The 55785-nt window shown below is 69.1% G+C and carries 53 protein-coding genes and 2 pseudogenes (1 of these 55 cut by a window edge); 35 read left to right on the forward strand and 20 right to left on the reverse strand.

The window, feature by feature from the left end; translation table 11 throughout:
* Positions 1-90: transposase (locus CAP38_RS15185; RefSeq protein ID WP_143435799.1), on the reverse strand; the 90-nt coding region annotated here is incomplete at its 3' end.
* 548 nt (positions 91-638) lie between these two features.
* On the opposite strand from CAP38_RS15185, the gene CAP38_RS07800 reads away from it, so the two are divergent.
* From CAP38_RS07800 to arsB, 5 genes and pseudogenes are all read left to right on the forward strand, one after another.
* Entirely contained in the window at positions 639-1685 is a 1047-nt protein-coding gene (locus CAP38_RS07800; RefSeq protein ID WP_086120635.1) for an ArsJ-associated glyceraldehyde-3-phosphate dehydrogenase, read from the forward strand.
* Positions 1686-1687: 2 nt separating this feature from the next.
* Positions 1688-2908, forward strand: a complete 1221-nt coding sequence (gene arsJ, locus CAP38_RS07805) for an organoarsenical effux MFS transporter ArsJ (RefSeq protein WP_143435779.1) — start codon at positions 1688-1690, stop codon at positions 2906-2908.
* Positions 2905-3132, forward strand: a pseudogene (locus CAP38_RS15485) (ArsR/SmtB family transcription factor); the annotation flags it as partial. The gene arsJ and the pseudogene CAP38_RS15485, both read left to right, overlap by 4 nt.
* A gap of 111 nt (positions 3133-3243) precedes the next feature.
* Positions 3244-3744, forward strand: coding sequence for an arsenate reductase ArsC (locus tag CAP38_RS15490; RefSeq protein ID WP_256924388.1), 501 nt, complete (start codon positions 3244-3246; stop codon positions 3742-3744).
* A gap of 4 nt (positions 3745-3748) precedes the next feature.
* Positions 3749-4783, forward strand: a complete 1035-nt coding sequence (gene arsB, locus CAP38_RS07815; RefSeq protein WP_086120640.1) for an ACR3 family arsenite efflux transporter — start codon at positions 3749-3751, stop codon at positions 4781-4783.
* Between the two features lie 15 nt (positions 4784-4798).
* Here the strand turns inward: arsB and CAP38_RS07820 are convergent, their stop codons facing one another.
* On the reverse strand, positions 4799-5398 hold the full coding sequence (locus tag CAP38_RS07820; protein ID WP_086120642.1) for a pyridoxamine 5'-phosphate oxidase family protein: 600 nt from the start codon (positions 5396-5398) through the stop codon (positions 4799-4801).
* Between the two features lie 96 nt (positions 5399-5494).
* Between CAP38_RS07820 and imuA the strand changes: the two genes are divergently transcribed.
* From imuA to CAP38_RS07835, 3 genes are read left to right on the forward strand one after another with little or no spacing between them, the layout of a single operon-like run.
* Entirely contained in the window at positions 5495-6265 is a 771-nt protein-coding gene (gene imuA / locus CAP38_RS07825; RefSeq protein WP_086120644.1) for a translesion DNA synthesis-associated protein ImuA, read from the forward strand.
* Positions 6234-7547 carry a hypothetical protein gene (locus tag CAP38_RS07830; RefSeq protein ID WP_086120646.1) on the forward strand — a complete coding sequence of 438 codons (1314 nt, stop codon included), beginning with the start codon at positions 6234-6236 and terminating at the stop codon, positions 7545-7547. Before imuA ends, CAP38_RS07830 begins: the two co-directional genes overlap by 32 nt.
* Before the next feature lie 9 nt (positions 7548-7556).
* Positions 7557-10688 carry an error-prone DNA polymerase gene (locus tag CAP38_RS07835; protein ID WP_086120648.1) on the forward strand — a complete coding sequence of 1044 codons (3132 nt, stop codon included), beginning with the start codon at positions 7557-7559 and terminating at the stop codon, positions 10686-10688.
* 21 nt (positions 10689-10709) lie between these two features.
* Here CAP38_RS07835 and CAP38_RS07840 read toward each other — a convergent pair whose 3' ends face one another.
* Positions 10710-10889: a hypothetical protein gene (locus CAP38_RS07840; RefSeq protein WP_086120650.1), complete on the reverse strand. Its 180-nt coding sequence runs from the start codon at positions 10887-10889 to the stop codon at positions 10710-10712.
* Positions 10890-10956: 67 nt separating this feature from the next.
* On the opposite strand from CAP38_RS07840, the gene CAP38_RS07845 reads away from it, so the two are divergent.
* Complete coding sequence (locus CAP38_RS07845) at positions 10957-11250, forward strand: ATPase with chaperone activity (protein ID WP_086121102.1); 294 nt, start codon at positions 10957-10959, stop codon at positions 11248-11250.
* On the opposite strand, the gene CAP38_RS07850 is transcribed toward CAP38_RS07845, so the two are convergent.
* The 5 genes from CAP38_RS07850 to CAP38_RS07870 are packed head-to-tail and all read right to left on the reverse strand — an operon-like array spanning position 11219 to position 15177.
* Positions 11219-12430, reverse strand: a complete 1212-nt coding sequence (locus CAP38_RS07850; RefSeq protein WP_256924357.1) for an MFS transporter — start codon at positions 12428-12430, stop codon at positions 11219-11221. The genes CAP38_RS07845 and CAP38_RS07850 overlap by 32 nt on opposite strands.
* Positions 12431-12434: 4 nt before the next feature.
* On the reverse strand, positions 12435-12989 hold the full coding sequence (locus tag CAP38_RS07855) for an NUDIX hydrolase (RefSeq protein ID WP_086120652.1): 555 nt from the start codon (positions 12987-12989) through the stop codon (positions 12435-12437).
* Between the two features lie 14 nt (positions 12990-13003).
* A complete protein-coding gene (locus tag CAP38_RS07860; RefSeq protein WP_086120654.1) occupies positions 13004-14050 on the reverse strand; it encodes a TRAP transporter substrate-binding protein in 1047 nt (348 codons plus the stop codon).
* Positions 14051-14102: 52 nt separating this feature from the next.
* Positions 14103-14804 carry a fumarylacetoacetate hydrolase family protein gene (locus CAP38_RS07865; RefSeq protein WP_086120656.1) on the reverse strand — a complete coding sequence of 234 codons (702 nt, stop codon included), beginning with the start codon at positions 14802-14804 and terminating at the stop codon, positions 14103-14105.
* A 49-nt stretch (positions 14805-14853) separates the two neighbouring features.
* Positions 14854-15177: a 2Fe-2S iron-sulfur cluster-binding protein gene (locus CAP38_RS07870; protein WP_086120658.1), complete on the reverse strand. Its 324-nt coding sequence runs from the start codon at positions 15175-15177 to the stop codon at positions 14854-14856.
* A gap of 185 nt (positions 15178-15362) precedes the next feature.
* Between CAP38_RS07870 and CAP38_RS07875 the strand changes: the two genes are divergently transcribed.
* From CAP38_RS07875 to pgeF, 3 genes are read left to right on the forward strand one after another with little or no spacing between them, the layout of a single operon-like run.
* Positions 15363-16463, forward strand: a complete 1101-nt coding sequence (locus CAP38_RS07875) for an alkene reductase (RefSeq protein WP_086120660.1) — start codon at positions 15363-15365, stop codon at positions 16461-16463.
* Between the two features lie 42 nt (positions 16464-16505).
* Positions 16506-17147 (forward strand): maleylacetoacetate isomerase, encoded by a 642-nt coding sequence (gene maiA / locus CAP38_RS07880; protein ID WP_086120661.1) that lies wholly within the window; start codon positions 16506-16508, stop codon positions 17145-17147.
* Entirely contained in the window at positions 17147-17932 is a 786-nt protein-coding gene (gene pgeF, locus CAP38_RS07885; RefSeq protein ID WP_086120663.1) for a peptidoglycan editing factor PgeF, read from the forward strand. Before maiA ends, pgeF begins: the two co-directional genes overlap by 1 nt.
* Here pgeF and CAP38_RS07890 read toward each other — a convergent pair.
* Positions 17852-18145 (reverse strand): hypothetical protein, encoded by a 294-nt coding sequence (locus CAP38_RS07890; protein ID WP_086120665.1) that lies wholly within the window; start codon positions 18143-18145, stop codon positions 17852-17854. The genes pgeF and CAP38_RS07890 overlap by 81 nt on opposite strands.
* Positions 18146-18285: 140 nt before the next feature.
* On the opposite strand from CAP38_RS07890, the gene phaC reads away from it, so the two are divergent.
* The 7 genes from phaC (at position 18286) to CAP38_RS07925 (ending at position 27181) form a co-directional block, all read left to right on the forward strand.
* Positions 18286-20073, forward strand: coding sequence for a class I poly(R)-hydroxyalkanoic acid synthase (phaC, locus tag CAP38_RS07895; protein ID WP_256924358.1), 1788 nt, complete (start codon positions 18286-18288; stop codon positions 20071-20073).
* Positions 20074-20115: 42 nt separating this feature from the next.
* A complete protein-coding gene (locus CAP38_RS07900; protein WP_086120667.1) occupies positions 20116-21294 on the forward strand; it encodes an acetyl-CoA C-acetyltransferase in 1179 nt (392 codons plus the stop codon).
* 66 nt (positions 21295-21360) lie between these two features.
* The gene (gene phbB / locus CAP38_RS07905) at positions 21361-22098 is read left to right on the forward strand and encodes an acetoacetyl-CoA reductase (protein WP_086120669.1); all 738 of its coding nucleotides are present in this window, start codon (positions 21361-21363) and stop codon (positions 22096-22098) included.
* Between the two features lie 2 nt (positions 22099-22100).
* Positions 22101-23912 (forward strand): DUF1800 family protein, encoded by a 1812-nt coding sequence (locus tag CAP38_RS07910; RefSeq protein ID WP_086120671.1) that lies wholly within the window; start codon positions 22101-22103, stop codon positions 23910-23912.
* Positions 23913-23921: 9 nt separating this feature from the next.
* Positions 23922-25175: a DUF1501 domain-containing protein gene (locus tag CAP38_RS07915; protein WP_218776567.1), complete on the forward strand. Its 1254-nt coding sequence runs from the start codon at positions 23922-23924 to the stop codon at positions 25173-25175.
* A gap of 66 nt (positions 25176-25241) precedes the next feature.
* Positions 25242-26291 (forward strand): tRNA dihydrouridine(20/20a) synthase DusA, encoded by a 1050-nt coding sequence (gene dusA, locus CAP38_RS07920; protein ID WP_086120675.1) that lies wholly within the window; start codon positions 25242-25244, stop codon positions 26289-26291.
* The gene (locus tag CAP38_RS07925) at positions 26288-27181 is read left to right on the forward strand and encodes an alpha/beta fold hydrolase (RefSeq protein WP_086120677.1); all 894 of its coding nucleotides are present in this window, start codon (positions 26288-26290) and stop codon (positions 27179-27181) included. Before dusA ends, CAP38_RS07925 begins: the two co-directional genes overlap by 4 nt.
* Here the strand turns inward: CAP38_RS07925 and CAP38_RS07930 are convergent, their stop codons facing one another.
* Complete coding sequence (locus CAP38_RS07930) at positions 27182-27817, reverse strand: GntR family transcriptional regulator (RefSeq protein WP_086120679.1); 636 nt, start codon at positions 27815-27817, stop codon at positions 27182-27184.
* A 143-nt stretch (positions 27818-27960) separates the two neighbouring features.
* On the opposite strand from CAP38_RS07930, the gene scpA reads away from it, so the two are divergent.
* Genes scpA through CAP38_RS07955 form a run of 5 tightly spaced genes read left to right on the forward strand, consistent with a single transcriptional unit; the run spans position 27961 to position 35227 of the window.
* Positions 27961-30117 carry a methylmalonyl-CoA mutase gene (gene scpA, locus CAP38_RS07935; RefSeq protein ID WP_086120681.1) on the forward strand — a complete coding sequence of 719 codons (2157 nt, stop codon included), beginning with the start codon at positions 27961-27963 and terminating at the stop codon, positions 30115-30117.
* 9 nt (positions 30118-30126) lie between these two features.
* Positions 30127-31131, forward strand: coding sequence for a methylmalonyl Co-A mutase-associated GTPase MeaB (gene meaB / locus CAP38_RS07940; RefSeq protein ID WP_086120683.1), 1005 nt, complete (start codon positions 30127-30129; stop codon positions 31129-31131).
* Positions 31132-31149: 18 nt separating this feature from the next.
* Positions 31150-32682 (forward strand): acyl-CoA carboxylase subunit beta, encoded by a 1533-nt coding sequence (locus tag CAP38_RS07945; protein ID WP_086120685.1) that lies wholly within the window; start codon positions 31150-31152, stop codon positions 32680-32682.
* Between the two features lie 20 nt (positions 32683-32702).
* Positions 32703-34757: an acetyl/propionyl/methylcrotonyl-CoA carboxylase subunit alpha gene (locus tag CAP38_RS07950; RefSeq protein ID WP_086120687.1), complete on the forward strand. Its 2055-nt coding sequence runs from the start codon at positions 32703-32705 to the stop codon at positions 34755-34757.
* Positions 34754-35227, forward strand: a complete 474-nt coding sequence (locus CAP38_RS07955) for a VOC family protein (protein WP_086120689.1) — start codon at positions 34754-34756, stop codon at positions 35225-35227. Before CAP38_RS07950 ends, CAP38_RS07955 begins: the two co-directional genes overlap by 4 nt.
* On the opposite strand, the gene CAP38_RS07960 is transcribed toward CAP38_RS07955, so the two are convergent.
* Positions 35209-35580 carry a cupin domain-containing protein gene (locus CAP38_RS07960; RefSeq protein ID WP_086120691.1) on the reverse strand — a complete coding sequence of 124 codons (372 nt, stop codon included), beginning with the start codon at positions 35578-35580 and terminating at the stop codon, positions 35209-35211. The two genes, CAP38_RS07955 and CAP38_RS07960, sit on opposite strands and share 19 nt — an antisense overlap.
* Before the next feature lie 196 nt (positions 35581-35776).
* Between CAP38_RS07960 and CAP38_RS07965 the strand changes: the two genes are divergently transcribed.
* Together CAP38_RS07965 and CAP38_RS07970 are read left to right on the forward strand one after the other, a co-directional pair.
* Positions 35777-36061 (forward strand): hypothetical protein, encoded by a 285-nt coding sequence (locus tag CAP38_RS07965; RefSeq protein ID WP_086120693.1) that lies wholly within the window; start codon positions 35777-35779, stop codon positions 36059-36061.
* A gap of 17 nt (positions 36062-36078) precedes the next feature.
* On the forward strand, positions 36079-37581 hold the full coding sequence (locus CAP38_RS07970; RefSeq protein ID WP_256924359.1) for a methyl-accepting chemotaxis protein: 1503 nt from the start codon (positions 36079-36081) through the stop codon (positions 37579-37581).
* 9 nt (positions 37582-37590) lie between these two features.
* On the opposite strand, the gene rsxB is transcribed toward CAP38_RS07970, so the two are convergent.
* From rsxB to CAP38_RS07985, 3 genes and pseudogenes are all read right to left on the reverse strand, one after another.
* Positions 37591-38247 (reverse strand): electron transport complex subunit RsxB, encoded by a 657-nt coding sequence (gene rsxB, locus CAP38_RS07975; protein ID WP_086120695.1) that lies wholly within the window; start codon positions 38245-38247, stop codon positions 37591-37593.
* Positions 38248-38250: 3 nt separating this feature from the next.
* Positions 38251-39606 (reverse strand): annotated as a pseudogene (locus CAP38_RS07980) (polyhydroxyalkanoate depolymerase).
* A 136-nt stretch (positions 39607-39742) separates the two neighbouring features.
* Entirely contained in the window at positions 39743-40939 is a 1197-nt protein-coding gene (locus CAP38_RS07985) for an amino acid aminotransferase (protein WP_086120697.1), read from the reverse strand.
* Positions 40940-41032: 93 nt separating this feature from the next.
* Here CAP38_RS07985 and CAP38_RS07990 point away from each other — a divergent pair, with 93 nt between their 5' ends.
* Entirely contained in the window at positions 41033-42166 is a 1134-nt protein-coding gene (locus CAP38_RS07990; protein WP_256924360.1) for an NAD(P)/FAD-dependent oxidoreductase, read from the forward strand.
* Positions 42167-42176: 10 nt separating this feature from the next.
* Here the strand turns inward: CAP38_RS07990 and CAP38_RS07995 are convergent, their stop codons facing one another.
* Entirely contained in the window at positions 42177-43265 is a 1089-nt protein-coding gene (locus tag CAP38_RS07995) for a quinone-dependent dihydroorotate dehydrogenase (protein ID WP_086120699.1), read from the reverse strand.
* 40 nt (positions 43266-43305) lie between these two features.
* Here CAP38_RS07995 and rpiA point away from each other — a divergent pair, with 40 nt between their 5' ends.
* Positions 43306-43977, forward strand: coding sequence for a ribose-5-phosphate isomerase RpiA (gene rpiA, locus CAP38_RS08000; RefSeq protein ID WP_086120701.1), 672 nt, complete (start codon positions 43306-43308; stop codon positions 43975-43977).
* Positions 43978-44002: 25 nt separating this feature from the next.
* On the opposite strand, the gene CAP38_RS08005 is transcribed toward rpiA, so the two are convergent.
* The 3 genes from CAP38_RS08005 to CAP38_RS08015 are packed head-to-tail and all read right to left on the reverse strand — an operon-like array spanning position 44003 to position 47324.
* Complete coding sequence (locus CAP38_RS08005; protein WP_086120703.1) at positions 44003-44674, reverse strand: glutaredoxin family protein; 672 nt, start codon at positions 44672-44674, stop codon at positions 44003-44005.
* Between the two features lie 36 nt (positions 44675-44710).
* Entirely contained in the window at positions 44711-46801 is a 2091-nt protein-coding gene (locus tag CAP38_RS08010) for a M3 family metallopeptidase (protein ID WP_086120705.1), read from the reverse strand.
* Positions 46802-46853: 52 nt separating this feature from the next.
* Positions 46854-47324 (reverse strand): YhbY family RNA-binding protein, encoded by a 471-nt coding sequence (locus CAP38_RS08015; RefSeq protein ID WP_086120707.1) that lies wholly within the window; start codon positions 47322-47324, stop codon positions 46854-46856.
* 44 nt (positions 47325-47368) lie between these two features.
* Here CAP38_RS08015 and CAP38_RS08020 point away from each other — a divergent pair, with 44 nt between their 5' ends.
* The 5 genes from CAP38_RS08020 (at position 47369) to CAP38_RS08040 (ending at position 52850) form a co-directional block, all read left to right on the forward strand.
* Positions 47369-48037, forward strand: coding sequence for an RlmE family RNA methyltransferase (locus CAP38_RS08020; protein ID WP_086121106.1), 669 nt, complete (start codon positions 47369-47371; stop codon positions 48035-48037).
* Positions 48038-48170: 133 nt separating this feature from the next.
* Positions 48171-50084, forward strand: a complete 1914-nt coding sequence (ftsH, locus tag CAP38_RS08025) for an ATP-dependent zinc metalloprotease FtsH (protein ID WP_086120710.1) — start codon at positions 48171-48173, stop codon at positions 50082-50084.
* 64 nt (positions 50085-50148) lie between these two features.
* Positions 50149-50985 (forward strand): dihydropteroate synthase, encoded by an 837-nt coding sequence (gene folP, locus CAP38_RS08030; RefSeq protein WP_086120712.1) that lies wholly within the window; start codon positions 50149-50151, stop codon positions 50983-50985.
* Between the two features lie 26 nt (positions 50986-51011).
* The gene (gene glmM / locus CAP38_RS08035) at positions 51012-52349 is read left to right on the forward strand and encodes a phosphoglucosamine mutase (protein WP_086120714.1); all 1338 of its coding nucleotides are present in this window, start codon (positions 51012-51014) and stop codon (positions 52347-52349) included.
* A gap of 3 nt (positions 52350-52352) precedes the next feature.
* Positions 52353-52850, forward strand: a complete 498-nt coding sequence (locus CAP38_RS08040; RefSeq protein WP_086120715.1) for a GNAT family N-acetyltransferase — start codon at positions 52353-52355, stop codon at positions 52848-52850.
* Here CAP38_RS08040 and CAP38_RS08045 read toward each other — a convergent pair.
* Together CAP38_RS08045 and CAP38_RS08050 are read right to left on the reverse strand one after the other, a co-directional pair.
* Positions 52844-54064 carry an exo-beta-N-acetylmuramidase NamZ domain-containing protein gene (locus tag CAP38_RS08045; RefSeq protein WP_086121107.1) on the reverse strand — a complete coding sequence of 407 codons (1221 nt, stop codon included), beginning with the start codon at positions 54062-54064 and terminating at the stop codon, positions 52844-52846. The genes CAP38_RS08040 and CAP38_RS08045 overlap by 7 nt on opposite strands.
* An 11-nt stretch (positions 54065-54075) precedes the next feature.
* A complete protein-coding gene (locus CAP38_RS08050) occupies positions 54076-54627 on the reverse strand; it encodes a DOMON-like domain-containing protein (protein WP_143435780.1) in 552 nt (183 codons plus the stop codon).
* A 151-nt stretch (positions 54628-54778) separates the two neighbouring features.
* Between CAP38_RS08050 and CAP38_RS08055 the strand changes: the two genes are divergently transcribed.
* Together CAP38_RS08055 and CAP38_RS08060 are read left to right on the forward strand one after the other, a co-directional pair.
* Positions 54779-55615, forward strand: coding sequence for a GNAT family N-acetyltransferase (locus CAP38_RS08055; protein WP_086120719.1), 837 nt, complete (start codon positions 54779-54781; stop codon positions 55613-55615).
* A gap of 4 nt (positions 55616-55619) precedes the next feature.
* Positions 55620-55785, forward strand: partial view of a glycosyltransferase gene (locus CAP38_RS08060; protein WP_086120721.1) — the 5' portion only. 896 nt of this gene lie beyond the right edge of the window; the window shows 166 of its 1062 coding nt (coding positions 1-166); the start codon lies at positions 55620-55622; the stop codon falls past the right edge of the window.

Consider the following 55785-nt stretch of genomic DNA (forward strand, 5'->3'; position numbering starts at 1 on the left):
CTTCCTGCACGTCTCGCCGACCTTCGCACCCAACTCGACCTCCTTGAGGATGCCGACTATCTGCGCTTCACTGAATCTGGACTTCTTCATGTAGAGACTCCGTCTGGGGGAATTCTCTACCTCCGAGTGGTTCAGGTTTTCGAGGGGGCTTCATCGACGGTATTTTTGACGGTACTTCCACAGCCACTCTCTACATAACCTGGTGCTGTCGGGGCCCAGTGGCCAAAGTTTGACACCTTCCGCGGCTGAGGAGCGCGCACCGGATTCCTCATACAGAGGAAAAGTCACTGCTCCAAAGAACTTCAAATCAGCAAACTATCGAGGGACTCTGTGAGCGTGTGGAGGTAATGCTGACGTTACTAGGATTTTTGCTTGGTGGTATCGGTCGCCAGGCAGGCATCTTGCAGGAGGTAGCGCAGCCAATACCGGGGAACAAATCGGGGAACAAAAACAACATTCAACGTGCAACGATGTTTTAAATCAATGTTTTAGAAGATTCCTTGGAATCCCGCCACGCCATTTATTCAAAAGCCCGCTGTTCGAAAGAGCAGCGGGCTTTTTCATGGTGTCTGCCGCCGTCATCCGGACGTCACACGGCTCTGGAATAATTCAGCATTCATTGAATTGTTGGAGCATTCATGACACGCATCGGCATCAACGGCATGGGGCGGATCGGGCGGCTGGCGCTGCGGGCGGCCATGGGGGCGGCGGAGCGGCCGCTGGACGATCCTCGGGCCGGCAACCGGCTGGACGTGGTGGCGGTCAACGAGATCAAGGGCGGCGCTGCCGCCACCGCGCACCTGCTGACCTTCGACACGGTGCAGGGCCGCTGGCGGGCCGACATCGCGGCCGAGGGCACGGACGCCATACGCATCGATGACCGGCGCATCGCCTTCAGCGAACACGCCCGCCCGGCCGACATCCCCTGGGGGGATCTGGGCGTGGACCTGGTGCTGGAGTGCACCGGCAAGTTCCTCACGCCCGAGACGATCCAGGGTCACCTGGACCGGGGTGCCAAGCGGGTCATCGTGGCGGCGCCGGTGAAGGTGGGGGGCGTGCTCAACATCGTCGTGGGCGTGAACCACACGCAGTACGACCCGGCGCAGCACCGCATCGTCACGGCCGCCAGCTGCACCACCAACTGCCTGGCCCCGGTGGTGAAGGTGGTGCACGAGCAGATCGGCATCCGGCACGGCCAGATCACCACCATCCACGACCCGACCAACACCAATGTGGTGGTGGATGCCCCGCACAAGGACCTGCGCCGCGCCCGCAGCGCCATGGCCAGCCTGGCGCCCACCACCACCGGCAGCGCCACCGCCATCGCACTCATCTACCCGGAGCTCAAGGGCAAGCTCAACGGCCATGCGGTGCGGGCACCGGTGCTCAACGCCTCGCTGACCGACTGCGTGTTCGAGCTGGAACGCCAGACCACCGCCGAGGAGGTGAACGCGCTGTTCAAGGCGGCGGCAGAGTCCGATCTCGCCGGCATCCTGGGTTTTGAGGAGCGCCCGCTGGTGAGCGCCGATTACGCCCGCGACACCCGCAGCTCCATCGTCGATGCGCTGTCCACCCTGGTCACCGACGGCACCATGCTCAAGGTCTATGCCTGGTACGACAACGAGATGGGCTACGCCTGCCGCATGGTTGACCTGGCCTGCCACATGGAACAGGCGGGCCTCTGATCATGCAGAACGCAGCGCGCAACTACGCCATCGTCACCGCCGCGTACTGGGGGTTCACCCTCACCGACGGCGCGCTGCGCATGCTGGTGCTGCTGCACTTCTACCAGCTGGGCTATTCGCCGTTCACGCTGGCCTTCCTGTTCCTGCTGTACGAGGCGGCCGGCGTGCTGGCCAACCTGATCGGGGGCTGGCTGGCCACGCGCTACGGCATCACCCGCATGCTGACGGTGGGCCTGAGCACGCAGATCCTGGGCTTCGGCTTACTGTCCATGCTGGACCCGGGCTGGACCGCCACGCTCTCGGTGGCCTGGGTGGTGTTGTCGCAGGGTGTCTGTGGTGTGGCCAAGGACCTGACCAAGACCGCCAGCAAGTCGGCCATCAAGGTGACGCAGGCGGCCGCGAAAGAGCAGGACAACGGTCAGCTGTTCAAGTGGGTGGCCTGGTTCACCGGCAGCAAGAACGCCATGAAGGGTGTGGGCTTCTTCCTGGGTGGCCTGCTGCTGCAGACGCTGGGGTTTCAGGGGTCCTTGTGGCTGATGGCCGGCCTGCTGGCGCTGGTGCTGCTGGGGGTGGTGACTTCGCTGCCCACGCTCATGGGCAAGAGCAAGGCCTCGAAGTCCGCCAGGGAACTGTTCGCCAAGAACGCGGGCATCAATGGCCTGGCCGCAGCGCGCGTGGTGCTGTTCGGTGCGCGCGACGTGTGGTTCGTGGTCGGGGTGCCGGTGTTCCTGTACTCGCAGGGCTGGACCTTCACCATGGTGGGCGGGTTCCTGGCGGCCTGGACCATCGGCTACGGCCTGGTACAGGCGCTGGCGCCGCAGATCGTGCGCCGCAGCGCCGACGGCCTGAGCGCCGAGGTGCCGGCCGCCCGCCTGTGGTCGGCCCTGCTGGCCCTGGTGCCGGTGGGCCTGGCCGTGGCGGTGCTGATGCAGGTGCCGCACCTGGAGTGGGTGGTGGTGGTCGGGCTCAGCCTGTTCGGCGTGGCCTTTGCGGTGAATTCCTCGGTGCACTCCTACCTGGTGCTGGCCTATGCCGGCAGCGAGAAGGCGGCGGAAGACGTGGGCTTCTACTACGCGGCCAACGCCCTGGGCCGCTTCTTCGGCACGCTGATGTCCGGCCTGCTCTACCAGTGGGGCGGCCTGCTGTACGCCCTGCTGGGGTCGGCCGCCATGCTGCTGGCCTGCTGGCTGATCACCCTGAAGCTGCCCGAGGAGGCCGCATGAACGAAGCCGATGCCGTCCGTGCACTGGGTGCGCTGGCCCAGGAAACGCGCCTGAAGCTGTTCCGGCTGCTGGTGGTGGCCGGGCAGGGCGGGCTCACCCCGGGTCACATGGCCGAGCGGCTGGCCGTCTCGCCCACCGCCTTGTCGTTCCATCTCAAGGAGCTCAGCCACGCCGGTCTGGTGAGCACCGAGCGGGACGGCCGCCACATCATCTACCGCGCCGAATTCGCCGCCATGGACGGCCTGCTGACCTTCCTCACGGCCGAATGTTGCCAGGGCCAGTCCTGCCTGCCCTCGTTTCCAGCTTCCCACCCATCTTGCACCCCAGGAGCCGACATGAACCCTCGCGTCTACAACGTCCTTTTCCTGTGCACCGGCAACTCTGCCCGCAGCATCATGGCCGAGGCCATCCTCAACCAGATCGGGGCCGGGCGTTTCCGGGGCTACAGCGCCGGCAGCCACCCGGCCGGCGCCGTCAACCCGCGCACCCTGGAACTGCTGGAGCGCAACCGCTTCCGGATCGAGGGCCTGCGCAGCAAGAACTGGGATGAATTCGCCGCACCGGACGCCCCCGTCATGGACTTCGTGCTCACGGTCTGCGACAAGGCCGCCGGCGAGGTGTGCCCGGTCTGGCCGGGGCAGCCGATGTCGGCGCACTGGGGTGTGGCCGATCCGGCCGAGGTTGGTGGTTCCGAGGTCCAGCAGCAGAAGGCCTTCACCGATGCCTTCATGACCCTGCGGACCCGGGTCGGCCTGCTGGTGAACCTGCCCATCGACAAGCTGGACCGTCTCTCGCTGCAGTCCGAGCTGAACAGCATCGCCCGGCAGACGGCCTGACCCGATGGGACTGTTCGAACGCTTTCTGACGGTCTGGGTGGCGCTGGGCATCGGCGCCGGTGTCGTGCTGGGCCTGTGGCTGCCGGGCGTGTTTCAGGCCGTGGCGGCCATGGAGTTCGCACAGGTGAACCTGGTGGTCGCGGTGTTCATCTGGGTGATGATCTACCCGATGATGATCCAGGTCGACTGGGGCGCCATCCGGCAGGTGGGCCGGCGGCCGCAGGGCCTGGCCCTGACCCTGGTGGTGAACTGGCTGATCAAGCCCTTCACCATGGCCGGTCTGGGCGTGCTCTTCTTCCAGTACCTGTTTGCGCCCTGGGTCGATCCGCAGTCGGCCAGCGAATACATCGCCGGCATGATCCTGCTGGGCGTGGCCCCCTGCACCGCGATGGTGTTCGTCTGGAGCCAGCTGGTCAGGGGCGATGCGAACTACACGCTGGTGCAGGTCTCGGTGAACGACCTGATCATGGTGGTGGCCTTTGCGCCCATCGCCGCCTTCCTGCTGGGCGTGACCGACGTCACCGTGCCCTGGGAAACCCTGCTGCTGGCCACGGTGCTCTATGTGGTGCTGCCGCTGCTGGCCGGCATGTTCACCCGGCATCTGCTGCTCAAACGTTCGGCCGCTGCACTGCCTGCCTTCGTGGCGGCGCTCAAGCCCTGGTCCGTGATCGGGCTGATCGCCACGGTGGTGCTGCTGTTCGGCTTTCAGGCGCAGACCATCGTGCGGCAGCCCGGCGTGATCGCCCTGATTGCCGTGCCGCTGATCCTGCAGTCCTACGGCATCTTCTTCATCGGCTGGTGGGGGGCCCGCTGGCTGAAGCTGCCGCACGAGGTGGCCGGACCGGCCTGCCTGATCGGCACCTCCAACTTCTTCGAACTCGCGGTGGCGGTGGCCATCTCGCTGTTCGGGCTGAATTCCGGTGCCGCGCTGGCCACGGTGGTCGGCGTGCTGGTCGAAGTGCCGGTGATGCTCTCGCTGGTGGCCTTGATCAATGCCCGGCGGCCGGGCTCAACCCCCGCCTTTCCGACGCCGCCCTGAGTCGGCCTTCCGCTCTCAGGGCGTCAGCCACACCCAGCCCGCCGGCTCCGGCCGCTCGGTGCTGCTGCCGTCCCACCGCCCGCGCCGGTGACCGTCGCGGTGCAGTTCCAGCCAGTCGATGCGGGTGACCTGCAGGTGCACGATGGCCAGGTGGTGCCGGTCGGACGTGCCGGTCGGGGCCGGGGAGCCGTCGGGGTCCAGCGGTGCGCCCGGTGCCCGGGGCATGAGGTAGTCGCTGGCAGCCGCCGACTGGCGCACGCGCTCCCAGGCTGCCTGCACGGCCGGGCCGGTGGTGTCGATGGTGGCCTGCGCCGTGACGCGCAGCTGCCAGCCCAGGCGCTGGCTCCAGAACACCAGGGCGGCCTGCGGACGGGCCTGCAGATCGCCGCATTTGGGGCTGCGCGCATCGGTGAAGCAGGTGAGGGTGCGGGTGTCGGCATCGGCCCGGCGCAGCACCACCGTGCGGGCCTGGGGCAGGCCGTCGTCGTCCACGCTGGCCAGCACCGGGGTGCGCCATTCATGGTGCCGGTCGACGGTGGCGCGCTGCAGTTCCTGCCAGACGCGGGCCGGCAGTTCGGCCGGGGTGATGCGGTCGGTGGGGTGGGGACGGGTCATGCCCGATGGTAGAGCGGGGGGTATGGAATCGTTTCTGGACAGGTCAATCACGTTTGTGTACTGTATATATAAACAGTATTTGGTGATGATTTGATCATGGAACTTGTGTCTCTGGAGAGCGGGGCCACGGTCTGGCGGGCCGACCGCCTGGAGCGTCCGGCCGCCCCGGTGTGGCCGACCGGCTGGCCGGCGCTGGACGCCGAACTGCCCGGCGGCGGCTGGCCCGCCGAAGGCCTGACCGAGCTGCTGTGCGAATGCCCCGGCACGCTCGAAGCCCGTCTGCTGATGCCGGCCCTGGTCCGTGCCGATGCGCCGGTGGCGCTGGTGGGGTCGCCCGAGCCCCCGCATCCGCCCGGCTGGTGGAGCAGCGGGCTGGTGCCGTCGCGCCTGGTCTGGGTGCAGGCCGATGCGGTGCGCGAACGGCTGTGGGCGGCCGAGCAGCTGGTGCGGGGCCGGGCCGCCGCCGTGCTGCTGTGGCTGGACCGCGTGCCCCCGGGGGCCTTGCGCCGCCTGCAGGTGCTCTCGGCCGGCGCTGGCCGGCCGGTGTTCGTCTGCCGGCCGTGGTCGGCGGCGGCGGTGTCGTCCCCGGCGCCGCTGCGCCTGCGGCTGGCTTCGGCCAGTGGCTGGAGCTTGCAGGTCGATCTGCTCAAGCGGCGCGGGCCGCCGCTGCTGCAGCCGCTCAACCTGCCCTCGGTGCCGGGCGGGTTGTCGGCCGTGCTGTCGCCACGCCAGCAGCGTCTGGGGCAGGCCTGGCCGGACGGGCTGTTGCATCCGGTCGAAGCACTGCCGCTGCCGGCCCTGGTGCCGGAGCAGCCGGCCGCCAACGAGGTGAACCATGCTCTGGGCCGCCTGGCTCCCGCCGCCTGATGCGCGGCCCCGGCCCTGGCCGCAGGCCCTCACCCACTGGGCGTTGAGCTTCACGCCCCGGGTGACCTGCCAGGGCGATGCCGTGCTCATGGAAGTGCACGGCAGCCTGCGCCTGTTCGGCGGCTGGCCGGCGCTGCGGGCGCGGGTGGCGGTGCAGGGCCGCGAACTGGGCCTGGCACCGCCGGCCTGGGCGCCGCAGGCCCTGGCGGCGCTGGCACTGGCGCGTGCCAGCCTGCCGGGCGGCCCGGATGTCGGCTGCGACGCGCTCGACCCGCTGCCGCTGACCGTGCTGGACGCCGCCGTGCCCCATGCCGCCGTGCTGGCCCAGACCGGCTGCCACACCCTGGGCGACCTGCGCCGGCGCCCGCGCGGCGCGGTGGCCCGCCGCTTCGGGGCTGCGCTGCTCGAAGGTCTGGACCAGGCCTATGGCCTGCGCCCCTCGGTGCATGCCTGGGTGACGGTGCCCGATCGTTTCGAGGCCCGGCTGGAGCTGCCCTGGCGCCTGGAGCAGGCCGAAGCCCTGGTGGACGGTGCCCGGCGCCTGCTGCTGCCGCTGCAGGGCTGGCTGACCGCGCGGCAGGCCGGCGTGCGGGCCTGCCGGTTGCGCTGGCTGCACGACGGCCTGCGCCCGCGCGATGCCGGCCCGGGCGGCGAGCTGGTGTGGCGCACCGCCACGCCCACGCGCGACATCGACCACCTGCAGCGCCTGCTGACCGAGCACCTGGCCCATGTGACCCTGCAGGCCCCGGTGGGCGAACTGGTGCTCGACGCCCTGGAAGTGCAAGCCTGGCTGCCGCAGGCCACCGACTGGTGGGCCGACCCCGCCGCCGCCCAGGCCGAAGGCCTGATGCCGGTGCTGGAGCGCCTGGCCGCCCGCCTGGGGCCGCAGCGCGTGCTGCGCCCGGTGCCGTGCGAAGACCACCGGCCCGAGGCCATGGTGCGCTGGCAGCCGGCCACCGAGACCATCGACCTGAACGCACGCCGCACGGCATGTGCCCGGGTGCCGGCTGTCGGCCCGCAACCCGGCTTCCTGCGCCCGCAGCCGCTGCGGCTGCCGGTGCGGGGCCACCGGCCGCACTACCACGGCGAGCTGCAGCTGCTGGTGGGGCCGCAGCGCCTGGAGGGCGGCTGGTGGGACGGGGCCGATCGCGACCCCATGCCCCTGGCCCGCGACTACTGGGTGGCCCATTCGCCGCGCGCCGGCCTGCTGTGGGTGTTCTGCACCCGGCCGGCGGCGCAGCAGCAGGAACCGGCCTGGTACCTGCACGGCCATTTCGCCTGAGGCCCCGGCATGAGTGCTCCGTTGCCGGCCTATGCCGAGCTCATGTGCCTGAGTGCCTTCAGCTTCCTGCGTGGTGCCAGCCCGCCGGACGCGCTGGTGCAGCGCGCCCATGCCCTGGGCTACAGCGCCCTGGCCCTGACCGACGAATGCTCGCTGGCCGGCATCGTGCGCGCCCATGTGGCCGCGCGCGAATGCGGCCTGAAACTGCTGGTGGGCAGCCAGTTCCGGGTGGACGGTGGCGCCGCCGCCTTCACCCTGGTGGTGCTGGCCTGTGATGCCGCCGGCTACAGCCACCTGTGCCGCTTCATCACCGGCTTGCGCCGCAGCGCGCCCAAGGGCAGCTACCGGCTGGACGCTGCCGGGCTGGATGCCGCCGTGCGCCAGGGCGCGCTCGATGGCTGCGTGGTGATCGCCGTGCCGGCGCGCGAGAGCACGCAGCCGCAGCTCGATGCGCTGGCCGGCTGGCTGCTGCAACGCTTGGTGGGGCGCTGCTGGCTGGGCGTGGAGCAGCGCCGTGCGCTGGACGACGAGCTCTGGCTGCACCGCCTGCGCCAGAGCAGCGCCCTCACGGCGGTGCCGCTGGTGGCGGTGGGCGACGTGCAGATGCACCTGCGCTCGCGCAAGCCGCTGCACGACGTCATGACCGCCACCCGGCTGGGCCGGCCGCTGCGCGACTGCGGCCTGGCCCTGCAGCCCAATGCCGAGCGGCACCTGCGCTCGCGCCTGGTGCTGGGCCGCTGTTTCCCGCCCGACCTGCTGGCCGCCACGCTGGACGTGGCGGCGCGCTGCAGCTTCTCGCTCGACGAGCTGCGCTACCAGTACCCCGACGAGGTGGTGCCCGCCGGCCACACCCCGGCGAGCTGGCTGCGGCAGCTGGTGGCGCAGGGCGCGCGCTGGCGCTGGCCGCAGGGCACGCCGCCGGCGGTGCAGCGGCAGATCGAACACGAGCTGGGCCTGATCGGCGAACTGCGCTACGAGCACTACTTCCTCACCGTCCACGACATCGTGGCCTTCGCGCGCAGCCAGGGCATCCTGTGCCAGGGGCGGGGCTCGGCGGCCAACAGCGTGGTCTGCTTCTGCCTGGGCATCACCGAGGTCGACCCGGCGCGGCTGTCGGTGCTGTTCGAGCGCTTCATCTCGAAAGAGCGCAACGAGCCGCCCGACATCGACGTGGATTTCGAGCACGAACGCCGCGAGGAGGTCATCCAGTACCTCTACCGCCGTTACGGCCGCGAGCGGGCTGCGCTCACGGCGGCCGTCATCTGCTACCGGCCGCGCAGCGCCCTGCGCGACGTGGGGCAGGCCCTGGGCATCGAGGCCGATGCGCTGGCCCGGCTCACCCGCAGCCTGGGCTGGTGGGACGGCGCCCAAGTGCCGCCCGAACGCCTGCAGGAGGCCGGACTCGACCCCGACGACCGCCAGGTGACCCTGCTGCTGGAGCTGGCCAGCCAGCTGGTGGGCCTGCCGCGCCACCTGTCGCAGCACACCGGCGGCTTCGTGCTCACGCGCGGGCCATTGACCGATCTGGTGCCGGTGCAGAACGCCCGCATGGCCGGACGCACCGTCATCGAATGGGACAAGGACGACCTGGACGCCATGGGCCTGCTCAAGGTGGACGTGCTGGCCCTGGGCATGCTGACCGCGCTGCGCAAGTCGCTCGACCTCATCGGCCAGCGGCGCGGTCGGCCGATGGCGCTGCAGGACATACCGGCCGAAGACCCGGCCACCTACGACATGGTGTGCGCCGCCGACACCGTGGGCGTGTTCCAGATCGAGAGCCGGGCCCAGATGGCCATGCTGCCGCGCCTGCGGCCGCGCTGCTTCTATGACCTGGTGATCGAGATCGCGCTGGTGCGCCCCGGCCCGATCCAGGGCGGTGCGGTGCACCCCTACCTCGACCGGCGCCAGGGCAAGGCCCCGGTGAGCTACCCCAGCCCGGCGCTGGAGCAGGCCCTGGGCCGCACCCTGGGTGTGCCGGTGTTCCAGGAGCAGTGCATGCAGATCGCCATCCTGGCTGCGGGCTTCACCCCCGGCGAGGCCGACGGCCTGCGCCGCGCCATGGGCGCCTGGAAGCGGCGTGGCGGCCTGGGCCACTATGGCCAGCGGCTGGTGGATGGCCTGCTGGCCCACGGCTACACCCCGGCCTTTGCCGATGCGGTGGTCGAGCAGGTCAAGGGTTTTTCCAGCTACGGCTTCCCGGAAAGCCATGCCGCCAGCTTTGCCCTGCTGGTGTATGCCAGCAGCTGGGTCAAGTGCCACCACCCGGCGGAGTTCCTGGCCGCCATGATCAACAGCCAGCCGCTGGGCTTCTACACCCCGCGCCAGCTGGTGGCCGACGCGCAGCGCCACGGCGTGGAGGTGCTGCCGGTGGATGTGAGCCACAGCGACTGGGACTGCACCCTGCACGACCGCCCGGGTGCCGCACCCGGTGCACCGCCGGCCGTGCGCCTGGGCCTGCGGCTGGTCGGTGGTCTGGGGCAGGCGGTGGCGCAGCGTCTGGTGCAGGCCCGGGCCCGCGCGCCCTGGCGGGATGTGGCCGACCTCGGCCAGCGCGCTGGCCTGGGCTCGCACGAGCTCACCCTGCTGGCCGCCGCCGACGCCCTGGCCAGCCTCAGCGGCCACCGCCGCCAGCAGATGTGGGACGCGGTGGCGCGCCATGCCCCGCCGGCCCTGCTGCAGGCCGCCCCCATTGCCGAGCCGGCGGTGGAACTGCCGGCCGCGCCCGAGGGCGAAGCCATCGTCTGGGACCACCGCGCCACCGGCCTGAGCCTGCGGCGTCACCCGCTGGCCCTGCTGCGGGACCCGCTGCGGGCGCGGCGCCTGTCCACCGCGGCCGAACTGGCCACAGCGCCGGACCGCCGCCTGGTGCGACACGCCGGTCTGGTCACGCTGCGCCAGCAGCCCGAGACCGCCGGCGGCGTGATGTTCGTGAGCCTGGAGGACGAGACCGGCGTGGTGCAGGCCATCGTCTGGCGCAGCCTGCGCGAGCGTTACCGGCGGGTGCTGATGCAGTCGCGCCTGCTGGCGGTGTACGGGGTGTGGCAGCGCGAGGGCGAGGTGTGCAGCCTGATCGCCGGCCACCTGGAAGACCTCACGCCGCTGCTGGGGTCGCTGACCGTGGGCAGCCGCGACTTCCGCTGAAGGCGTTCCGCAAGGACGTGGTCAGGCTGGCGGGATCGGGGGCGTGTCGTTCGATGCAGCCGCTTCGCGCTGGGCTGCCAGCCGGGCCTCGGCCTCGCGCCGGCTCTGCGTGGCCCGGCGCGCCTTCTTCACATCGTTGATCTGCCACAGGCCAAAGACCAGCACCACCACAAAAATGCCCAGCTCGAACCAGATCGCCATGTGCACCGCTCCTTCAGGAATGGCCCATGCTGCCGCAGCCCGCATGGGCCTGCAATACAGTCGGACGATGTCCGACGAATCCCAGATCGAGATCCCGCCGTCCTTCGTGGCCCTGTATGTGCCGCCCGGGCGCATCAAGCCCACCCTGCCGCGCACCGAGCTGACCCAGCGCTACGAGCTGTGCGAAGACATGGCCCAGATGCTGGTGGACACTGCCCGCACCCTCGAATTCAGCCTGGGCATCACCCAGGCCGACGTGCTGCAGCGCGTGGCCCAGGGCCTGCAAGGCGATGGCGCGGTGGTGAGCGAGGCCGAGGCCGGCTGGGTGATCACCCGCCTGGCCGAACTGCTGGGGCCCTGAGCCACAGCAGCGTGCCCAGGGCGGAAGCCGACAGCAGCGCCGAGAACACCAGCGCCCCGGTTCCGAAACCCTCGATCAGCGCGCCGAAGGCCAGCGGTGCAAACGCCTGCGCCACCCGCGACGGCGCCATGATCCAGCCCTGCCGCAGCCCGTAGCCCTGCGGGCCGAAGAACACCAGCGGCAGCGTGCCCTTGGCAATGGTCAGGATGCCGTTGCCCGCCCCATGCAGCACCGCAAAGGCCGGTGCCGCCACCGGCCCGGCCAGCAGCCAGGCCAGGGCGCCCAGCGGGTGGGCGGCGGCCGCGCAGCGCGCCGAGAGCAGCGGGTGCAGCCGGCGCAACCAGCCGAATTCGAGCAGCCGCCCGGCCACCTGGGCCGGCCCCACCAGCGCCCCGATGGCCACCGCCCCGGCCAGCCCCATGCCGCTGGCCACCAGCAGCTGCGGCAGGTGGGCCGCCATGGCGGTGCTGATGAACCAGGTGGCGGCGAACACATAGGACAGCGCCCAGGCCACATGGCGGGCTGGGGCGGGGGGCGGGGTGGCGTCGGCCGAGATGTCCGGGGTGGTCGCATCCGCCGCCTGCGCCTCCTGCCAGGTGACCGATGCCGGGCCGGCCCGGGGCAGCCACAGGTTCAGCGGCAGGCCCAGCAGCAGGTGCAGGCCGGCCCAGCCCAGGCAGGCGCCGCGCCAGCCCCATTCGGCCTCCATCCAGCCGGTCAGCGGCCAGCCCACGGTGCTGGCAAAGCCGCCGAGCAGCGTGATGCCGGTGATGGCGTTGCGCGCGCCCTGGCCCTGCAGCCGCACCAGGGTGGCAAAGGCGGCTTCGTACAGGCCGCAGCCCATGGCCACGCCGATCAGCAGCCAGGCCAGCAGCATCGACACCAGCCCCTGCGCCTGCGACAGCGCCGCCAGCCCGAGTGCGAAGACCAGGCTGGTGATGGCCAGCACCCCCCGGCCACCGTGCCGGTCGATCGCACGGCCCGCCGCCGGCCCCAGCAACGCCGACAGCAGCAGCGCCGCGCTGAAGGCCGCCCAGGCCTGGGTGACCGGCAGGCCCAGTTCGCGTGCCATGGGCTGGGCCAGCAGGGCCGGCAGGTAATAGGTCGAGCCCCAGGCCAGGGTCTGGGCCGTGCCCAGGCGCAGCACCAGCCCGGTGGATGAGGCGGGCCGGGCCGTCACGGTCTCAGGTGATGTCCATCGTGTGGATGCCGAAGCGGCCGGCCTTGCGGTCGGCAAAGTAGTGCTCCAGCGTTTCCTTCACCGTGCGGAAGGCGATCTCGTCCCAGGGGATCTCGGCCTCGGTGAACAGCCGGGCCTCCTGGGTTTCGTGACCGGGGTTGAAGCGGTCGCTCAGCAGCCGGGCGCGGTAGTACAGGTGCACCTGCCCCACGCGCGGCACGTTCATGAGGGTGAACAGCTCGCCCATCTCGATCTGGGCACCGGCCTCCTCGTCGGTCTCGCGCGCCGCACCCTCGGCCGTGGTCTCGCCCAGTTCCATGAAGCCGGCCGGCAGCGTCCACTTGCCGCGCCGGGGCTCGATGTTGCGCTTGCACAGCAGCACGAACTGCCCGCTGTCGCCCCACACCGGCACCGTGCCCACCACATTGAGCGGGTTGTCGTAGTGCACCAGCCCGCAGGCCGGGCAGACGGCCCGCTGGCGGGTGTCGCCGTCGTCGGGCAGTCGCAGCTGGACGGCGGTGCCGCAGTCGCGGCAGAAGCGGGCAGGGGTGCGCAGCATCGGTGGGGGCTTCCTCAGGCCTTGCGGCCGTGTTTGGCGATCAGGGCGCGGGCGGTGTCCAGCAGCTGGCGTCCGTTGTAGCCGCGCTTGTCCATGTCCTGCACCCACTCCACTTCCACCAGACGGGCCTTGCGCTTGAACTCCTGCGCCTCGGCCGCCGGGATGGTGTGGATGCTGTTGCCCTGGCGCACGGCGGCCTCGCGGCCCGGCACGTCGCCGGCCTGCTGCACCTTGCCCAGCCAGGCCGAGGTCTCCATGCCGGTGTTGCGGTCGATCACGGCCTTGAGGTCGGGCGGCAGACTGGCGTACTTCGCCTTGTTCATGGCCATGACGAAGGTGGTGGTGTAGAGCGCGCCGCCGGCCGGCTCGAACTCGCTGTGGAACTTGGCCAGTTCGTGCACCTTGACCGCGGGCACCACCTCCCAGGGGATGGCGCAGCCGTCGATCACGCCCTTGGACAGCGCGTCCGGAATCTGCGGCAGCGGCATGCCCACCGGCGTGGCGCCCAGGTAGCCCAGCATCTTGGTGATCTGGCGGGTCGGGCCGCGCACCTTGGAGCCGCGCAGGTCATCGACCCGGAAGATCTGCTTGCTGCGCATGTGGAACATGCCCGGGCCGTGCACCTGCAGGGCCAGCGGGTGCACGTCCTTGTACTCGTCCGGCGCCATCGTGGTGATGTATTCCCAGAAGGCCTTTGAGGTCGCTTCGGCGTTGTTCATCATGAACGGCAGCTCGAACACCTCGGTGCGCGGGAAGCGGCCCGGTGTGTTGCCCGGCAGCGTCCAGACGATGTCGACCACGCCGTCGCGCGCCTGATCGAACAGCTGGGCCGGCGAACCGCCGAGCTGCATGGCCGGATAGCCTTCGAAGCGGATGCGCCCGCCCGACTCCTTCTCCACCTTGTCCATCCAGGCCTTGTGCATGTTGAGCCAGACGTTGGACTGCGGCGCCATGAAGGTGTGGAACTTCAGGGTCACGCCGGACTGGGCCAGGGCGCCCAGGGCGGGGGCGCCCAGGGCCGCGGCGGCGGTCGACTTCAACAGGGTTCGGCGCTGGATCATGGTGTTGTCTCCGTGGGTGGTTGAAAGACGGGGGTCGGCGGGGCAGGGTGGTTCAGACCACCTGGAAGCGGATGTCGGTCAGGCCGTCCACATGGCCGTGCAGCACGTCGCCCCGCACCACCGCGTTCACGCCTTCGGGCGTGCCGGTGTAGATCAGGTCGCCGGGCTGCAGCTCCCAGCCTTTGCTGAGCTGCTCGATGGTCTCGGCGATGTTCCAGATCAGCTTGGCCACGTTGCTGCGTTGGCGGTCGCTGCCATTGACCTGCAGCCAGATGGCGGCCTGCGTGATGTCGCCGGCCTGTGCGGCCGGGGTGATGGGGCCGATGGGCGATGCATGGTCGAAGGCCTTGCCGATGCACCAGGGCTTGCCGGTCTTCTTCATGTCGGACTGCAGGTCGCGCCGGGTCATGTCCAGACCGGTGGCGTAGCCGAAGATGTGCTCAAAGGCGTCGGCGGCGGCGATGTTGCGACCGCCCTTGCCGATGGCCACCACCAGCTCGATCTCGTGGTGGAAGTTGCTGGTCAGGTCGGGGTAGGGGATGGTCGCGGTCTGGCCGGCCTCGGCCACCACCACGGTGTCGGCCGGCTTGAGGAAGAAGAACGGCGGCTCGCGGCCGCTGTGGCCCATCTCCTTGGCATGGTCCTCGTAGTTGCGACCCACGCAGTAGACGCGGTGGACCGGGAACCGGGCAGGGCTGCCCACGACGGGCACGCTGACGACGGCAGGTGGGGTGAAGGTGTATGTCTCGCTCATGGTGGGCAGGGGTGGGTTGAAGGCCGGGTCAGTGTGCCATGCGGGCACCTCAGTACTGGCTACGTGGAAGCCGCAGCGAGAGGCCGTCCAGCGCCATCGACAGCCGCAGCTGGCAGGCCAGCCGGCTGCCCGGGCCGGCCGGTGTGGCCGCGAAATCGAGCATGTCGGTCTCGTCCGCCACCGGGGGCGGCAGGCGATCGCGCCATTCGGGGTCGACGATCACATGGCAGGTGGCGCAGGTGAGCTGGCCACCGCAGTCGCCATCGATGCCGGCCACGCCGGCCTGCACCGCCACGTCCAGCACGCTCTGGCCCTCGTTGCCCTGCAGCGGGTGGGGCGTGCCGTCGAAGCTGTGCATCAGGAGTCGGATCATGGGCGGCCGGTGAACGTGGGTGCGGGGTGGAAAGCCTCGGCATTGTGGCGTCAACCGCTGCAGTTTTCGTCCTTGGGGGAAACAGGGCTTTCACCGAGGCGGCCGCCCCGGGGCGGCCCGGCTGACCACAATGTCCTTCGCTGGCGACCGAGGGGTCGCCTTTGCTTTTGTCATCAAGGAAATCCATGACCACCCTGTTCGATCCGATCACCGTGGGCGACATTGCCCTGTCCAACCGCATCGCCATGGCGCCGCTGACCCGCAACCGCGCCCCGAACGCCGTGCCCACCCCGCTCATGGCCACCTACTACGCCCAGCGCGCCACCGCCGGCCTGCTGATCACCGAAGCCACCGCCATCAGCCACCAGGGCCAGGGCTATGCCGACGTGCCCGGCCTGTACGCACCCGAACAGATCGCCGGCTGGAAGGGCGTGACCGCCGCCGTGCACCAGGCCGGTGGCCGCATCGTCACCCAGCTGTGGCATGTGGGCCGCGTCTCGCACACCGAACTGCAGCCGGGTCAGGGTGCACCGGTGGCGCCCTCGGCCATCCGTGCCCACACCAAGACCGTGCTGCTCAAGGACGGTGCCCCGGTCTTCGTGGACACCTCCGAGCCCCGCGCGCTGGACATCGCCGAGCTGCCCGGCATCGTGGAGGACTACCGCCGTGCCGCCCTGGCCGCCATCGAGGCCGGCTTTGACGGGGTGGAGATCCACGCCGCCAACGGCTACCTGCTCGACCAGTTCCTGAAGACCGGCAGCAACCAGCGCACCGACGCCTACGGCGGCAGCATCGAGAACCGCGCCCGCCTGCTGATGGAGGTGGTGGCGGCCGTGGTGGGCGCCATCGGCGGCGGCCGCACCGGCATCCGCCTCTCGCCGGTGACGCCGGCCAACGACATCATCGACGCCGATCCGCAGCCGCTGTTCACCCATGTGGTGCAGCAGCTGGCCCCGCACGGCCTGGCCTATGTGCACGTCATCGAAGGCGCCACCGGCGGCCCGCGCGAACTGGCCGACCGCCCGTTCGACTACGCCGCGCTCAAGGCCGCCTACCGCGCCGCCGGCGGCAAAGCCGCCTGGATGGTGAACAACGGCTACGACCTCGCCCTGGCGAATCAGGCCGTGGCCGACGGTGCCGACGTGGTGGCCTTCGGCCGCCCCTTCATCAGCAACCCCGACCTGGTGCAGCGCCTGCGCGTGGGCGGTCCGTTCAACGAGCCGGACCGCAACACCTTTTACGGCGGTGGCGCCCAGGGCTACACCGACTACCCCGTGCTGGGCTGAAGGCATACTCCGGGGCGTCCCATACCGCACACGCCCCGCCACATGAAGCTCTACAACTACTTCCGCTCTTCCGCCTCGTTCCGGGTCCGCATCGCCATGGCCCTCAAGGGCCTGTCCTACGAGTACCTGCCGGTGCACCTGGCGCGAGGCGACCACAAGCTGCCGGCCTATGCCGACATCGCTGCCGAGGGTCTGGTGCCGCTGCTGGAGCTGGACGACGGCACCCGCCTGACCCAGTCGATGGCCATCATCGAATACCTCGACGAGACCCATCCCGAGCCGCCGCTGCTGCCGTCCGACGCGCTGGGCCGCGCCCGGGTGCGGGCGCTGTCGCAGATCGTGGCCTGCGAAATCCACCCCATCAACAACCTGCGGGTGCTCAAGTACCTGGTGCGCGAACTGAAGGTGGACGAAGAGCCCAAGAACACCTGGTACCGCCACTGGGTGCGCAGCGGTCTGGAAGCCTTCGAAAAGCAGCTGGCCGCCGGCCCGACCGGCCGCTACTGCCACGGCGACACGCCCACCCTGGCCGACTGCCTGCTGGTGCCGCAGATCTTCAACGGCCAGCGCTTCAACGTCAGCTTCGACGGCCTGACCCACACCATGCGCGTGTTCGACAACTGCATGGCGCACCCGGCCTTCCAGGCCGCCGAGCCCAAGGCCTGCCCCGACTTCGAGGCCTGATGGCCGGGCTGATGCCCCAGGTGCTCACGCCCGACTGGCGTTTGCCCACGGGCGTGCGGGCCCTGTGCACCACCCGGGCCGGTGGTGTGTCGGCACCGCCCTACGACAGCTTCAACCTGGGCGACCATGTGCGCGACGACCCGGTGCATGTGGCCACCAACCGCGCCCGGCTGGCCGGGCTGACCGCGCCGGCCCGGCCGGTGTTCCTGCAGCAGGTGCACGGCACCCGGGTGCTGCGGCTGCAGGCCGACGCGGCCCATGTCGCGGCCAGCCAGGGTGCCCAGGCCGATGCCTGCCTCACCACCGAGCCCGGTGTGGCCTGCACCATCATGGTGGCCGACTGCCTGCCGGTGCTGTTGGCCCATGCTTCGGGCCGGGCGGTGGCGGCCGCGCATGCCGGCTGGCGTGGGCTGGCCGGCGGGGTGCTGGAGGCCACGGTGCAGGCACTGGTCGACGCTGCCGGCCCGGGTGCCGTCAGCGCCTGGCTGGGGCCGTGCATCGGTCCGTCTGCCTTCGAGGTGGGCGACGAGGTGCGGGAGGCCTTCGGGTCAGCGCCCGCCGCGCGGGCCTGCTTCGTCCCGCACGGGCCCGGCAAATGGCGGGCTGATCTGCCGGCCCTGGCCCGCCTGCGGCTGCAGCAGGCCGGCGTGGCCGAGCTGCACGGCAACGACGGCACACCGGCGTGGTGCACCGTCACGCAGGCATCAGTCTTTTTCTCGCACCGGCGCGACGCTGCCCGCCTCGGCAGCACCGGGCGCATGGCCGCCTGCATCTGGTTCGGCTGAGGCCTGGGCCGCCGCCAGTTCGGCCGCTTCCCGGGCCTTGCGCTCCTTGCGCCGCGTGGGTGTGCGCATCACGTACACCACGATGGTCATGGGCAGCACGCCGTACAGGAAGAAGGTGATGATGGCCCCGAGCACCGAGCCGGTGGTGTTGGTGGCCTCGGCCACCGCCATCATCAGCACCACATACATCCACGCAATGACGACCAGGTACACAGCTGCTTCCAGGGGCCGGCATCGGGGGCGGAATGGCGTCAGCCGGGCGGAAGGCGCGCGGCCGATACTGGTGCAGGGCCGGGTATAACTGCCCCAGAGCCTCCCATAATAGGTGGAGGCCAATTCCAGAGGAGACGATCATGGCATCGGGCAAGACGGCGGGCGGCAACGGGCCGAACGATCCGTGGCAACAGGCCACGCAGCACCTGCAGGCTTTCCAGCAGAACCTCATGGGGCAGTGGACGCAGATGGCCCAGGCCATGCCGGCCATGGGCATTCCGGGCGTCGGTGGCGCCGGCGCTTCGCCCTTCGGCATGCCGGGCATCGAGCAGCTGTTCAGCCAGGCCAGCGGCCCGGCGGTGCGGCTGGACCCGGCCAAGCTGATCGAGATCCAGAAGACCTATCTGCAGGAGGCCGTGGCGCTGTGGAACCAGGGCGCCACTGCCCGCCCGCAGGGCGACCGGCGCTTCGCCGGTGATGCCTGGGCCAGCAACCCGGTGGCCGGCTTCACCGCTGCGGCCTACCTGCTCAATGCCCGCACCCTCATGGCCATGGCCGATGCGGTCGATGGTGATGAAAAAACCCGCACCCGGGTGCGCTTCGCGGTGCAGCAGTGGATCGACGCCAGTGCGCCCAGCAATTTCCTGGCCTTCAATGCCGAAGCCCAGAAGAAGGCCATCGAGACCCAGGGCGAGAGCATCGCCAAGGGCGTGGCCAACCTGCTGCACGACATGAAGCAGGGCCATGTGTCCATGACCGACGAGAGCGTGTTCGAGGTCGGCAAGAACGTGGCGACCACCGAAGGCGCCGTGGTGTTCGAGAACGAGCTGTTCCAGCTCATCGAATACAAGCCGCTCACCGCCAAGGTCTACGAGCGTCCGTTCCTGCTGGTGCCGCCCTGCATCAACAAGTTCTACATCCTCGACCTGCAGCCCGAGAACTCCTTCATCCGCTATTGCGTGGAGCAGGGCCACCGCACCTTCGTCGTGAGCTGGCGCAACCCGGACGAATCCCTGGCCAAAAAGACCTGGGACAACTACATCGAGGACGCCGTCATCCGTGCCATCGGCGTCACGCAGGACATTTCGGGTGCCGAGCAGATCAATGCCCTGGGCTTCTGCGTGGGTGGCACCATGCTGGGCACCGCGCTGGCCGTGCTGGCCGGGCGCGGCGAGGAGCCGGTGCACAGCGCCACCTTCCTCACCACGCTGCTCGACTTCCGCGACACCGGCATCCTGGATGTCTTCATCGACGAGGCCTTCGTCAAGTTCCGCGAGATGCAGTTTGCCGATGGCGGCCTCATGCCCGGGCGCGACCTGGCCACCACCTTCAGCTTCCTGCGGCCCAACGACCTGGTCTGGAACTACGTCGTGGGCAACTACCTCAAGGGCGAGACGCCGCCGCCCTTCGACCTGCTGTACTGGAACTCCGACAGCACCAACCTGCCCGGTCCGTACTACGCCTGGTACCTGCGCAACCTGTACCTGGAAAACCGCTACACCCGCCCCGGCACCACCACCGTGTGCGGCCAGCCGATCGACTTCCGCAAGGTCAAGCTGCCGGTCTACCTCTACGGCTCGCGCGAAGACCACATCGTGCCCATCGGCGGGGCGTATGCCAGCACCCAGCTGTTTCCGGGCAAGAAGCGTTTCGTGATGGGTGCTTCGGGCCACATCGCCGGCGTGATCAATCCGGCCAGCAAGGGCAAGCGCAGCCACTGGACCGGCCCGGCCAACCGCTTCCCCGAGAAGGTGGACGACTGGATCGCCGGTGCCACCGAACACCCCGGCAGCTGGTGGACCGACTGGGCGGCCTGGCTCAAGCCCCTGGCCGGCAAGCAGATCGCAGCACCCAGGACCTACGGCCGGGGCAAGACCTACACCGCCATCGAGCCCGCACCGGGCCGCTACGTCAAGGCGAAGGCGTAAAGCCGGGCATCCGATTTCCTCCCTCTTCATCTGGAGTCATTCATGGACGACATCGTCATTGTTTCCGCCGCACGCACCGCCGTCGGCAAGTTCGGCGGCACGCTCGCCAAGACCCCGGCCACCGAGCTGGGCAGCATCGTCATCAAGGCCCTGCTGGAGCGCAGCGGCCTGCCCGCCGATGCGGTGGGCGAGGTGATCATGGGTCAGGTGCTGGCCGCAGGCGTGGGCCAGAACCCGGCCCGTCAGGCCATGATGAAGGCCGGCGTGGCCAAGGAAACCCCGGCGCTCACCATCAACGCGGTCTGCGGCTCCGGCCTGAAGGCCGTGATGCTGGCAGCGCAGGCCGTGGCCTGGGGCGACAGCGAGATCGTGATCGCCGGCGGCCAGGAGAACATGAGCGCCAGCCCGCACGTGCTGCTGGGCAGCCGCGACGGCCAGCGCATGGGCGAGTGGAAGATGGCCGACACCATGATCGTCGACGGCCTGTGGGATGTGTACAACCAGTACCACATGGGCATCACGGCCGAGAACGTGGCCAAGGCCCACGGCATCACCCGTGACATGCAGGACGCCCTGGCCCTGGCCAGCCAGCAGAAGGCGTCTGCCGCGCAGGACGCCGGCCGTTTCAAGGACGAGATCGTCGGCGTGCACATCCCGCAGAAGAAGGGCGACCCGCTGGTGTTCGACACCGACGAGTTCATCAACAAGAAGACCAGCGCCGAAGCCCTGTCCGGCCTGCGTCCGGCCTTCGACAAGGCCGGCTCGGTCACGGCCGGCAACGCCTCGGGCATCAACGACGGCGCGGCCGCCGTGATGGTCATGAGCGCGAAGAAGGCCGCCGCCCTGGGCCTCACGCCGCTGGCGCGCATCGCGTCCTTCGGCACCAGCGGTCTCGATCCCGCCACCATGGGCATGGGCCCGGTGCCGGCCTCGCAGAAGGCCCTGGCCCGCGCCGGCTGGAAGGCGTCCGACGTGGACCTGTTCGAGCTGAACGAGGCCTTTGCCGCCCAGGCTTGCGCCGTCAACAAGGCGCTCGACATCGACCCGGCCCGCGTCAACGTGAACGGCGGTGCCATTGCCATCGGCCACCCCATCGGCGCCTCGGGCTGCCGCATCCTGGTGACGCTGCTGCACGAGATGCAGAAACGCGGCGCCAAGAAGGGCCTGGCGGCCCTGTGCATCGGCGGCGGCATGGGGGTTTCCCTCGCTGTCGAACGTTGAGGCGATCGATACGATCAGCGTGTCAAGTCAGCAATACACATCAGCGAATCACAGCGAAAGGTCCCCATGAGTCAGAAAGTTGCGTATGTCACCGGCGGCATGGGTGGCATCGGCACCGCCATTTGCCAGCGCCTGCACAAGGAAGGTTTCAAGGTCATCGCCGGTTGCGGCCCCACCCGCGACTACCAGAAGTGGCTGGACGAGCAGAAGGCCCTGGGCTACACGTTCCACGCCTCGGTGGGCAACGTGGGTGACTGGGACTCCACCGTGGAAGCCTTCGCCAAGACCAAGGCCGAGCACGGCTCCATCGACGTGCTGGTCAACAACGCCGGCATCACCCGCGACCGCATGTTCCTCAAGATGAGCCGCGAGGACTGGGACGCGGTCATGAACACCAACCTGGACTCCATGTTCAACGTCACCAAGCAGGTGGTGGGCGACATGGTCGAGAAGGGCTGGGGCCGCATCATCAACATCAGCTCGGTCAACGGCGAGAAGGGCCAGGCCGGCCAGACCAACTACTCGGCCGCCAAGGCCGGCATGCACGGCTTCTCCATGGCGCTGGCGCAGGAACTGGCCACCAAGGGCGTGACCGTCAACACCGTGAGCCCGGGCTACATCGGCACCGACATGGTCAAGGCCATCCGCCCGGACGTGCTGGAGAAGATCGTGGCCACCGTGCCGGTCAAGCGGCTGGGTGAGCCCAGCGAGATCGCGTCCATCATTGCCTGGCTCGCCAGCGAGGAAGGCGGCTACGCCACCGGGGCCGACTTCTCGGTCAACGGCGGCCTGCACATGGGCTGACGATGGTGTGGCGGCTGCCCTCCCTGGCGGCCGCCGCGCTGGCCGCACTGCTGGGCGTCTGCACCGCCCTGCAGGCGGCCACCCCGGATCCGTGGCAGGACGATCTGCGTCCCATTGCCCGGTCCGACTGGACCCGCGAGCGAGCGGCCCACCTGCTGGAGCGCACCGGCTTCGGTCCGCTCCCCATCGAGATCGACCGCGCCGCGCGCGACACGCCACAGCGCGTGGTGCAGCGGCTGGTGTTCTACCGGCAGACCCCCGACCCGCAGCCCGCCTTCGTGCATTCCGGTGCCTTCGACGAAGGCCTGGACCCGTTCGACCCCTCCCGACCGGCCGCCACCGACAAGGCGCGTGCCACCGGCCAGGCCCTGGGCGTGAGGGTCAAGCCCGAAGGCAACCGGCGCATGCAGCAGGTGGCCGACCGCTACCTCTACTGGCTGCGCGCCAGCCGCCTGGAAACCCAGCGCGTGGGCTACTGGTGGGCCCACCGCATGCTCACCACACAGCGCCCCCTGCAGGAAAAGCTCACCCTGTTCTGGCATGGCCACTTCGCCACCAGCGAAGAGAAGGTGCGCGACTACCGCAAGATGCTGATCCAGAACGAGACCCTGCGCCGCCATGCCGACGGCCCGTTCCGTGACCTGCTGCTGGCCGTGGCCCGCGACCCGGCCATGCTGGCCTACCTGGACGCCGGTGTGAACGTGAAGGGCGCACCCAACGAGAACTTCGCCCGCGAGATCATGGAGCTGTTCACCCTGGGCGTGGGCCACTACAGCGAGCTGGACATCCGCGAGGCCGCGCGCGCCTTCACCGGCTGGAACTACCGAGGCACGCGGTTCGTGCTGGACCGCAGCCGCCACGACACCGATGCCAAGACGGTGCTGGGCCGCACCGGCCCCTGGACCGGCGAGCAGGTGATCGACATCCTGCTGGACCAGCCGGCCGCCGCCGAATTCGTGGCCACCCGGCTCTACCGCTTCTTCGTGCGCGACGAGGTCTCGCCGGGGCTGCAGCGCCAGCTCGGCGACCTGCTGCGCAGTCAGGGCTACCGCATCGCGCCCTTCCTGCAGACCCTGTTCCTCTCGCGCGACTTCTACAGCAGCGCATCGGTCGGCGCGCACATCAAGAGCCCGGTGGAGCTGGTGGTGTCCACCTACCGCCGCCTCGGGCTGCAGCGCGTGCCCGGCATCCCGGACTTCAACGACACCACCGAGGCCATGGGCCAGAAGCTGCTGTTCCCGCCCAACGTGGCCGGCTGGGCCGGCGGGCGCAGCTGGATCACCCCGGGCCTGCTGCTGGTGCGCGGCAACTTCGTGTACGACACCGTGTTCCCGCCGATCGACTTCGTGGCGAACGACCGGGTGCCGGCGCAGCTCTACCAGATCATCTCGGTGGCCGACCGCCTGGCCCTGGGCCAGGACGTGACCAGCGCCACCCGGCCCGAGGGCAAGGAGGTCACCTCCATGTCCAACCAGGGCGACCGTGACGAGGACTTCAACACCCGCCTGGCCAGCTACCACGCCTGGCGCAAGGCCATCGAGAAGGTGCAGCCCATCCCGCGCGACCCGGCCCGGCTCGACCTCTCGGCCCTGGTGCGACAGGCCGGCTGCCGCACCGCGCAGGACGCGGTCGACCACCTGCTGCTGCGCTTCATGAGCCTGCCGGTGGACGCCGACACCCGCAGCCGCATCACCGCGCTGCTGCAGGCCGAACTCGGCACCACCGACCTGGCCCGCGCCGACACCTACATGGAGGACGCTCTGCGGCAGGTGCTGCACGTCATCCTCTCGCTGCCGGGTTACCAGGCCAGCTGAAGGCATGGCATGACGCACCACCACCACCCTGACGCCGCACACCCCGACGCTGCCCACCGCGTCCCCAGCCGGCGCGACATGCTGCGCACCCTGGCCGGCGCCGGGCTGGTGGCGGCCTGGCCGGTCTCGGCCCGCGCTGCGGCCCAGGCTGACGCCGCCGGCGGCCGCCCTGGCCGCATCCTGGTGGTGGTGGAGCTCACCGGCGCCAACGACGGCCTCAACACCCTGGTGCCCTACACCGACGACGCCTACTACCGGCTGCGTCCGCAGATCGCCGTGCCGGCCCGGCGCGTGCGCCGCATCGACGACCGCTTCGGCTTCAACCCCGGCATGGCCGGCTTCGAGCGGCTCTACAAGGACGGCCACATGGCCATCGTGCACGGCTGCGGCTATGCACAGCCGTCGTTCTCGCACTTCACCTCGGCGGCCTACTGGCACACCGGTGTGCCCAACGGCGGCGAGCCGCACGGCTGGCTGGGCCGCGTGGCCGATGCCATCGACCCCGGCCTCACGCCCAACTTCATCGTCAACATCGACGAGCGCCAGTCGCTGGCGGTGCGCGCCCGTCGCCATGTGCCGGTGGTCTTCAACGACCCCGACCGCTTTGCCCGCAAGGGCCTGCACGCCAGCCGGCCGCTGCTCGATGGCGCGCTGGCCCCGGTGGCGGGGCAGGGCGCCACCGCCCGCTACCTCGACGACGTGGCCCGCAGCGCCCGCGAGGCCTCGGCCCAGGTGCGTGCCGCCTGGGAGGCGTACCGCACGCCGGTGGACTACGGCATCATTTCCATGGACCTGCCCAAGGTCGCCAGCATGATCAGCGCCGGCATGCCCACCCGGCTGTACCACGTGGCCTACCGCCACAACGCCTTCGACACCCATGTGCAGCAGACCGACCTGCACCAGCGCCTGCTCACCTATGTGTCCGACGCCGTGTCCGGCTTCGTGAAGGACCTGCAGCGCATCGGGCGCGCCGACGACGTGGCCGTGCTGGTCTACTCCGAGTTCGGCCGCCGCCCGGCCGAGAACACCAGCCTGGGCACCGACCACGGCACCGCCAACCACATGTATGTGGTGGGCACCCGGGTCAAGGGCGGCCACTTCGGCGAAGCACCGTCCCTCACCCAGCTGGACGAGACCGGCAACCAGCGCCACACCACCGACTTCCGCCGCGTCTACGCCAGCCTGATTGAAGGCTGGCTGGGGCATGCCGACAGCGCCTCGCTGCTGTACGGACGGTACGAGACGCTGCCCTTGTGGGCCTGAAGCCTGGGCGCAGTGCCCGGACGGGTTCGCCGGGGGACAATACTGGCTTACCCGAGCGCTCCCCCCATGACCACCCCTGCCGCTTCTTCAACGTTCAGCCCCTGGCGCCTCTCCGTCGCGCCCATGATGGACTGGACCGACCGCCACTGCCGTTACCTGCACCGCCTGCTGAGCCGGCACACGCTGCTCTACACCGAGATGGTGACCACCGGCGCGCTGATGCATGGCAGCGTGCAGCGGCACCTGCGCTTCAATGCCGAGGAGCATCCGGTGGCGCTGCAGCTGGGCGGCAGCGAGCCCGACGAGCTGGCGCGCGCCGCCCGCATGGGGCAGGCGTGGGGCTATGACGAGATCAACCTGAACTGCGGCTGCCCCAGCGAGCGGGTGCAGCGCGGGGCCTTCGGTGCCTGCCTGATGGCCGAGCCGCAGACCGTGGCCGACGGGGTGAAGGCCATGCGCGATGCGGTGGACATTCCGGTGACGGTGAAGCACCGCATCGGCATCGACCGCACCGAGAGCTACGACTTTGTGCGCGACTTCGTGGGCACGGTGGCCGACGCCGGCTGCGAGGTGTTCATCGTCCATGCCCGCAACGCCTGGCTGCAGGGCCTGAGCCCGAAGGAAAACCGCGAGATCCCGCCGCTGCGCTACGAGCTGGCGCACCGCCTCAAGCAGGACTTTCCGCAGCTCACCATCGCGGTCAATGGCGGCATCACCACCAACGCGCAGATTGCCGAGCACCTGCAGCAGGTGGACGGCGTGATGGTGGGGCGCGAGGCCTACCACCATCCCTGGCTGCTCACCAGCTGGGACAGCTCCTTCTTCGGCCAGGACGCGCCAGCGCCCGACCGCAACGAAGTGGAAGAGCAGATGGTGCGCTACATGGAGCGGGCCCATGCCGAGGACGGCTGCCCCTGGTACGCCATTGCCCGCCACATGCTGGGCCTGCGCCACGGCCTGCGCGGGGCGCGCAAGTGGCGGCAGGTCTGGAGTGACCACCGTTTGAAGCCCCTGCCGCCGCGCGAGGTGTGGGCGCTGGCGCAGGAACATGCGAGCGACGAGGTGGACGCGGGCTTTGTGTCCCCCGACACCCTCCCGCAAGGAGCCGCGGCATGAGCACCTTGCCGTCGCCCCTGAGCGTTGCTCCACAGATCATCGATACCCCGGCCGGCCCGGTGGCGGTCTACATGGCGCAGCCCGCCCAGCCGTCCGACCTGCCGCCCCTGCTGCTGGTGCACAGCGTCAACGCCGCCGCCTCGGCCGCCGAGGTGGCGCCGTTGTTCGAGCAGGCCCGCAGCCACTGCACCGTGGTGGCGCTGGACCTGCCGGGCTTCGGCCACAGCGACCGCAGCGACCGGCCCTACACCCCGCGCCTGATGACCGATGCGGTGCACGCGGCCATCGCCTGGACCCTGCAGCAGACCGGCGCCGGCGCGGTGGACGCGCTGGGCGTGTCGCTGGGCAGCGAGTTCGTGGTGCGGGCGCAGCAGGAGCAGCCCGCCACCATCCGCCGTCTGGCGCTGGTCAGCCCCACCGGCTTCTCGCGCAGCAAACGCCGCCACGGCCCGCCGGGCTCCACGCTGATGCTGCCCTGGCTCTACCGCCTGCTCACCCGGCCGGGCTGGGGTGAACGCATCTTCGGCTGGCTCACGAAGCCGGGCGTGATCCGCTACTTTCTCAAGCGCACCTTCGGCCGCCCGCAGATCGACGAGGCGCTGTGGGCCTTTGCGGTGGCCACCACGCGCCAGCCGGGTGCGCGCCGTGCGCCGCTGTGCTTCGTGTCGGCCGGGCTGTTCAGCGCCGACATCAACACCTTGTACGAGGCGGTGCAGTGCCCGGTGTGGGTGAGCATGGCCACGCGCGGCGACTTCACCGACTACCAGGGACGCAGCACGGTGGACGACCGGCCGAACTGGCGCTTCGAGGCGGTGCCGGGTGGCGCGCTGCCGTATTTCGAAGACCTGCCCGGGTTCACCCGGCGGCTCGACGCCTTCTGGCGCGGCTGATCAGACCGCCGCTTCCAGCCCGCTGCGAAAGTGTTCGCGCATGCGGTGGGCGGCGAGCAGCGGGTCGCGCTGGGTCAGAGCCTGCACGATCGCGCGGTGCTCGGCCAGCGATTCGCTGATGCGCCCGGTCTTGAACAGCGAGTGGTGGCGGTTGAGCTTCATGACCTTGCGCAGGTCGGCCACCATCTGGTCGCGCCAGCGGTTGTCGGCGATTTCCAGCAGCCGCATGTGGAACTGCTCGTTCAGGGCGAAGAAGCGGTCGCGGTCGGTGGCGGCGGCTTCGAGTTCGTCGTGCAGGGCCTGCAGGCCGGCCAGTTCGGCATCGGTGGCGCGCTGGGCCACCACGCCGGCCGCGTCGGATTCCAGCAGGGCCAGCAGGTGGTAGACGTCGGCCAGGTCCTTCTCGGACACTTCGGTCACGTAGGCGCCGCGCCGCACCTTCATGGTCACCAGGCCTTCGGCGGCCAGCACCTTCAGCGCCTCGCGCAGGGGCGTGCGGCTGATGCCCAGTTCTTCCGCGATCTTGAGTTCGTCGATCCAGCTGCCCGGCTCCAGCTCGCGGTGGAAAATGCGCTGCCGCAGCCGCTCGGCGACTTCTTCGTACAGGGCGCGGGGGGCGAGGGCGGTGGCGGACATGGGTGAAGTGCAGGGCGGAGCCGTCAGGATGGAGTCGGTATTCTGCATCAATAATTATGAATGATGTAAACTCCGCCAATCCGGGATGACCTGACATCACGCCCTATCCACGCCGATTTCACGCCGCTTCCACGCCCCGCACCATGAGCTCCTCGAACCCCGAATTCACCCCTCCGTCGTACGAAGCCTGGCTCAAGGCGGCCCAGAAATCGGCCCCCGGCGGGCAGATCGAGGCGCTCAACTGGACCACGCCGGACGGCATTGTGGTCAAGCCGCTGTACACCGCAGCCGATGTGGCCAACCTGCCCCACACCCACACGCTGCCGGGCCTGGAGCCCTTCATCCGTGGACCGCAGGCCACCATGTACGCGGTGCGGCCCTGGACCATCCGGCAGTACGCCGGCTTCTCCACCGCGGAAGAATCCAACGCCTTTTACCGCCGCGCGCTGGCGGCCGGCGGGCAGGGCGTGTCGGTGGCCTTCGACCTGGCCACCCACCGGGGTTACGACAGCGACCACCCGCGCGTGACCGGCGACGTGGGCAAGGCCGGCGTGGCCATCGACAGCGTGGAGGACATGAAGATCCTGTTCGACGGCATCCCGCTCGACAAGGTGTCGGTCTCCATGACCATGAACGGCGCCGTGCTGCCGGTGCTGGCCGGCTATGTGGTGGCCGCCGAGGAGCAGGGCGTCGCACAGGAGCTGCTGGCCGGGACCATCCAGAACGACATCCTCAAGGAGTTCATGGTCCGCAACACCTACATCTACCCGCCCGAGCCGAGCATGCGGATCATCGGCGACATCATCGAGTACACGGCGAAGCACATGCCGAAGTTCAACTCGATCTCCATCAGCGGCTACCACATGCAGGAAGCCGGGGCCAACCAGGCGCTGGAGCTGGCCTTCACCCTGGCCGACGGCAAGGAGTATGTGAAGACCGCCCTGGCCAAGGGCATGGACGTGGACGACTTTGCCGGGCGCCTGAGCTTCTTCTGGGCCATCGGCATGAACTTCTACCTGGAGATCGCCAAGATGCGCGCGGCCCGCCTGCTGTGGTGCCGCATCATGAAGGGCTTCGGCGCCAGGAACCCCAAGAGCCTGATGCTGCGCACCCATTGCCAGACCTCGGGCTGGAGCCTGACCGAGCAGGACCCCTACAACAACATCGTGCGCACCACCATCGAAGCCATGGCGGCGGTGTTCGGCGGCACCCAGAGCCTGCACACCAACAGCTTCGACGAAGCCATTGCGCTGCCCACCGAGTTCAGCGCCCGCATCGCCCGCAACACCCAGCTGATCATCCAGGAAGAGACCCACATCACGAATGTGATCGACCCATGGGCCGGCAGCTACATGATGGAGAAGCTCACCCAGGACATGGCCGATGCCGCCTGGGCCATCATCGAAGAGGTCGACGCCATGGGCGGCATGACCCGCGCGGTGGACAGCGGCTGGGCCAAGCTCAAGATCGAGGCCGCTGCCGCCGAGAAGCAGGCCCGCATCGACTCGGGCAAGGATGTCATCGTCGGCGTCAACAAGTACCGCCTGAAGGACGAGCCGCCGGTCGAGGCCCGCGACATCGACAACATGGCGGTGCGCGACGGCCAGATCGCCCGCCTGCAGCAGATCCGAGCCACCCGCGACAGCGCCGCCGTGCAGGCCGCGCTCGATGCCCTCACCGCCGCCGCCGAGAGCGGCCAGGGCAACCTGCTGGACCTGTCCATCAAGGCCATCCGCCTGCGCGCCACGGTGGGCGAGGTGAGCGATGCACTGGAACAGGTGTTCGGCCGCCACCGCGCCGACACCCAGAAGGTGACCGGCGTGTACGCCGCCGCCTACGACAGCGCCGAGGGCTGGGCCCAGCTGCAGCAGGAGATTGCCGCCTTCGGCGACGAACACGGCCGCCGCCCGCGCGTGATGATCAGCAAGCTCGGCCAGGATGGCCACGACCGGGGCGCCAAGGTGGTGGCCACCGCCTTTGCCGACCTCGGCTTCGACGTGGACATGGGCCCGCTGTTCCAGACGCCCGAAGAGTGCGCCCGCCAGGCCATCGAGAACGATGTGCACGCGGTCGGCGTGAGCACCCTGGCCGCCGGCCACAAGACCCTGGTGCCGGCCATCATTGCCGAGCTGAAGAAGCAGGGCGCCGACGACATCATCGTGTTCGTGGGCGGCGTCATTCCGCGCCAGGACTACGAGTTCCTGTATGAGGCCGGCGTCAAGGGCATCTACGGCCCCGGCACCCCGATTCCCGCCAGCGCCAAGGACGTGCTGGAACAGATCCGCAAAGCCGTGGCCTGAAGGCGCGACGTGACGCCGCAAGCGTTCTTCGACGGCATCGTGCACGGCCAGGGCATGGCCCAGCGCCGCGCCATGGCCAAGGCCATCACGCTGCTGGAATCCACCCGGGCCGACCACCGCAGCCAGGCCGATGCCCTGCTGACCGAGCTGCTGCCGCACACCGGCCGGGCCTTCCGCCTGGGCATCAGCGGCGTGCCGGGTGTGGGCAAGAGCACCTTCATCGAGGCCCTGGGCCTGTTCCTGATCGAACGGGGTCACCGGGTGGCTGTGCTGACCATCGACCCTTCCAGCACCGTGTCGGGCGGCTCCATCCTGGGCGACAAGACGCGCATGGAGCGGCTGTCGGTGCACGAGCGGGCCTACATCCGCCCCAGCCCGAGCAGCGGCACCCTGGGCGGCGTGGCCGAAAAGACCCGGGAGGCCATGCTGGTGTGCGAGGCCGCCGGGTTCGATGTGGTCATCGTCGAGACGGTGGGCGTGGGCCAGAGCGAGACCGCCGTGGCCGGCATGACCGACATGTTCTGCCTGCTGCAGCTGCCCAACGCCGGCGACGACCTGCAGGCCATCAAGAAGGGCGTGATGGAGCTGGCCGACCTGGTGGTGATCAACAAGGCCGACATCGACGTGGATGCCGCCACCCGCGCCAGGGCGCAGATCACCTCGTCGCTGCGGCTCTTGGGTCAGCAGGGGCGGCCCGAGCATGCGCACCATGACGACTCGATCTGGCACCCTCAGGCGATCCAGCTCAGCGCCTTGCTGGGTCAGGGCGTCGATGCCTTCTGGGACGCCGTGAGCCGCTTCCGAGATCTGCAGACCGCCAACGGCCAGCTGGCCCAGCGCCGCCAGCAGCAGGCCCGGGCCTGGATGTGGGAGCGCATCGAGGCCGGCCTCAAGCAACGTTTCCGCAGCCATCCCGCCGTGCAGGCGGCGCTGGACGACACCACCCGCCGCGTGCTGGACGGCACGCTGCCCGCCAGCACGGCCGCGCGCCAGCTGCTGGCGCTGTTCGACTGATTTTTCTGGAGAAGACACATGCAGGACATCCTTCGGCAACTCGAAGACAAACGCGCGGCGGCCCGCCTGGGCGGCGGCGAGAAGCGCATTGCGGCCCAGCACGCCAAGGGCAAGCTGACCGCCCGCGAGCGGCTGGAAGTGCTGCTGGACGAGGGCACCTTCGAAGAGTGGGACATGTTCGTCGAGCACCGCTGCACCGACTTCGGCATGCAGGACAACAAGGTGCCGGGCGACGGCGTGGTCACCGGATACGGCATGATCAACGGCCGCCTGGTGTTCGTCTTCAGCCAGGACTTCACCGTGTTCGGCGGCGCGCTCTCCGAAGCCCATGCCGAGAAGATCTGCAAGATCATGGACCAGGCCATGAAGGTCGGCGCCCCGGTGATTGGCCTCAACGACTCGGGCGGTGCCCGCATCCAGGAAGGCGTGGCCTCGCTGGGTGGTTATGCCGAGGTGTTCCAGCGCAACGTGCTGGCCAGCGGCGTGGTGCCGCAGATCAGCATGATCATGGGCCCGTCGGCCGGAGGTGCGGTGTACTCCCCGGCCATGACCGACTTCATCTTCATGGTCAAGGACAGCTCCTACATGTTCGTGACCGGCCCCGAGGTGGTGAAGACGGTCACCCACGAGGAGGTGACCGCCGAGGAACTGGGCGGCGCCATCACCCACACCACCAGGAGCGGCGTGGCCGACCTGGCCTTCGAGAACGATGTGGAGGCGCTGCTCATGCTGCGCCGCCTCTACAACTACCTGCCGCTGAACAACCGCGAGAAGGCCCCGGTGCGCCCCAGCGGCGACCCCATCGACCGGATGGAACTCAGCCTGGACACGCTGGTGCCGGAGAACCCCAACAAGCCCTACGACATGAAGGAGCTGATCCTCAAGATCGTGGACGACGGCGATTTCTTCGAGCTGCAGCCCGAGTACGCCAAGAACATCCTGATCGGCTTTGCCCGCATGGACGGCCAGACCGTGGGCATCGTGGCCAACCAGCCCCTGGTGCTGGCGGGTTGCCTGGACATCAAGAGCAGCATCAAGGCCGCGCGCTTCGTGCGCTTCTGCGACGCCTTCAGCATCCCGGTCATCACCTTCGTGGACGTGCCCGGCTTCATGCCCGGCACCAGCCAGGAGTACGGCGGCATCATCAAGCACGGCGCCAAGCTGCTGTATGCCTATGCCGAGTGCACCGTGCCCAAGATCACCGTGATCACCCGCAAGGCCTACGGCGGCGCCTACGACGTGATGGCGTCCAAGCACCTGCGCGGTGACGTGAACTTCGCCTGGCCCAATGCCGAGATCGCGGTGATGGGCGCCAAGGGTGCGGTGGAGATCATCTTCCGCGAGGAGAAGAAGGACCCGGCCAAGCTGGCCCAGCGCGAGGCCGAGTACAAGGCCCGCTTTGCCAACCCCTTTGTGGCCGGCGCACGCGGCTTCATCGACGACGTGATCCTGCCCCACGAGACCCGCAAGCGCATCTGCCGCTCGCTGGTGATGCTCAAGGACAAGAAGATCGAGAACCCGTGGCGCAAGCACGGCAACATTCCGCTGTGAGCGCCCGAGGAGAAGACACCATGTTCAACAAGATCCTGATTGCCAACCGCGGCGAGATCGCCTGCCGCGTGATCGCCACCGCCAAGAAGATGGGCATCGCCACCGTGGCGGTGTACTCCGACGCCGACAAGGAAGCCCGCCATGTGCAGCTGGCCGACGAGGCGGTGCGCCTGGGCCCGCCGCCCTCGCGCGAGAGCTACCTGCTGGGCGACGCCATCATTGCGGCCGCCCAGGTCACCGGCGCCCAGGCCATCCACCCCGGCTACGGCTTCCTGTCCGAGAACGAGGACTTTGCCCGCAAGGTGGAAGAAGCCGGGCTGGTGTTCATCGGCCCCAAGCACTACAGCATCGCGGCCATGGGCGACAAGATCGCCTCCAAGAAGCTGGCCAACGAGGCCAAGGTCAGCACCATCCCCGGTCACAACGAGCCGATCCAGTCGCCGGAAGAGGCGGTGGGCATCGCGCAGAAGATCGGCTACCCGGTGATGATCAAGGCCAGTGCCGGCGGCGGTGGCAAGGGCCTGCGCGTGGCCTTCAACGACAAGGAATGCTTCGAGGGCTTCACCAGCTGCCGCAACGAGGCGCGCAACAGCTTCGGCGACGACCGCGTGTTCATGGAGAAGTTCGTCCAGGAGCCGCGCCACATCGAGATTCAGGTGCTGGGCGACAGCCATGGCAACGTGATCTACCTCAACGAGCGCGAATGTTCCATCCAGCGCCGCCACCAGAAGGTGATCGAGGAAGCGCCGTCGCCCTTCATTTCCGACGCCACCCGCAAGGCCATGGGCGAGCAGGCTGTGGCCCTGGCCAAGGCGGTGAAGTACCAGAGCGCCGGCACGGTGGAGTTCGTGGTGGGCAAGGACCAGGACTTCTACTTCCTGGAAATGAACACCCGCCTGCAGGTGGAGCACCCGGTGACCGAGTGCATCACCGGCCTGGACCTGGTGGAACTCATGATCCGTGTGGCCGCCGGCGAGCAGCTGCCGCTGACCCAGGCCGACGTCAAGCGCGAAGGCTGGGCCATCGAGTGCCGCATCAACGCCGAGGACCCGTTCCGCAACTTCCTCCCCAGCACCGGCCGCCTGGTGCGCTTTGCACCGCCCGCGCAGAGCATGTGGCAGGCCAACACCGCCGACCGCTTCGGCGTGCGGGTGGACACCGGCGTGCTGGACGGCGGCGAGATCCCGATGTTCTACGACTCGATGATCGCCAAGCTCATCGTGCACGGCAAGGACCGCAACGACGCGATCGCCAAGATGCGCGAGGCCCTGAACGGTTTCGTCATCCGGGGCGTGCAGAGCAACATCCCGTTCCAGGCGGCGCTGCTGGCGCACCCGAAATTCGTCACTGGCGAGTTCAACACCGGTTTCATCGCCGAACACTACGGCCAGGGCTTCCGCGCCGAGGACGTGCCGCACGACGACCCCGACTTCCTGGTGGCCCTGGCCGCCTTCGTGCGCCGCAAGAGCCGCGAGCGCGCGGCCGGCATCAGTGGCCAGCTGCCGGGCTACGGCGTGAAGGTCGGGCACGACTACCGGGTCATCACGCTCGATGGCCAGGGCGGCCAGCACACCTACTCGGCGGTGCATGTGGATGAAGTCACCGGCCAGCTCGGGGCTGCCGTGGTGACGGTGGGCGACAAGCGCTATGCCATCCAGAGCCCGTCCCGCCTGAACGACATCTGCATCAGCGGCACCTGCAACGACCGGCCCTTCACCGCCCAGATCGAGCGCGGCACGGCGCGCAACCCGCTGGCGCTGGTGGTGCAGCACAACGGCACCCGCATCGAGGCCATGGTGGTCTCGCCGCGCATGGCCGAGCTGCATGCGCTGATGCCCTTCAAGGCGCCGGCCGACATGAGCCGCTTCGTGCTCTCGCCCATGCCCGGCCTGCTGGTGCAGGTGGCGGTGCAGCCGGGCCAGAAGGTGCAGGCCGGCGAGCGCGTGGCGGTGATCGAAGCCATGAAGATGGAGAACGTGCTGTTTGCGGCGGCCGACGGCGTGGTGGCCAAGGTGCTGGCCAGCCAGGGTGAATCGCTGGTCGTCGACCAGCCCATAGTGGAGTTCGAGCAATGAAGGGCCGACCATTCAAGGTGCTGGGCATCCAGCAGATCGCCATCGGCGGCCCGGACAAGCAGCGACTGCAGAAGCTCTGGGTCGAGATGCTGGGGCTGGAGGTCACCGGCACTTTCCGCAGCGAGCGCGAGAACGTGGACGAGGACATCTGCGCCATCGGCAGCGGCCCGTTCAAGGTCGAGGTCGATCTGATGCAGCCGCTCGATCCCGAGAAGAAGCCGGCGGTGCACACCACGCCGCTCAACCACATCGGCCTGTGGATCGACGACCTGCCGCGGGCGGTGGAGTGGCTCACCGCCCAGGGCGTGCGCTTCGCACCGGGCGGCATCCGCAAGGGCGCGGCGGGCTACGACATCACCTTCCTGCACCCCAAGTCGAACGACGAATTCCCGATCGCGGGCGAGGGTGTGCTGGTGGAGCTGGTGCAGGCGCCGCCCGAAGTGATCGCGGCTTACTCGGCAATCATGTAGGTCTTGGTGAGGTGCTCCAGCACCTCGAACTCGCCCACAAAGCCGGGCGGCAGGTACAGCGCCTCCCCCGGCCCGGCCTCCTCGAACCCGCCCCGGGCATCGTGCACCCGGCAGCGGCCGCTGACCACGGTGAACAGTTCGCGCTCGGTCGGCCCCATGGCAATGCGCCAGTGGCCGGGCTCGCAGCGCCACACGCCGCAGTACACCCGCCCGGCCGGCAGGGCCTCGTCCACCCGGTTCCAGGTTTCCCGCAACGGGTTGCCCTGGATCAGCCGCTCCGGTTTGGGGCGGTCCAGCGAAGGTGTATCGGCCGGTTGGGCGGTGAGCTTGAGGAGCAGGGCAGGGGTGGTCATGGGCAGCGGTCGGCTCGTCGTCGGATGACGCGACAAAGCCAGGTAAAGACCCCCGATTCTCGCAAACCTGCCTTCAGAAACTGCCGTTGCAGGCCGATGTGAAGGGCATTCCCGGTGCTGTTCCGGCCATTGCCGCCAGACCGGATTCCTTACAGTTTGCAGGGCCAGCAACGGCCTTGAAGCCAGGAGAACCTTCATGACACCGGTGCCCGATTCGGGGTTCAGTCTGTCCACCCACGAGCCGCAGGAGCCGCAGGTGGCGCTGCTGGGTGGCGCCACCGATCTGATGGAGGCGTTCAGCCTGCGCATGGCCCGCCACGGCATGTGCGTGAGCCGCCGCATGATGCTGGCCGACCCGGCCTATGCCCGCCAGCAGGCCGCCCATGCCCACACCTTCGACGACCCGCTGCTGGTCCTGATGGCCCTGGAGCTGATGCGCCAGTTCGAATCGGACCCGTCGGTGTTCGGCCATCTGCATTGACATCGCCTGAAAGTGCCATGCAACACAACATCCTGATCCGTCCGGTGGCCGCGCTCATGCGCCGCCTGCCCCTGCGTTCCAAGCTGGCCCTGGTGGCGCTGGCCGCGTTGTGGCCCTTGCCCCTGTTGTGGCTGCACCCCGAGCTTTCGCTGGTGGTGGCCCCGCTGGCCGCGGTGGTCATGGTGTGGCTGCTGGCCGGTCTGGATGCGAGCTTTCGCAGCGACCTGCGCCAGATCATCGACGTGATGGAGCAGACCACCTCGGGCAACCTGCGCGCCAGCCTGCGCGTGCGCGGGCGCGACGAGCTGGCCGACCTCACCCGGCTGCTCGACCGCATGATCGGCAGCCTCTCGGCCATGGTGGCCGAGGTGCGCAGCAATTCGGCCCTGGTGGCCCATGCCGGCCAGAGCCTGGCCAGCGGCAACCGCGATCTGGCCGACCGCACCGAGCAGCAGGCCGCCAACCTGGAGCAGACGGCCGCCAGCGTGCAGGAGCTCACCGGCACGGTGGCCCAGAACGCCAGCACCGCCGGCGAATCCGACGCCCAGGCCGCGCGGGTGCGCGACATGGCCGAGGCCGGCTCGCAGTCCATGGTGCGGGCGGTGGAGTCGGTCGAGGGCATCCAGAAAAGTGCGCAGCAGATGAACGAGATCATCGGCGTGATCGACAGCCTGGCCTTCCAGACCAACATCCTGGCGCTCAATGCCGCCGTGGAAGCCGCCCGGGCCGGCGAACAGGGCCGTGGCTTTGCCGTGGTGGCCAACGAGGTGCGCTCGCTGGCCCAGCGCTCGGCGGCGTCGGCCCGCGAGATCCGCGAACTCATCCAGTCTTCACGCAGCCAGGTGGAGTCCAGCGTGGGCCTGATCCGCCACGCCGGCACCAACATGGCCGAGATCGTCTCTGGCGTGCGGGGCGTGGCCGCCAACATGTCGCTGATCTCCGCGTCGAGTGCCGAGCAGAGCGGGGCGCTCAGCGAGATCGCATCGGCCGTGGCCCAGCTCGACCAGATCACCCAGAGCAATGCCCAGATGGTCGATCTGGCGGTCAGCGAGGCCAACCGGCTGGAGCAGCGTGCAGCGCACCTGGCCCGTGCCGTGGCCAGCTTCATGCTGCAGCAGGGCACGGCCGAGGAGGCGCTGCATCTGGTGGAGCGGGCGGTGTCGTTCCGCCAGCAGGTGGGCCGCGAGGCTTTCGTGCGCGAGCTGACCGAGCCTTCGCGCGGCTTCCACGACCGGGACATGTACATCTTTGCGCTCGATGCGTCGGGCGTGTACCGCGCCTTCGGCGGCAAGCCCGAGAAGGTGGGCAGCCGGGTGCAGGACATCGCCGGCATCGACGGCAACGCCCTGCTGGCGTCCATCATCGAGCAGGCCGAGCACGGCCCGGGGTGGGTCGAGTACGACATCGTCAACCCGACCACCGGCGCGGTGCAGGCCAAGATGTCGTATGTGGTGAAGGTGGACGATCTGTACGTGGGCTGCGGCGTCTACAAGACCGCGGCGGCCCGGGTGGCGGCCTGACCGGGCAGATCAGCCGCCCTGGCGGCGCGCCCGTGCACGGGCCAGTGCAGCTTCCACCACGGCCCGCTTGCGTTCCAGCTCGGCCGGGTCGGTGATGGCCGAATGGGCCGGCAGGTCGGCCAGCTTGGCTTCGAGCTGCACCGTCTGCTTCGTGTCCTGCGCCGCCTTCTCGCGTGCCAGACGCGCCTTGCGCGCCTCGTAGCGGTCCTTGGCGGCCTGTGCCTGTTGCGGGGTCCAGGCCTGCCAGCCGGTGGACCCGCCACTGACCGGCTCCAGCGAGATGCAGTCCACCGGGCACACCGGGATGCACAGCTCGCAACCGGTGCAGTGGGGTTCCACCACGGTGTGCATGCGTTTGTGGATGCCGACGATGGCATCGGTCGGACAGGCCTTGATGCACAGCGTGCAGCCGATGCACCAGTCCTCGTCGATGATGGCCACCGTCACCGGGCCTTCGATGCCGAAATCGGTGTCGAGGGGGCCCTCAGGCAGGCCGGTGATGGCGGCCAGCCGCGCGATGCCTTCCTGTCCACCCGGCGGGCACTGCCGGATGCTGGCCTGGCCTGCCACGATGGCCTGGGCATAGGCGGCGCAGTCGGCGTAGCTGCAGCGCTGGCACTGCGTCTGGGGCAGGGCGGCATCGATGCGCCGCGCCAGGTCGTCCATGCCTCAGGCGGGGGTCTTGCGGCTGCGGGCAGCCGCCTTTTTGGCCGGCGCCGAGGTGCCTGAGGCGGCCTTGGGAGCGCGCGCGCTGGAGATGCCTTCCTGGTGCGCCAGGATGAACTGCTTGACCACCGGGTACACCATCTCGCGCCACCGACGGCCACTGAAGATGCCGTAGTGGCCGGCGCCCTTGGCTTCAAAGTGGGTGCGGTGCTTCTGGTCGATGCCGGTGCACAGGTCGTGCGCGGCAGCGGTCTGGCCCGAGCCGGAAATGTCGTCGAGCTCGCCTTCGACCGTCAGCAGGCCGGTGTGGCGGATGTCGGCCGGACGCACCCGCTCGGCCTTGCCGGCCGCGTTCTTCACGTCCCAGGTGCCGTTGACCAGCTTGAATTCCTGGAACACCGTCTCGATGGTCTCGAGGTAGTAGTCGGCGTCCATGTCGAGCACGGCGTTGTACTCGTCGTAGAACTGGCGGTGGGCTTCGGCGCTCTCGTTGTCGCCCTTCACCAGGTTCTGGAAGTAGTCGTAGTGGCTGTTGGCATGACGGTCCGGGTTCATGGCCACAAAGCCCGAGTGCTGCAGGAAGCCGGGGTAGACACGGCGGCCGGCACCGGGGAACTTGTCCGGCACGCGGTAGATGACGTTGTTCTCGAACCAGGCGTGGCTGCGCTGGGTGGCCAGGTTGTTGACGGCCGTGGGGGAGCGGCGGGCATCGATGGGGCCACCCATCATGGTCATGGACAGCGGGGTGCTCTCGCCCCGGCTGGCCATGAGGGAGACGGCAGCGAGCACCGGCACGGTGGGCTGGCAGACGCTCATCACATGGCAGTTGCCGTACTGCCCCTGCAGGTAGCGGATGAATTCCTGCACGTAGTTGACGTAATCGTCGAGGTGGAACGCGCCCTCGCTCATCGGGACCAGGCGGGCGTTCTTCCAGTCGGTGATGTAGACCTTGTGGTCCTTGAGCAGGGTGCGCACCGTGTCGCGCAGCAGCGTGGCGTAATGGCCCGAGAGCGGTGCCACCACCAGCACCACCGGCTGGGCCTTGAGCGTGGCCAGCGTGGCGGTGTCGTCCGAGAAACGCTTGAAGCGGCGCAGCTCGCAAAAGGGCTTGTCCACCTCGACCCGCTCATGGATGGCCACTTCCACGCCGTTCACGTCGACCGTGCGGATGCCGAAGGCCGGCTTCTCGTAGTCCTTGCCCAGGCGGTGCAGCAGGTCGTAGCCGGCCTAGATGCGCTGTGCGCCGGGCAGTTGTGCCAGGGGCAGTGCCGGGTTGCTGAACATGCGCGACGCGACACTCGCCAGATCGGCGAACGGCTCCATGATGGAGCGCTGGGTTTCATAGAACTGGTACAGCATGGGCCAAGACTCCGCGTTATGTTGCAGTGCAATATAACAGTATGTACCGTTTCCGGTGCGGGGAAAAACCAGTGAAAAACGGCCGGACTGTCGCTCAGGCGGCAGTCCGGCCGTTCAGATCGACCAGCGGGTGGCGTCAGACCACGGCAGCGATCGCGCGGCAGACGTAGTCGATGTTCTTGCTGTTGAGCGCCGCCACGCACATGCGGCCGGTGTCGGTGCCGTACACGCCGAACTCGCTGCGCAGGCGCACCATCTGGTCCTTGCTCAGGCCCGAGTAGCTGAACATGCCGATCTGGGTGGTGATGAAGGACATGTCCTGCTGCACGCCGGCGGCCTTCAGGCCGTCGACCAGCTTCTGGCGCATGGCCTTGATGCGCACCCGCATCTCGCCCAGCTCGGTCTCCCACTGGGCGCGCAGCTCGGGGTTGTTCAGCACGGCAGCGACCACGGCGCCGCCGTGGGTGGGCGGGTTGGAGTAGTTGGTGCGGATGACGATCTTGAGCTGGCTCAGCACGCGGTCGGCCTCTTCCTTGCTGGCGCACAGCACCGACAGGGCGCCCACGCGCTCGCCGTACAGGCTGAAGCTCTTGGAGAACGAGGTGGAGACGAAGAAGTCCAGGCCGGCGGCCACGAACTTGGCGATCACGGCGCCGTCTTCGGCGATGCCGTGGCCGAAGCCCTGGTAGGCCATGTCCAGGAACGGGGTCAGGCCACGGGCCTTGACGGCGGCGATCACCTGGTCCCACTGGGCCGGGGTGATGTCGTAGCCGGTGGGGTTGTGGCAGCAGGCGTGCAGCACGACGATGGTGCCCGGTGCGGCCGCGTTCAGGCTGGCCAGCATGCCGTCGAAGTTGACGCCGCGCTTGTCGGCGTCGTAGTAGGCGTAGGTGCCCACGTTGAAGCCGGCGTTGGTGAACAGGGCGCGGTGGTTCTCCCAGCTCGGATCGCTGATCAGCACGGTGGCGTTAGGGCTCAGGCGCTTGAGGAAGTCGGCGCCGATCTTCAAGCCGCCGGTGCCGCCGATGGCCTGCACCGTGGCCACACGGCCACTCTTCACCGGCTCGCTGTCGGCGCCGAAGACCAGGCCCTTGACGGCCGCGTCGTACGCGGCAATGCCGTCGATGGGCAGGTAGCCTCGGGCGGTGGGCTTGTCCATCAGGGCCTTTTCGGCAGCCTGCACGCACTGCAGCAGGGGCAGCTTGCCGTTGTCGTCGAAATACACGCCCACGCCCAGGTTGACCTTGTTCGGGTTGGTGTCGGCAGCGAATTGCTCGTTCAGACCCAGGATCGGGTCGCGCGGGGCCATTTCAACGGCGGTGAAGAGAGACATGGAACGTCCTTGGGGTGGAATGTGGGGGGCCTGCGGCTCATCGGCCGGGCAACCTAGAATTTTAGCCTTCCCGCTCCCCTGACTGCCGACCCCATGAACCCTGCCGACATGCCCCCCATCGAGACCTGTGACGTGCTGGTGGCCGGCGCCGGCGTGGTGGGGCTGGCCGTGGCGCGTGCGCTGGCGCTGCAGGGCCGGGAGGTGATGGTGCTCGAGCGCGAGGCCACCATCGGCACCGGCACCAGCTCGCGCAACAGCGAGGTCATCCATGCCGGCATCTATTACCCGGCCGGGTCGCTCAAGGCGCGGCTGTGCGTGCAGGGCAAGCAGATGCTGTATGCCTACTGCGCCGAGCGCGGTGTGGCGTTCCGGCGCTGCGGCAAGCTGATCGTGGCCAACACGCCTTCCCAGCTCGCCGCGCTGCCCGCCATCGTTGAACGGGCCCGGGCCAACGGTGTGGACGATCTGGTGCTGCTTGACCGCGATCAGGCCCGCGCCCTGGAGCCCGCCCTGGAATGCCTGGGCGCGGTGCATTCGCCGTCCACCGGCATCGTCGACAGCCACGGGCTGATGCTCGCCCTGCAGGGCGATCTGGAGCACGCCGGCGGGCTGGTGGCCTGCCACAGCAGCGTGGCCAGCGTGAGGGTGCGGCCCGAGGGCCTGCTCGTCACCACCGAGGACGGCACCCGGCTGCTCGCCCGCGCGCTGGTCAATGCCGCCGGTCTGCACGCCTGCGATCTGGCCCGTTGCATCGACGGTCTGGACCCGCGCCATGTGCCCATCCCGCACTACGCCAAGGGCAACTACTTCACGCTGGCCGGTCGGGCGCCGTTCCAGCACCTCATCTACCCGGCGCCCGAGCCGGACAAGCACCTGGCCGGGCTGGGGGTGCACCTCACGCTCGACCTGGGTGGCCAGGCCAAGTTCGGACCCGACGTGCAGTGGGTGGCGCGTGCGGACGATCTGCAGGTCGATCCCGCCCGGGGCGACGCCTTCTATGCCGAGGTGCGTCGCTACTGGCCGGGCCTGGCCGATGGCAGTCTGCAGCCGGGTTACGCCGGCATGCGTCCCAAGATCAGCGGGCCCGACGAGCCGGCGGCCGACTTCGTATTGCAGGGCCCGGCGGTGCACGGCGTGCCGGGGCTGGTGAACCTGTTCGGCATCGAATCGCCCGGCCTCACCAGCAGCCTGGCCATCGGCCAGGCCGTGGCGGCCCTGCTCGCCTGAGGGACGGGCCTCAGCGCCGCAGGGCGGCCAGGGCCTCGGCGGCCTCCCGCACCAGCGCCGGCCCCCGGTAGATCAGGCCGGTGTAGATCTGGACCACGTCGGCCCCGGCCTCGACCTTGCTCACCGCATCGGCCGCGCTCATCACGCCGCCCACACCGATGATGGGGAAGCGCTGGCCCAGGGCCTGCCGCAGCTGCCGGATCACCCGGTTGCTGGCCTGCAGCACCGGCGCACCCGAAAGGCCACCGGCTTCCTCGGCATGGGGCAGGCCCGCCACCGCTTCGCGGCTGAGGGTGGTGTTGGTGGCAATGACGCCCAGGGCCTGGGTGGGCTCGCCCTGGCCGTCGCAGCCGTGGCGGCGCAGGGTGGCGGCAATCACGCCGATCTGTGCGTCGTCCAGGTCGGGCGCGATCTTGATGAACACCGGGATGCGCCGCTGGTGCCGGGCGGCCAGCTGTTCGCGGCGCTCCATCACGGCGCCGATCAGTGCGTCCAGGGCTTCGTCGGACTGCAGGCTGCGCAGGTTCTTCGTGTTCGGGCTGGAGATGTTCACCGTCACGTAGTCGGCGTGCGGGTAGACGCCGTCGAGGCAGGTGAGGTAGTCGTCGGTGGCCCGTTCGATCGGCGTGGCCGCGTTCTTGCCGATGTTCAGACCCAGCAGCATGGGCATGCCGGCATGCTGGCCCCGGCGGCGGAAACGGGCCTGCTGCACATTGCGCAGGAAGGCCTCCAGCCCCTCGTTGTTGAAGCCCAGCCGGTTGATCAGGGCCTGCCGCGCCGGCAGCCGGAACATGCGCGGCCTGGGGTTGCCGGCCTGCCCCAGGGGCGTGACCGTACCCACCTCCACGAACCCGAAGCCCATGGCGGCCAGGCCGTCGATGCAGCGGGCGTTCTTGTCCAGTCCGGCGGCCAGACCGACCCGGTTGGGAAAGCTCAGTCCGGCCACGGTGATGGCGTCGTCCACCCGGCGCTCGCTGTACAGGCAGGTCAGCGGGGAATGCTGCAGCCGGGCGATCGCCCCGAGCGTGAGGTCATGGGCCTGCTCCGGGTCCATGCCGAACAGGAAGGGGCGCGCCGCGCCGTAGGGGAGGAGTGACATCGGATAATCCGCCGGTTCAGACAACCTCCGATTCTCTCAAATGACCCAAGACGAACTCAAAGCCCTGGTGGGCCAGGCCGCCCTGCACTATGTCGAACCCGGCCAGATCGTCGGTGTGGGCACCGGGTCGACGGTCAACAAGTTCATCGAGGCGCTCGCCACCATCAAGGACCGGGTGCCGGGTGCGGTGTCGAGCTCGGAGGCCTCCACCGCGCGCCTGCAGGCACTCGGCATCCCGGTGATCGCCGCTCAGGACGCGGGCGAGCTGTCGGTGTACATCGACGGCGCCGACGAGATCGACGGCCAGGGCCATATGGTCAAAGGCGGCGGTGCGGCGCTGACGCGCGAGAAGATCGTGGCGGCCCAGTCGCGCCGCTTCGTGTGCATTGCCGACGAGTCCAAGCTGGTGGCCACCCTCGGGGCTTTCCCGCTGCCGGTGGAGGTGATCCCGATGGCCGCGGCCCACATCGCGCGCCGCTTCGGGGCCCTGGGCGGCACGGCCCGCCTGCGTCTGAAGGACGGTGCGCCGCTGGTCACCGACAACGGTCAGCACATTCTGGACGTGACCGGTCTGAAGATCTCCGATCCCCTGGCTTTCGAAAGCCTGGTGAACCAGTGGCCCGGTGTGGTGACGGTGGGCGTGTTCGCCCACCAGAAGGCCCAGGTCTGTCTGCTGGGAACGGCCCAGGGCGTGCGGACACTGACCTTCTGAGCCGCCGGCCCGGTGGCCGGTGACGTCAGAAGCGGATGCCGGACGGCGGCTGTACCGGGATCTCGGCCGGGCGGCTGGTGGTGGCCGGGCCCTGGCTGGCCTGCGGCGGTGCCGCCTGCGTGGCAGCCGCCGGAACCGCCGACTGCACCGCCACCAGCGGTTCCGGTTGCGGACGGCGGTAGTTGGCGGGCAGCTGCGATTGTTTGGGGTAGCCGGCAGCGTCCAGGTACTGGCCCCACTGCACGTCGGAGTAGCCCTTGATCTGCTGGCTGCCGATGGTCAGCACCGGCACCGTGGGTTCGCCGGCCAGCCGGGTGAGGGCCGCAGCGTCCTCGGGGGTGGTCACCGTGCGTTCCACATAGGGGATGCCGCGCGAATTGAGCAGATTGCGCCCGCTGTTGCAGGGCGAACAGTCCTTGCCGGTGTAGAGCGTGACCGGAAACTGACCGGCCACGCGGCGCAGCTCGAAGGGCAGTGCCGCATTGCCACCGGCCGGTGCGGCACCGGTTGACCCACCCGAGGCACCTGCTACCGGCTTGGCCTGTGCCGCCGGCGGGGGCTGGTCGGAGAAGGTGACCTTGCCGTCTGGTCCGACGATGCGGTAGACGCCCTGGGCGGCTGCCAGCCCGCACAGCAGGCTGCCCATCGTGACCGCTGCCAGCGCAGCGCCGGCGCGGATGTATGCTGCATGTTTCATGCGTTCTCCCTGAAATCCGTTCCGGCCGCCCGGGTGTCAGGCGGCCATGCCCTGGTGCTTGAGCAGCGCGTCGATCCGGGGCTCCCGGCCCCGGAAGGCCTTGAAGGACTCGATGGCCGGACGGCTGCCGCCGGCTTCCAGGACCGCCTCACGGTAGCGCCGTCCGGTCTCGGCGTCCACCGTTCCGCGACCGCTGCGCGCTGCCGCCTCCTCGAACGCCGCATAGGCATCGGCCGAGAGCACCTCGGCCCATTTGTAGCTGTAGTAGCCCGCCGAGTAGCCGCCGGCAAAGATGTGGCTGAACGTGTGCGGCGTGCGGCTGTACGCGGGCGCCTGCATCACGGCAACCTCGGCCCGCACCTGGTGGAGCAGGGCCATCACCGCATCGCCGCTGGCCGGCGCCGTTGCCTGGCTGTGCAGCAGCATGTCGAACAGCGCGAACTCCACCTGACGCAGGGTCTGGAGGCCGCTCTGGAAATTCTTGGCAGCGAGCATCTTGTCGAACAGGTCACGCGGAAGGCTTTCCCCGGTATCGACATGCGAGGTCATGTGCTTGAGCACATCCCATTCCCAGCAGAAGTTCTCCATGAACTGGCTGGGCAGTTCCACCGCATCCCACTCGACACCGCTGATGCCCGAGACGTCGCGCTCGTTCACCTGGGTGAGCATGTGGTGCAGGCCGTGGCCGAACTCGTGGAACAGGGTGATCACGTCGTCGTGGGTGAGCAGCGCAGGCTTGCCACCGACGCCTTCGGCAAAGTTGCACACCAGGTGCGCCACCGGGGTCTGCAGCTGGCCGGTGTCCGGCCGCAGCCAGCGGGCGCGCACGTCGTCCATCCAGGCGCCGCCGCGCTTGCCGGTACGGGCACCGGGGTCCAGATAGAACTGGCCCACCAGCTGACCCTGACGCTCGATGCGGAAGAACTCGACGCCCGGGTGCCACACCGGGGCACGGTCGGGCCGGATGGCCACTTCGAAGAGCGTCTCCACGATCTGGAACAGGCCGGTCAGCACCTTGGGCGCGGTGAAGTAGGTCTTGACCTCCTGCTCGCTGAAGGCGTAGCGGGCTTCCTTCAGGCGCTCGCCGATGTAGGGCCAGTCCCAGGGTTGCGGATCGGCGATGCCCAGCGAATCCCGGGCGAAGGTCCGCATGTCGGCCAGATCCTGCTCGGCGTAGGGGCGTGCGCGGCGGGCCAGATCGCGCAGGAAATCGATGACCTGTTCGGGCGACCGGGCCATCTTGGGCACCAGCGACACGTCGGCATGGTGGCGGTGACCCAGCAGCCGCGCCTCTTCCTGCCGCAGGGCCAGGAGTTCGGTCATGACGGCGGTGTTGTCGAACCGCGTTGCGTCGCCCTGGGCCTGATCGCTGGCGCGGGTGACGTAGGCGCGGTAGAGCTGCTCGCGCACATCGCTGCGGCGGGCGAACTGCATCACCGGCAGGTAGACCGGCATCTTCAGCGTGAGCTTGTGCCCATCCTTTCCGTCGGCCTGTGCGGCAGCAGCGGTGGCCTGCAGCACGTCGTCGGGCAGGCCGTCCAGGTCGGCGGTGGGCAGGTACAGCGCTAAGGCGTCGGTGGCGTCCAGGGCGTTCTCGCTGAACTTCTGGGCCAGCTCGGCCTGCCGCTCCTGGATGGCGGCGAAGCGTGTCTTGGCCTCGCCCTCCAGTTCGGCGCCGCCCAGCACGAAGCCCTGCAGTGCGTTGTGGCGGGCGCGGGTCTGCTCGGGGGTGAGGCGCGCGGGGTCCATGGCCTTGTACTTGGCATACAGGCGCTCGTCCGACCCCAGGCGGGTGCCGAACTCGGTGACCCGGGGCAGGCTCTCGTTGTAGGCCGCCCGCAGGGCGGGGGTGTCGGCCACGCTGTTGAGGTGGCTCACCGCCCCCCACGCCCGGTACAGCCGCTCGGTGGCCACGTCCAGCGTGGCGGAGATGGCCTTCCAGTCGGCCGGGAAGTCGGGAGCGGTGACCGTCTCCAGGGCTTCACTGGACCGGGCCAGCAACACATCCATGGCCGGGCCGACATGCTCGGGTCGTATCGCGTCGAACAGCGGCAGATCGCCACAGTCGAGCAGGGGGTTTCCGGGCGTCGAGGCGCCGGCGGCAAGGGGTTCGGTGCGATCGTTCATGGACTCTCAGATGGGCTGTCGGGCGTCAAGTTCAAGCGACCTCACCGGGGCGTCACCCCTGGGTCTTCTTCACGCTCTTCTTGCGGACCTTGGCCCGCTTGATCTGGCCGCCCGGGGTCAGACGCTGGTTGCCCAGCACCCGCACGACCTTGACTTCGGGACGCTGGCCACCGCGCTTGCTGAATTTCAGCACTTTCACGTCTTTCGGGCCCGGCATGCGGTCTTCCTCGACCGGTCTGGCCTTTTCGGCGACCGGTCGCCAGAGCACCAGCAGCTTGCCGATGTGCTGGATGGGGGCGGCGTCGAGCTCGTCGGCCAGCGTGGCCAGCATGGCCTCGCGCGCCACCCGGTCGTCGTTGAGGACCCGGATCTTGATGAGGCCGTGGGCCTTGAGGGCGGCGTCGGTTTCCTTGCGGACGGCGGCGGTCAGTCCGTCGTTGCCGATGTGGACCACGGGGTCGAGGTGATGGGCGTCGGACCGGTGGGCCTTGCGCTGCGCGGGGGTGAGCTGGATCTGGGGCATGGGACAATTATCGTTTACCACGCCGTTGCGCGATCCCCATGGGCATCAAAGTCAAAACCCAGAGCAAGAAGGTCAACAAGGCCTGGCTCAACCAGCACGTCAATGACCCCTACGTCAAGCTGGCCGGCAAGGAGGGCTACCGTGCGCGCGCGGCCTACAAGCTCAAGGAGATCGACGAGCAGTTCGGCCTGATCCGCCCCGGGCAGGTGGTGGTGGACCTGGGCAGCGCTCCGGGCGCCTGGAGCCAGTACCTGCGCCGCCGCCTCAGTCCGAACGGTGCGGCGGTGGGCGAACTGCAGGGCACCATCCTGGCACTGGACCTGCTGCCCATGGAAGCGGTGGAAGGCGTCCACTTCATTCAGGGCGACTTCCGGGAGCCCGAGGTCCTGCAGGCGCTGGAGTCGGCCCTGGGCGAGCGGGGCGTGAACAAGGTGGACGTGGTGGTGTCGGACATGGCCCCCAACCTCTCGGGCATCGGCGACACCGATGCCGCCCGCATTGCCGACCTGATCGAGCTGGCGGTGGACTTTTCCCGGCACTGGCTGCGCCCCGAGGGGGCGCTGGTGGTCAAGCTGTTCCATGGCGGCGCCTACGAGCCCATGGTGGCCCTTTTCCGGCAGACATTCCGGGTGGTCAAGCCGGTCAAGCCCAAGGCCAGCCGGGACAAATCGTCGGAAACCTTTCTGGTGGGCATCGGTCTCAAGGCGGGCTGAGGGGCCGGGGCGAAAAAAAACTAACCCCATGATTGACAAAGCCTCAGGGTCGGTGGCAGGCACGCTGCCTTGAAACACCTAGAATGAGACACATATGTGATACCCGGGCCTTCCGGTCCAACAGGAGCTGCCTTTGAACAACCAGTGGTTCTCGAAAATCGCCGTGTGGATGGTCATCGCCATGGTGCTTTTCACCGTTTTCAAGCAGTTCGACAGTCGCAGCACCGCCGGCGCGGGCTACATGGGCTACTCCGAATTCCTTGACGAGGTGAAGGCCCAGCGCATCAAGAGCGCCACCATCCAGGAAGGCAACGGCGGCACCGAGATCGTCGCCATCACCCAGGATGACCGTCGCGTGCGCACCACGGCCACCTACCTGGACCGCGGTCTGGTGGGCGACCTGATCAACAACAACGTCAAGTTCGACGTGCGGCCGCGCGAAGAAGGCTCGCTGCTCATGACCCTGCTGGTCAGCTGGGGCCCCATGCTGCTGCTGATCGGCGTGTGGATCTACTTCATGCGCCAGATGCAGGGCGGCGGCAAGGGCGGCGCCTTCAGCTTCGGCAAGAGCAAGGCGCGCATGCTCGACGAGAACAACAACCAGGTCACCTTCGCCGACGTCGCGGGCTGCGATGAGGCCAAGGAAGAGGTCAAGGAAGTCGTGGACTTCCTCAAGGATCCGCAGAAATTCCAGAAGCTGGGCGGTCGTATTCCGCGCGGCCTGCTGCTGGTCGGCCCGCCAGGCACCGGCAAGACCCTGCTCGCCAAGGGCATTGCCGGCGAGGCCAAGGTGCCTTTCTTCAGCATCTCGGGTTCCGACTTCGTCGAAATGTTCGTCGGCGTGGGCGCGGCCCGCGTGCGCGACATGTTCGAGAACGCCAAGAAGAACGCGCCCTGCATCATCTTCATCGACGAGATCGATGCGGTCGGTCGGCAGCGTGGCGCCGGCCTGGGCGGTGGCAACGACGAGCGCGAGCAGACCCTCAACCAGATGCTGGTCGAGATGGACGGTTTCGAGACCAACCTGGGTGTGATCGTGGTGGCCGCCACCAACCGCCCTGACATCCTGGACGCCGCCCTGCTGCGCCCGGGCCGTTTCGACCGTCAGGTGTACGTGACGCTGCCCGACATCCGCGGCCGCGAACAGATCCTCAACGTCCACATGCGCAAGGTGCCGCTGGGCACCGACGTCAACGCCTCCATCATTGCCCGGGGCACGCCCGGCATGAGCGGTGCCGACCTGGCCAACCTGTGCAACGAGGCCGCCCTCATGGCCGCCCGACGCAACGCCCGCGTGGTGGAGATGCAGGACTTCGAGAAGGCCAAGGACAAGATCTTCATGGGCCCCGAGCGCAAGAGCATGGTGATGCCCGAGGAGGAGCGCCGCAACACGGCCTACCACGAGTCCGGCCACGCGCTGATCGGCAAACTGCTGCCCAAGTGCGACCCGGTGCACAAGGTCACCATCATCCCGCGTGGCCGTGCGCTGGGTGTGACCATGAGCCTGCCCTCGCAGGACCGCTACAGCTACGACAAGGAATACATGCTGAACCAGATCAGCATGCTGTTCGGTGGCCGCATCGCCGAAGAAGTCTTCATGAACCAGATGACCACGGGTGCCAGCAACGACTTCGAGCGCGCCACCACCATCGCCCGCGACATGGTCATGCGCTACGGCATGACCGACGCCCTGGGCCCCATGGTGTACGCCGAGAACGAGGGCGAGGTGTTCCTGGGCCGTTCGGTCACCAAGACCACCAACATGAGCGAGCAGACCATGCAGAAGGTGGATGCCGAGGTGCGCCGCATCATCGACACCCAGTACAAGCTGGCCCGCGACCTCATCGAGGAGCATTCCGACAAGATGCACGCCATGGCCAAGGCCCTGCTGGAGTGGGAAACCATCGATGCCGAGCAGATCGACGACATCATGGCCGGCAAGCCGCCCCGTCCGCCCAAGGACTGGACGCCGCGCAACCCCTCGGTGGGTGGCGGCGACGGCGGCACCCCGGCGGTGTCGACCGACCCTTCGCCCACGGCCGCCTGATCGGGCCGACGGCACACCAGACACGGGGCTTCGGCCCCGTTTTCTTTTTTCTCGCGCCAGACCCATGAACCGCTGGATCACCGCCCGTTTCGACATCGACCTCACGCGCCCCCGCGTGATGGGCATCGTCAACGTCACGCCCGATTCGTTCTCGGACGGAGGCCGCCATGCCGGCACCGCCGCCGCGCTGGCGCACTGCGAGCAGCTGCTGGCCGAGGGCGCCGACATCCTGGACATCGGCGGGGAATCCACCCGCCCCGGCAGCCCGGCGGTGGCGCTGGACGAGGAGCTGGCCCGGGTGCTCCCGGTGGTGGAGGGTGCCGTAAAGCTCGGTGTGCCGGTGTCGGTGGACACCTACAAGCCCGAGGTGATGCGGGCGGTGCTGGACTTGGGCGCCGACATCGTCAACGACATCTGGGCGCTGCGCCGAGGCGACGCGCTGCAGGTGGTGGCCAGCCACCCCAGGGCCGGCGTGTGCCTGATGCACATGCACCGCGATCCGCAGACCATGCAGACGGCCCCGATGCAGGGCGACGTGGTGACCGCCGTGGCCGGCTTTCTGCGGCAGCGCGCCGACGCCCTGGAGGTGCTGGGTGTGGAGCGCGAGCGCATCGTGCTGGACCCTGGCGTGGGTTTCGGCAAGACGGTGGAGCAGAACTTCAGCCTCATCGAAGGTCAGCGGCCTTTGTGTGAGGCCGGTTTCGCGGTGCTGGCGGGCTGGTCGCGCAAATCGTCCCTGGGCGCGGTCACCGGGCAGGAGGTTCCAGCCGACCGGGTGGCCGCCAGTGTGGCGGCCGCCGTGCTGGCGGTGGACCGGGGCGCGCGGGTGGTCCGGGTGCACGATGTGCGCGCCACGGTGGATGCCTTGCAGGTCTGGCGGGCCGCGATAATGCGCGGCTGACCCCAGAACAACGAGGAGATCGCCCCATGGCACGCACCTATTTCGGCACCGACGGCATTCGAGGCACGGTGGGGCAGGCGCCCATCACGCCCGACTTCGTGCTGCGGCTGGCCCATGCCGTGGGCCGCGTGCTGCGCCGCACCGAAAAGCACCCGACGGTCCTGATCGGCAAGGACACCCGCATTTCCGGCTACATGCTGGAGGCCGCGCTCGAATCCGGCTTCAACTCGGCCGGTGTGGACGTGGTGCTGCTGGGTCCGGTGCCCACGCCGGCAGTGGCCTACCTGACCCGCGCCCAGCGGGCCAGCCTGGGCGTGGTGATTTCCGCCAGCCACAACCCGTTTGCCGACAACGGCATCAAGTTCTTCAGCGCGCAGGGAACCAAGCTGCCCGACGCCTGGGAGATGGATGTGGAAGCCGCCTTGCAGGAGCCCCCGGTGTGGGTGGCCGCGGCCGAGCTGGGCAAGTCGCGCCGGCTGGACGATGCCGCCGGCCGCTACATCGAGTTCTGCAAGAGCACCGTGCCCAACAGCCTGAGCCTCAAGGGCCTGAAGATCGTGGTGGACGGGGCGCACGGCGCGGCGTACCACATCGCTCCGGCGGTGTTCCACGAGCTCGGCGCCGAGGTGGTGAAGATCGGCTGCAGCCCGGACGGTCTGAACATCAATGCGGGTGTGGGTGCCACCCATCCCGAGGCCATGGTGGCGGCGGTCCGCCAGCACAACGCGGACTACGGCGTGGCCCTGGACGGCGACGCCGACCGGCTGCAGATGGTCGATCGTGAAGGCAGGCTCTTCAATGGCGACGAGCTGCTCTACCTGATGACCGCCGACCGCATCGCCCGCGATGAAGACGTGCCGGGCGTGGTGGGCACGCTCATGACCAACATGGCGGTGGAAGTGGCCCTCAAGGCCCGCGGCGTGAAGTTCGTGCGCGCCAAGGTGGGCGACCGCTATGTGCTGGAAGAGCTGGAGCGCCAGGGCTGGATCCTGGGCGGCGAAGGCTCGGGCCACCTGCTGGTGCTGGACCGTCACACCACCGGCGACGGCCTGGTCTCGGCGCTGCAGGTGCTGCATGCGTGTGTGGACAGCGGCCGCACCATGGCCGAGCTGCTGAGCGAGGTGACGCTGTTCCCCCAGACCCTGATCAATGTGCGGCTGCAGCCCGGCCAGGACTGGAAATCCAGCCAGCGCCTGCAGGACGAAACCGCTGCCGTGGAGGCCGAGCTGGGCGACGCCGGCCGCGTGCTGATCCGTGCCAGCGGCACCGAGCCGCTGCTGCGCGTGATGGTGGAGGCCCGCGACGCGGCCCAGGCCCGCGCCTGCGCCGAGCGTCTGGTGGCGGCCGTGCAGTCGGGGGGCTGATCCATGGCCGAACTGACGGTCCGCCTGGCCGACTACGCCAGCCCCTCGGACGCGCGTGCGGTGGTCGATCTGCTCGATGCCTATGCCCGCGATCCGGCCGGCGGCGGCGAGCCGCTCAGCGCCTACGCCCGCGAGCATCTGGTGGCCGAGCTGGCCGCACGCCCGCAGGCCTTCAGCATCCTGGCCTTCGACGGCGATCAGGCGGTGGGTCTGGTCAACTGCATCGAAGGCTTCTCCACCTTCCAATGCAAGCCCCTGGTGAACGTGCACGACGTGGCCGTGCTCGCCAGCCACCGGGGCCGCGGCGTGGCCGCGCAGATGCTGCGCGCGGCCGAGGCGGTGGCGGTGCAGCGGGGCGCGGTCAAGATGACGCTGGAGGTGCTGTCCGGCAATGCGCCGGCGCTGGCGTTGTACCGGCGCCTGGGCTATGCCGGCTACCAGCTGGATCCGGCCATGGGCACGGCCGGGTTCATGCAGAAGTGGATAGACCCCGCTCAGTAGAGCAGGAAGGGACGGCGCGTCTCCCGCCAGGCCGCTTCGTCGGGGCCTGCGGCGGCATCGAGCACCTCGGGCGGGGCGTGCACATCGTCCACCCACTCGCGCAGCAGCGGTCCGCCGTTGATGAGGTCGATGGCCAGCCGGTCGTGTTCGTATTCGTACGGAAAGTCGCGCCACAGCGGGTAGTCCGGCCGCTGCAGCCGGATGGCGCGGAAGGCCAGGGCCTGCAGCCGCCACGGCCGGAAGGCGGCATGGTCGTAGTGGGTCGGGTCCTCCACATGGATCTGCACACCCGCGCACAGCTGGCCTGCGTGCTTGTGGAACGTGGGCTCGAACCAGCAGGGCCGCAGCACGCAGCCTTGCAGCCAGTGCGGTGCGATGCGGCGCATGTCGGCCAGCAGGCGGGTGGTGTCGATGTCGGGTGCGCCGAACAGCTCCAGCGGGCGGGTGGTGCCGCGCCCCTCGCTCAGCGTGGTGCCCTCCAGCATCACGGTGCCGGCATAGGCCCGCGCCATGGAGAGGTTGGGGGCGTTCGGGCTGGGGTTGACCCAGCTGCGGTCGCCCAGGGGCCAGCCGAAGCCGGGGGCCGCATCGGGCTGCCAGCCGGTCATGGATATGACCCGGTACTCCAGCTCCAGGCCCAGTTGCGCGATGAACCAGTGGCCCAGCTCGCCCATGGTCATGCCGTGCCGCATGGGCATGGGCCCGGCACCCACGAAGCTCTCCCAGCCTGCTTGCAGCAGGGTGCCTTCCACCGGCCGGCCGGCCGGGTTGGGCCGGTCCAGCACCCACACCGACTTGCCGTGGCGCGCCGCGGCCTCCAGCACATAACGCAGGGTGGTGATGAAGGTGTAGATGCGGCAGCCCAGGTCCTGCAGGTCCACCAGCAGCACATCGAAGCTGTCCATCATGGCGTCGGTGGGGCGGCGCACCTCGCCGTACAGGCTGAACACCGCAATGCCCAGGCGAGGGTCGGTGAAGTCGGGCGACTCGACCATGTTGTCCTGCTTGTCGCCGCGCAGGCCATGCTGCGGGCCGAAGGCGGCACTCAGCCGGAGCTCGGGCAGGGCGGCCAGCGCGTCCAGGCTGTGGGTGAGGTCGCGGGTGACCGAGGCCGGATGGGCCAGCAGGGCCACACGGCGGCCGTGCAAGGGCCGGCGCAGTTCGGGTTCGTCCAGCAGGCGTTCGATGCCGAATCGCAGGGGGGCAGGAGACATGGGATCGGTTTTCATTCGGCCGGCCAGTGCAGCACATGGCCGGCGGGGTGGTGGAAATCGGGACGGTCGGCGGGATGGTGCAGCGCCCAGTAGCTGAGCTGCCCGTCGGCAGTCTCGATCACGGCGCTCAGGCCGATGCGCCAGCCGATGCCGTCCTCCAGGGCCCGCCCGGCATCGGGCAGTTCGATCTGTGCGGTCAGCTGGGCGCCGTCCACCAGCGGCTGGAAGCGCAGCAGCGGCGCGGTGGTGGCCTCGTCCTGCTCGGCTCTGCGGCGTTCAGCGGCAAAGCGGTAGCAGGCCCACTGACCCGACGGCGACCAGTTGAACTCGGTGTAGCCGGGCGATCCGTCGTCGCGGCGCACGAAGGCCTCGAAGCAGGTGTGCTGCCACAGACCATCGGCGGGCCCGGGCGGTTGCGCCGGCGGCCATGCGATGTGCGCCGGATCGGCCCGCAGCCGCCACACCAGGGTCAGCACGGTGCCGCTGCGTTGCAGGCCGACCTGCACGGCCACCGGCCGGGCCGGCGGGCAGGCGGGGTGGCAGGTCAGCTCAAGCGGGGTCATGGCCGCCATTCTGGCAGCAGCGGCCGGTCGGTCCGGTGGGCTTCGGCAGCGCACCGTCACATGAACGTCATGTGACTGCCACGAGAGGGTCATCCGGCCCCCACAGACTGCCGGCATGCCACAGACCCACAGCCCTGTCCCGGAGGACGCCATGAAGGAACTGCCCACCCCCACGCTCGACCTGTCGCCAGCCGCCTGGCCCCGGGGGTCGCTTCATCCCCGCCCGCTGGCAGCAGCTGCAGGCGCGGTGGCCGGGATCGAGGTGGCCTGGGCGCGGCATCTGGACGAAGTTCGTGAAGCGCAGCGCCTGAGGCACCAGGTGTTCGCCCAGGAAATGGGCGCCCGCCTGCCGGCCACCGTGCCGGGACACGACATCGACCTGTTCGACGACTACTGCGAACACCTGCTGGTGCGCGACGCCGCCAGCCGCGCTGTCATCGGCACCTACCGGGTGCTCACCCCGGCCCAGGCGCGCCGCGTGGGCAGCACCTACAGCGACACCGAGTTCGATCTCACCCGGCTGCGCAGCGTGCGTGAACGCATGGTGGAACTGGGCCGCAGCTGCGTGCACCCGGACCACCGCCACGGCGGCGTGATCATGGCCCTGTGGGGCGCGCTGGCCGGCTTCATGGTCAGCAACCAGCTGGACATGATGATCGGCTGCGCCAGCATCCCCATGCACCACGAAGGCCCGCACGGCCGGGTGGGTGGCGGTCATGCGGCCGCCAGCATCTGGCGACAGGTCAGCCAGACCCACCTGGCCCCGATCGATTTCCATGTGCGCCCCCGCCTGCCGCTGCCGGTGGAGCAGCTCGACGACACCCTGCCCGTGGAGCCGCCGGCCCTGATCAAGGGCTATCTGCGCCTGGGTGCCAAGGTGCTGGGCCCGCCGGCCTGGGACCCGGACTTCAACGCCGCCGACCTGCCCATGTTCATGCGCATCGCCGATCTGCCGCCGCGGTACCGGCGGCACTTCCTGGGAGCCTGAGGCCTTGCGTGTCCTCATCGTCACCGACATCTGGCAGACCCACGACCATGGCGTGGGTCATCTGCTGGTGGAGCTCACCCGGGAGCTGCAGCAGATCGGCCATTCGGTGACGGTGGTGCAGCCGGGTGCCTTCGCCTGCTGGCCCCTGGGCAGCGCTGCGCCACGCTGGG

Origin of the sequence: Hydrogenophaga sp. IBVHS2, assembly GCF_002127215.1 — a bacterium.
Taxonomy (GTDB): domain Bacteria; phylum Pseudomonadota; class Gammaproteobacteria; order Burkholderiales; family Burkholderiaceae_C; genus Hydrogenophaga.

Excerpts from the sequence above, each read along its gene's own strand:
- CAP38_RS07925 (WP_086120677.1), top strand. The coding sequence starts at position 26,288 with ATGAGCACCTTGCCGTCGCCCCTGAGCGTTGCTCCACAGATCATCGAT.
- CAP38_RS07930 (WP_086120679.1), bottom strand. The coding sequence starts at position 27,817 with ATGTCCGCCACCGCCCTCGCCCCCCGCGCCCTGTACGAAGAAGTCGCC.
- maiA (WP_086120661.1), top strand. The coding sequence starts at position 16,506 with ATGAAGCTCTACAACTACTTCCGCTCTTCCGCCTCGTTCCGGGTCCGC.
- CAP38_RS07900 (WP_086120667.1), top strand. The coding sequence starts at position 20,116 with ATGGACGACATCGTCATTGTTTCCGCCGCACGCACCGCCGTCGGCAAG.
- CAP38_RS07995 (WP_086120699.1), bottom strand. The coding sequence starts at position 43,265 with ATGTCACTCCTCCCCTACGGCGCGGCGCGCCCCTTCCTGTTCGGCATG.
- arsJ (WP_143435779.1), top strand. The coding sequence starts at position 1,688 with ATGCAGAACGCAGCGCGCAACTACGCCATCGTCACCGCCGCGTACTGG.
- imuA (WP_086120644.1), top strand. The coding sequence starts at position 5,495 with ATGGAACTTGTGTCTCTGGAGAGCGGGGCCACGGTCTGGCGGGCCGAC.
- CAP38_RS07860 (WP_086120654.1), bottom strand. The coding sequence starts at position 14,050 with ATGATCCAGCGCCGAACCCTGTTGAAGTCGACCGCCGCCGCGGCCCTG.
- CAP38_RS07835 (WP_086120648.1), top strand. The coding sequence starts at position 7,557 with ATGAGTGCTCCGTTGCCGGCCTATGCCGAGCTCATGTGCCTGAGTGCC.
- CAP38_RS08045 (WP_086121107.1), bottom strand. The coding sequence starts at position 54,064 with ATGTCTCCTGCCCCCCTGCGATTCGGCATCGAACGCCTGCTGGACGAA.
- CAP38_RS07845 (WP_086121102.1), top strand. The coding sequence starts at position 10,957 with ATGTCCGACGAATCCCAGATCGAGATCCCGCCGTCCTTCGTGGCCCTG.
- phaC (WP_256924358.1), top strand. The coding sequence starts at position 18,286 with ATGGCATCGGGCAAGACGGCGGGCGGCAACGGGCCGAACGATCCGTGG.
- folP (WP_086120712.1), top strand. The coding sequence starts at position 50,149 with ATGAACCGCTGGATCACCGCCCGTTTCGACATCGACCTCACGCGCCCC.
- rpiA (WP_086120701.1), top strand. The coding sequence starts at position 43,306 with ATGACCCAAGACGAACTCAAAGCCCTGGTGGGCCAGGCCGCCCTGCAC.
- CAP38_RS08005 (WP_086120703.1), bottom strand. The coding sequence starts at position 44,674 with ATGAAACATGCAGCATACATCCGCGCCGGCGCTGCGCTGGCAGCGGTC.
- CAP38_RS07820 (WP_086120642.1), bottom strand. The coding sequence starts at position 5,398 with ATGACCCGTCCCCACCCCACCGACCGCATCACCCCGGCCGAACTGCCG.
- glmM (WP_086120714.1), top strand. The coding sequence starts at position 51,012 with ATGGCACGCACCTATTTCGGCACCGACGGCATTCGAGGCACGGTGGGG.
- CAP38_RS07865 (WP_086120656.1), bottom strand. The coding sequence starts at position 14,804 with ATGAGCGAGACATACACCTTCACCCCACCTGCCGTCGTCAGCGTGCCC.
- CAP38_RS07830 (WP_086120646.1), top strand. The coding sequence starts at position 6,234 with ATGCTCTGGGCCGCCTGGCTCCCGCCGCCTGATGCGCGGCCCCGGCCC.
- arsB (WP_086120640.1), top strand. The coding sequence starts at position 3,749 with ATGGGACTGTTCGAACGCTTTCTGACGGTCTGGGTGGCGCTGGGCATC.
- CAP38_RS07985 (WP_086120697.1), bottom strand. The coding sequence starts at position 40,939 with ATGTCTCTCTTCACCGCCGTTGAAATGGCCCCGCGCGACCCGATCCTG.
- CAP38_RS07870 (WP_086120658.1), bottom strand. The coding sequence starts at position 15,177 with ATGATCCGACTCCTGATGCACAGCTTCGACGGCACGCCCCACCCGCTG.
- CAP38_RS15490 (WP_256924388.1), top strand. The coding sequence starts at position 3,244 with ATGAACCCTCGCGTCTACAACGTCCTTTTCCTGTGCACCGGCAACTCT.
- CAP38_RS07875 (WP_086120660.1), top strand. The coding sequence starts at position 15,363 with ATGACCACCCTGTTCGATCCGATCACCGTGGGCGACATTGCCCTGTCC.
- CAP38_RS07960 (WP_086120691.1), bottom strand. The coding sequence starts at position 35,580 with ATGACCACCCCTGCCCTGCTCCTCAAGCTCACCGCCCAACCGGCCGAT.
- rsxB (WP_086120695.1), bottom strand. The coding sequence starts at position 38,247 with ATGGACGACCTGGCGCGGCGCATCGATGCCGCCCTGCCCCAGACGCAG.
- CAP38_RS08040 (WP_086120715.1), top strand. The coding sequence starts at position 52,353 with ATGGCCGAACTGACGGTCCGCCTGGCCGACTACGCCAGCCCCTCGGAC.
- pgeF (WP_086120663.1), top strand. The coding sequence starts at position 17,147 with ATGGCCGGGCTGATGCCCCAGGTGCTCACGCCCGACTGGCGTTTGCCC.
- phbB (WP_086120669.1), top strand. The coding sequence starts at position 21,361 with ATGAGTCAGAAAGTTGCGTATGTCACCGGCGGCATGGGTGGCATCGGC.
- scpA (WP_086120681.1), top strand. The coding sequence starts at position 27,961 with ATGAGCTCCTCGAACCCCGAATTCACCCCTCCGTCGTACGAAGCCTGG.
- CAP38_RS07855 (WP_086120652.1), bottom strand. The coding sequence starts at position 12,989 with ATGCTGCGCACCCCTGCCCGCTTCTGCCGCGACTGCGGCACCGCCGTC.
- CAP38_RS07950 (WP_086120687.1), top strand. The coding sequence starts at position 32,703 with ATGTTCAACAAGATCCTGATTGCCAACCGCGGCGAGATCGCCTGCCGC.
- CAP38_RS07915 (WP_218776567.1), top strand. The coding sequence starts at position 23,922 with ATGACGCACCACCACCACCCTGACGCCGCACACCCCGACGCTGCCCAC.
- CAP38_RS08010 (WP_086120705.1), bottom strand. The coding sequence starts at position 46,801 with ATGAACGATCGCACCGAACCCCTTGCCGCCGGCGCCTCGACGCCCGGA.
- dusA (WP_086120675.1), top strand. The coding sequence starts at position 25,242 with ATGACCACCCCTGCCGCTTCTTCAACGTTCAGCCCCTGGCGCCTCTCC.
- CAP38_RS07800 (WP_086120635.1), top strand. The coding sequence starts at position 639 with ATGACACGCATCGGCATCAACGGCATGGGGCGGATCGGGCGGCTGGCG.
- CAP38_RS08050 (WP_143435780.1), bottom strand. The coding sequence starts at position 54,627 with ATGACCCCGCTTGAGCTGACCTGCCACCCCGCCTGCCCGCCGGCCCGG.
- CAP38_RS07970 (WP_256924359.1), top strand. The coding sequence starts at position 36,079 with ATGCAACACAACATCCTGATCCGTCCGGTGGCCGCGCTCATGCGCCGC.
- CAP38_RS08055 (WP_086120719.1), top strand. The coding sequence starts at position 54,779 with ATGAAGGAACTGCCCACCCCCACGCTCGACCTGTCGCCAGCCGCCTGG.
- CAP38_RS07965 (WP_086120693.1), top strand. The coding sequence starts at position 35,777 with ATGACACCGGTGCCCGATTCGGGGTTCAGTCTGTCCACCCACGAGCCG.
- CAP38_RS07840 (WP_086120650.1), bottom strand. The coding sequence starts at position 10,889 with ATGGCGATCTGGTTCGAGCTGGGCATTTTTGTGGTGGTGCTGGTCTTT.
- CAP38_RS07955 (WP_086120689.1), top strand. The coding sequence starts at position 34,754 with ATGAAGGGCCGACCATTCAAGGTGCTGGGCATCCAGCAGATCGCCATC.
- CAP38_RS07945 (WP_086120685.1), top strand. The coding sequence starts at position 31,150 with ATGCAGGACATCCTTCGGCAACTCGAAGACAAACGCGCGGCGGCCCGC.
- CAP38_RS07990 (WP_256924360.1), top strand. The coding sequence starts at position 41,033 with ATGAACCCTGCCGACATGCCCCCCATCGAGACCTGTGACGTGCTGGTG.
- CAP38_RS08015 (WP_086120707.1), bottom strand. The coding sequence starts at position 47,324 with ATGCCCCAGATCCAGCTCACCCCCGCGCAGCGCAAGGCCCACCGGTCC.
- CAP38_RS07910 (WP_086120671.1), top strand. The coding sequence starts at position 22,101 with ATGGTGTGGCGGCTGCCCTCCCTGGCGGCCGCCGCGCTGGCCGCACTG.